Annotated in this window: 54 protein-coding genes and 3 tRNA genes (2 of these 57 only partly in view); 42 read left to right on the top strand and 15 right to left on the bottom strand. The window is 62.1% G+C overall.

Annotated features, from left to right (window positions below; all coding sequences use genetic code 11):
- The 19 genes from KCG44_RS09205 to KCG44_RS09115 all read left to right on the top strand — a co-directional run.
- Positions 1-1756: the 3' portion of a flagellar biosynthesis protein FlhA gene (locus tag KCG44_RS09205; RefSeq protein ID WP_218445801.1), read on the top strand. The gene continues 248 nt to the left of window position 1, outside the view; only the last 1756 of its 2004 coding nucleotides appear in the window; its start codon lies beyond the left edge, outside the window; it ends in the stop codon at positions 1754-1756.
- A gap of 40 nt (positions 1757-1796) precedes the next feature.
- On the top strand, positions 1797-3581 hold the full coding sequence (sctC, locus tag KCG44_RS09200) for a type III secretion system outer membrane ring subunit SctC (protein ID WP_218445800.1): 1785 nt from the start codon (positions 1797-1799) through the stop codon (positions 3579-3581).
- 3 nt (positions 3582-3584) lie between these two features.
- Positions 3585-4694 (top strand): SctD/MshK family protein, encoded by a 1110-nt coding sequence (locus KCG44_RS09195; protein WP_218445799.1) that lies wholly within the window; start codon positions 3585-3587, stop codon positions 4692-4694.
- Between the two features lie 26 nt (positions 4695-4720).
- Entirely contained in the window at positions 4721-5026 is a 306-nt protein-coding gene (locus KCG44_RS09190; RefSeq protein WP_218445798.1) for a hypothetical protein, read from the top strand.
- A 26-nt stretch (positions 5027-5052) separates the two neighbouring features.
- Complete coding sequence (locus tag KCG44_RS09185) at positions 5053-5448, top strand: hypothetical protein (protein WP_218445797.1); 396 nt, start codon at positions 5053-5055, stop codon at positions 5446-5448.
- A gap of 11 nt (positions 5449-5459) precedes the next feature.
- Complete coding sequence (sctJ, locus tag KCG44_RS09180) at positions 5460-6182, top strand: type III secretion system inner membrane ring lipoprotein SctJ (RefSeq protein WP_218445796.1); 723 nt, start codon at positions 5460-5462, stop codon at positions 6180-6182.
- Entirely contained in the window at positions 6179-6628 is a 450-nt protein-coding gene (locus KCG44_RS09175; protein WP_218445795.1) for a hypothetical protein, read from the top strand. The genes sctJ and KCG44_RS09175 overlap by 4 nt, the downstream gene beginning before the upstream one ends.
- On the top strand, positions 6625-7239 hold the full coding sequence (locus tag KCG44_RS09170) for a FliH/SctL family protein (protein ID WP_218445794.1): 615 nt from the start codon (positions 6625-6627) through the stop codon (positions 7237-7239). The genes KCG44_RS09175 and KCG44_RS09170 overlap by 4 nt, the downstream gene beginning before the upstream one ends.
- Entirely contained in the window at positions 7229-8545 is a 1317-nt protein-coding gene (locus KCG44_RS09165) for a FliI/YscN family ATPase (protein ID WP_218445793.1), read from the top strand. The genes KCG44_RS09170 and KCG44_RS09165 overlap by 11 nt, the downstream gene beginning before the upstream one ends.
- The gene (locus tag KCG44_RS09160) at positions 8542-9018 is read left to right on the top strand and encodes a hypothetical protein (RefSeq protein WP_218445792.1); all 477 of its coding nucleotides are present in this window, start codon (positions 8542-8544) and stop codon (positions 9016-9018) included. The genes KCG44_RS09165 and KCG44_RS09160 overlap by 4 nt, the downstream gene beginning before the upstream one ends.
- Positions 9015-9680 (top strand): hypothetical protein, encoded by a 666-nt coding sequence (locus KCG44_RS09155; RefSeq protein WP_218445791.1) that lies wholly within the window; start codon positions 9015-9017, stop codon positions 9678-9680. The genes KCG44_RS09160 and KCG44_RS09155 overlap by 4 nt, the downstream gene beginning before the upstream one ends.
- The gene (locus tag KCG44_RS09150) at positions 9677-10009 is read left to right on the top strand and encodes a helix-turn-helix domain-containing protein (protein WP_218445789.1); all 333 of its coding nucleotides are present in this window, start codon (positions 9677-9679) and stop codon (positions 10007-10009) included. Before KCG44_RS09155 ends, KCG44_RS09150 begins: the two co-directional genes overlap by 4 nt.
- Positions 10010-10023: 14 nt before the next feature.
- Complete coding sequence (locus tag KCG44_RS09145) at positions 10024-10626, top strand: GNAT family N-acetyltransferase (RefSeq protein WP_218445788.1); 603 nt, start codon at positions 10024-10026, stop codon at positions 10624-10626.
- A gap of 154 nt (positions 10627-10780) precedes the next feature.
- The gene (locus KCG44_RS09140) at positions 10781-11551 is read left to right on the top strand and encodes a hypothetical protein (protein ID WP_218445787.1); all 771 of its coding nucleotides are present in this window, start codon (positions 10781-10783) and stop codon (positions 11549-11551) included.
- 83 nt (positions 11552-11634) lie between these two features.
- Positions 11635-12402: a DUF6683 family protein gene (locus KCG44_RS09135; protein ID WP_218445786.1), complete on the top strand. Its 768-nt coding sequence runs from the start codon at positions 11635-11637 to the stop codon at positions 12400-12402.
- A gap of 16 nt (positions 12403-12418) precedes the next feature.
- Positions 12419-12652: a hypothetical protein gene (locus KCG44_RS09130; protein WP_218445785.1), complete on the top strand. Its 234-nt coding sequence runs from the start codon at positions 12419-12421 to the stop codon at positions 12650-12652.
- 87 nt (positions 12653-12739) lie between these two features.
- Complete coding sequence (locus KCG44_RS09125; protein ID WP_218445783.1) at positions 12740-13183, top strand: hypothetical protein; 444 nt, start codon at positions 12740-12742, stop codon at positions 13181-13183.
- Positions 13184-13331: 148 nt separating this feature from the next.
- Positions 13332-14717, top strand: coding sequence for a LysM peptidoglycan-binding domain-containing protein (locus KCG44_RS09120; RefSeq protein ID WP_218445782.1), 1386 nt, complete (start codon positions 13332-13334; stop codon positions 14715-14717).
- Positions 14704-15168, top strand: a complete 465-nt coding sequence (locus KCG44_RS09115; RefSeq protein WP_218445781.1) for a hypothetical protein — start codon at positions 14704-14706, stop codon at positions 15166-15168. The genes KCG44_RS09120 and KCG44_RS09115 overlap by 14 nt, the downstream gene beginning before the upstream one ends.
- 112 nt (positions 15169-15280) lie before the next feature.
- On the opposite strand, the gene KCG44_RS09110 is transcribed toward KCG44_RS09115, so the two are convergent.
- The 7 genes from KCG44_RS09110 to KCG44_RS09080 form a co-directional block, all read right to left on the bottom strand.
- Positions 15281-15356 (bottom strand) — tRNA-Lys (locus KCG44_RS09110).
- Between the two features lie 83 nt (positions 15357-15439).
- Entirely contained in the window at positions 15440-16567 is a 1128-nt protein-coding gene (rodA, locus tag KCG44_RS09105; RefSeq protein WP_218445780.1) for a rod shape-determining protein RodA, read from the bottom strand.
- Entirely contained in the window at positions 16545-18437 is a 1893-nt protein-coding gene (gene mrdA / locus KCG44_RS09100) for a penicillin-binding protein 2 (protein WP_218445779.1), read from the bottom strand. Before mrdA ends, rodA begins: the two co-directional genes overlap by 23 nt.
- 13 nt (positions 18438-18450) lie before the next feature.
- Entirely contained in the window at positions 18451-19032 is a 582-nt protein-coding gene (gene mreD / locus KCG44_RS09095; RefSeq protein WP_218445777.1) for a rod shape-determining protein MreD, read from the bottom strand.
- Entirely contained in the window at positions 19029-19889 is an 861-nt protein-coding gene (mreC, locus tag KCG44_RS09090; protein ID WP_218445776.1) for a rod shape-determining protein MreC, read from the bottom strand. Before mreC ends, mreD begins: the two co-directional genes overlap by 4 nt.
- Before the next feature lie 91 nt (positions 19890-19980).
- A complete protein-coding gene (locus tag KCG44_RS09085) occupies positions 19981-21015 on the bottom strand; it encodes a rod shape-determining protein (RefSeq protein ID WP_218445775.1) in 1035 nt (344 codons plus the stop codon).
- Between the two features lie 189 nt (positions 21016-21204).
- Positions 21205-21294, bottom strand: a tRNA-Ser gene (locus tag KCG44_RS09080).
- A gap of 173 nt (positions 21295-21467) precedes the next feature.
- Here KCG44_RS09080 and KCG44_RS09075 point away from each other — a divergent pair.
- The 9 genes from KCG44_RS09075 (at position 21468) to KCG44_RS09035 (ending at position 29979) form a co-directional block, all read left to right on the top strand.
- Positions 21468-22526, top strand: coding sequence for a lytic murein transglycosylase (locus KCG44_RS09075; protein WP_255536459.1), 1059 nt, complete (start codon positions 21468-21470; stop codon positions 22524-22526).
- A gap of 40 nt (positions 22527-22566) precedes the next feature.
- Positions 22567-23427: a septal ring lytic transglycosylase RlpA family protein gene (locus KCG44_RS09070; protein WP_369411959.1), complete on the top strand. Its 861-nt coding sequence runs from the start codon at positions 22567-22569 to the stop codon at positions 23425-23427.
- Positions 23428-23446: 19 nt separating this feature from the next.
- Entirely contained in the window at positions 23447-24595 is a 1149-nt protein-coding gene (locus KCG44_RS09065; protein ID WP_255536457.1) for a D-alanyl-D-alanine carboxypeptidase family protein, read from the top strand.
- A gap of 139 nt (positions 24596-24734) precedes the next feature.
- Positions 24735-25364, top strand: coding sequence for a dTMP kinase (gene tmk / locus KCG44_RS09060; protein WP_218445771.1), 630 nt, complete (start codon positions 24735-24737; stop codon positions 25362-25364).
- On the top strand, positions 25361-26323 hold the full coding sequence (locus KCG44_RS09055) for a DNA polymerase III delta subunit-related protein (RefSeq protein WP_218445770.1): 963 nt from the start codon (positions 25361-25363) through the stop codon (positions 26321-26323). Before tmk ends, KCG44_RS09055 begins: the two co-directional genes overlap by 4 nt.
- Positions 26320-27855 (top strand): methionine--tRNA ligase, encoded by a 1536-nt coding sequence (metG, locus tag KCG44_RS09050; RefSeq protein ID WP_218445769.1) that lies wholly within the window; start codon positions 26320-26322, stop codon positions 27853-27855. Before KCG44_RS09055 ends, metG begins: the two co-directional genes overlap by 4 nt.
- A 2-nt stretch (positions 27856-27857) precedes the next feature.
- The gene (locus tag KCG44_RS09045) at positions 27858-28640 is read left to right on the top strand and encodes a TatD family hydrolase (protein ID WP_218445768.1); all 783 of its coding nucleotides are present in this window, start codon (positions 27858-27860) and stop codon (positions 28638-28640) included.
- Positions 28637-29401 carry an MBL fold metallo-hydrolase gene (locus KCG44_RS09040; protein ID WP_218445766.1) on the top strand — a complete coding sequence of 255 codons (765 nt, stop codon included), beginning with the start codon at positions 28637-28639 and terminating at the stop codon, positions 29399-29401. Before KCG44_RS09045 ends, KCG44_RS09040 begins: the two co-directional genes overlap by 4 nt.
- Entirely contained in the window at positions 29398-29979 is a 582-nt protein-coding gene (locus KCG44_RS09035; protein WP_218445765.1) for a retropepsin-like aspartic protease family protein, read from the top strand. Before KCG44_RS09040 ends, KCG44_RS09035 begins: the two co-directional genes overlap by 4 nt.
- A gap of 174 nt (positions 29980-30153) precedes the next feature.
- On the opposite strand, the gene trmFO is transcribed toward KCG44_RS09035, so the two are convergent.
- A complete protein-coding gene (gene trmFO / locus KCG44_RS09030) occupies positions 30154-31488 on the bottom strand; it encodes a methylenetetrahydrofolate--tRNA-(uracil(54)-C(5))-methyltransferase (FADH(2)-oxidizing) TrmFO (RefSeq protein WP_218445764.1) in 1335 nt (444 codons plus the stop codon).
- Between the two features lie 116 nt (positions 31489-31604).
- Here trmFO and KCG44_RS09025 point away from each other — a divergent pair, with 116 nt between their 5' ends.
- The 9 genes from KCG44_RS09025 to KCG44_RS08985 all read left to right on the top strand — a co-directional run bounded on the left by KCG44_RS09025 (position 31605) and on the right by KCG44_RS08985 (position 40801).
- Positions 31605-32891 (top strand): glycosyltransferase, encoded by a 1287-nt coding sequence (locus tag KCG44_RS09025; RefSeq protein WP_218445763.1) that lies wholly within the window; start codon positions 31605-31607, stop codon positions 32889-32891.
- A 65-nt stretch (positions 32892-32956) separates the two neighbouring features.
- A complete protein-coding gene (locus KCG44_RS09020) occupies positions 32957-34099 on the top strand; it encodes a hypothetical protein (RefSeq protein ID WP_218445761.1) in 1143 nt (380 codons plus the stop codon).
- Positions 34100-34231: 132 nt separating this feature from the next.
- Positions 34232-35272 carry a DUF2336 domain-containing protein gene (locus KCG44_RS09015; protein ID WP_218445760.1) on the top strand — a complete coding sequence of 347 codons (1041 nt, stop codon included), beginning with the start codon at positions 34232-34234 and terminating at the stop codon, positions 35270-35272.
- 86 nt (positions 35273-35358) lie between these two features.
- Positions 35359-36099, top strand: coding sequence for a sensor histidine kinase (locus tag KCG44_RS09010; RefSeq protein ID WP_218445759.1), 741 nt, complete (start codon positions 35359-35361; stop codon positions 36097-36099).
- A 45-nt stretch (positions 36100-36144) separates the two neighbouring features.
- Positions 36145-37497 (top strand): lipopolysaccharide biosynthesis protein, encoded by a 1353-nt coding sequence (locus KCG44_RS09005; protein WP_218445758.1) that lies wholly within the window; start codon positions 36145-36147, stop codon positions 37495-37497.
- A 132-nt stretch (positions 37498-37629) separates the two neighbouring features.
- Positions 37630-38637: a D-alanine--D-alanine ligase family protein gene (locus tag KCG44_RS09000; RefSeq protein ID WP_255536456.1), complete on the top strand. Its 1008-nt coding sequence runs from the start codon at positions 37630-37632 to the stop codon at positions 38635-38637.
- Complete coding sequence (locus KCG44_RS08995; protein WP_218445757.1) at positions 38634-39443, top strand: NTP transferase domain-containing protein; 810 nt, start codon at positions 38634-38636, stop codon at positions 39441-39443. The genes KCG44_RS09000 and KCG44_RS08995 overlap by 4 nt, the downstream gene beginning before the upstream one ends.
- Before the next feature lie 83 nt (positions 39444-39526).
- Entirely contained in the window at positions 39527-40312 is a 786-nt protein-coding gene (locus KCG44_RS08990) for a succinate dehydrogenase iron-sulfur subunit (protein WP_218445755.1), read from the top strand.
- A 222-nt stretch (positions 40313-40534) separates the two neighbouring features.
- Positions 40535-40801 carry an energy transducer TonB gene (locus KCG44_RS08985; RefSeq protein WP_218445753.1) on the top strand — a complete coding sequence of 89 codons (267 nt, stop codon included), beginning with the start codon at positions 40535-40537 and terminating at the stop codon, positions 40799-40801.
- Positions 40802-40923: 122 nt separating this feature from the next.
- Here KCG44_RS08985 and KCG44_RS08980 read toward each other — a convergent pair.
- The 3 genes from KCG44_RS08980 to moaA all read right to left on the bottom strand — a co-directional run bounded on the left by KCG44_RS08980 (position 40924) and on the right by moaA (position 42846).
- A tRNA-Asn gene (locus KCG44_RS08980) sits at positions 40924-40998 on the bottom strand.
- Positions 40999-41065: 67 nt separating this feature from the next.
- Positions 41066-41839, bottom strand: a complete 774-nt coding sequence (locus KCG44_RS08975; protein WP_218445751.1) for an NAD kinase — start codon at positions 41837-41839, stop codon at positions 41066-41068.
- Complete coding sequence (gene moaA / locus KCG44_RS08970; protein ID WP_218445749.1) at positions 41836-42846, bottom strand: GTP 3',8-cyclase MoaA; 1011 nt, start codon at positions 42844-42846, stop codon at positions 41836-41838. The genes KCG44_RS08975 and moaA overlap by 4 nt, the downstream gene beginning before the upstream one ends.
- A gap of 140 nt (positions 42847-42986) precedes the next feature.
- Here moaA and KCG44_RS08965 point away from each other — a divergent pair, with 140 nt between their 5' ends.
- The 3 genes from KCG44_RS08965 (at position 42987) to KCG44_RS08955 (ending at position 47922) form a co-directional block, all read left to right on the top strand.
- On the top strand, positions 42987-45068 hold the full coding sequence (locus KCG44_RS08965; protein ID WP_218445747.1) for a putative bifunctional diguanylate cyclase/phosphodiesterase: 2082 nt from the start codon (positions 42987-42989) through the stop codon (positions 45066-45068).
- Positions 45061-45714, top strand: a complete 654-nt coding sequence (locus tag KCG44_RS08960) for a DsbA family oxidoreductase (RefSeq protein WP_218445745.1) — start codon at positions 45061-45063, stop codon at positions 45712-45714. The genes KCG44_RS08965 and KCG44_RS08960 overlap by 8 nt, the downstream gene beginning before the upstream one ends.
- Before the next feature lie 81 nt (positions 45715-45795).
- On the top strand, positions 45796-47922 hold the full coding sequence (locus KCG44_RS08955; RefSeq protein WP_218445743.1) for a methyl-accepting chemotaxis protein: 2127 nt from the start codon (positions 45796-45798) through the stop codon (positions 47920-47922).
- A gap of 7 nt (positions 47923-47929) precedes the next feature.
- On the opposite strand, the gene mfd is transcribed toward KCG44_RS08955, so the two are convergent.
- Together mfd and KCG44_RS08945 are read right to left on the bottom strand one after the other, a co-directional pair.
- The gene (mfd, locus tag KCG44_RS08950; RefSeq protein WP_439651443.1) at positions 47930-51397 is read right to left on the bottom strand and encodes a transcription-repair coupling factor; all 3468 of its coding nucleotides are present in this window, start codon (positions 51395-51397) and stop codon (positions 47930-47932) included.
- Positions 51394-51702, bottom strand: a complete 309-nt coding sequence (locus tag KCG44_RS08945; protein WP_369411958.1) for a succinate dehydrogenase assembly factor 2 — start codon at positions 51700-51702, stop codon at positions 51394-51396. Before KCG44_RS08945 ends, mfd begins: the two co-directional genes overlap by 4 nt.
- 16 nt (positions 51703-51718) lie before the next feature.
- On the opposite strand from KCG44_RS08945, the gene recG reads away from it, so the two are divergent.
- Complete coding sequence (recG, locus tag KCG44_RS08940; protein WP_218445741.1) at positions 51719-53791, top strand: ATP-dependent DNA helicase RecG; 2073 nt, start codon at positions 51719-51721, stop codon at positions 53789-53791.
- 13 nt (positions 53792-53804) lie between these two features.
- Here recG and KCG44_RS08935 read toward each other — a convergent pair whose 3' ends face one another.
- Together KCG44_RS08935 and tyrS are read right to left on the bottom strand one after the other, a co-directional pair.
- Positions 53805-55094 (bottom strand): sugar transferase, encoded by a 1290-nt coding sequence (locus KCG44_RS08935; RefSeq protein ID WP_255536503.1) that lies wholly within the window; start codon positions 55092-55094, stop codon positions 53805-53807.
- Positions 55095-55258: 164 nt separating this feature from the next.
- Positions 55259-56482 (bottom strand): tyrosine--tRNA ligase, encoded by a 1224-nt coding sequence (tyrS, locus tag KCG44_RS08930; protein WP_218445737.1) that lies wholly within the window; start codon positions 56480-56482, stop codon positions 55259-55261.
- A gap of 32 nt (positions 56483-56514) precedes the next feature.
- Here tyrS and KCG44_RS08925 point away from each other — a divergent pair, with 32 nt between their 5' ends.
- On the top strand, positions 56515-57549 hold the 5' portion of the coding sequence (locus tag KCG44_RS08925; protein WP_218445735.1) for an anhydro-N-acetylmuramic acid kinase. Its footprint extends 45 nt past the window's final position; the window shows 1035 of its 1080 coding nt (coding positions 1-1035); it begins with the start codon at positions 56515-56517; its stop codon lies off the right edge, out of view.

The raw sequence follows: 57549 nt of genomic DNA, 5'->3' as shown, positions 1-57549 counted from the left end.
CACCACGGTGTTCCGGGTGACGCTGTCGATCGCGACAACGAAGATGATCCTGCAGGAGGGAGATGCCGGGCAGATCATCGACACCTTCGGCAGCTACGTCGCCGGCGGCAGTCTGGTCGTCGGCCTGGTCGTTTTCCTGATCATCACGGTCGTTCAGTTTATCGTTATCGCCAAGGGCGGCGAACGTGTCGCGGAGGTGGCGGCGCGTTTCAGTCTTGATGCCATGCCCGGCAAACAGCTTTCCATTGATTCGGACCTTCGTGCGAACTTGATTTCGAAAGACGAGGCCAAGCAGAAACGGCGCAATCTGGAGCTGGAATCAAAGCTTCACGGCAGTCTGGACGGCGCGATGAAGTTCGTGAAGGGCGATGCGATTGCCGGCCTCGTCATCACTCTGGTGAACCTGATCGGCGGGCTTGCCATCGGTGTGATGGTGAAGGGCATGGATTTCGGCGCAGCCATGCAAAAATACTCCGTTCTGACGATCGGCGACGGACTGGTCGCGTCGATCCCCGCGCTATTCTGTTCCATCGCCGCTGCCCTGATCGTGACGCGTGCAACCGATGAGGAAAAGGACAAGCATCTGGGCGAGGCGGTACGGAAGCAGATCGCCGCCAAGCCGCGTGTGCTGCTGGTTGCGGGCGGGATCTGCCTGCTACTCGCTGTTATTCCCGGCTTTCCGATGGCGGTATTCGCCGTGATGGCAATCGGGCTCGGTCTGATCGGAGTTTTCCTGACGCCAGAGCTGCGCGCGCATCTCGACCGCCTTCTAAAGCCCGCAGGCACGGCGCTGAACCGGCCGGAAAAGGCGCTGCCGGACATCGTTAGCGTTCCCGCGCCGGAGATCCGCGCGGTCGTGCCGCTGCTTTTGGAGGTTAGACCGGACTATCTCGGCAATACGCAGCGGCTGGCATTGTCGGCAGGGGCCGAAACCTTGATGAGCGACATGCAACTGGACCTCGGCATCGTCCTGCCCGGCATCAGCCTGCATGTCACCGATACGGGCGGAGAGGACTGGCGGCTGCTTGCCTTCGAGGCACCGCTCGGATCGGGCGGCGATGGCACCGGGCAGGGCGATCCGGAAGCGCTGATCGAAAAGGTTCGCGCCCTTATCCGCCGCAATCTGCCGCTATTCGTCGGCATCCAGGAAGCGAGCGAGATTATCACCCGTGCGAACGCGCGTTATCCCGATATCGTAAAAGAGCTGCTGCGCGCCGCGCCGCTTTCAAAAATCGCCGAGGTGCTTCGCCGTCTGCTTGCCGAGGAGGTGCCCGTGCGCGATCTGCGCGCACTGCTCGAGGGGCTCGCGGAACATGCGCAGCGGGAAAACGACCCGGCCGCCCTTGCTGAGCATGGCCGCCGTGCCCTCGCGCGTCATATCCGCAACCGTTACGCGCCGGACGGAAGACTGGCGGCGCTGACCATCGATCAGGGCCTTGAAAATCGGCTGCGGGAACTCGTGCGGCAGGCGCAGTCCGGAGAGGCCGTGGGTCTTCGCCCGGAAGAAGCGCAGGCCCTCCTCAATGCGATCGTCGCGCCGGTGCGCCGGGATAAAGTGAACGCCATCGTCGTCGCGCCAGATCTCCGCGCCGCGGTGCGGCAACTGATTGCGCCGGACCTGTTCGACGTTGCCGTCTTGTCGCCTGCCGAATTGGTGCCCGCCGTCAGCATCGATGTGCGCGGTAATATTGGTCTGCCTGCGCCGCAGGCCGAGAACGATGCTGCGCGCGCGCTGCCGGCGGCGGTGGCGGCATGATCCAGTCATCAAATTTATTCGGCATGACAGGGGCCAGTTCATGAAGATCATTCTCGCAGCTACACTGGCCTTGGCGATGTCCGCCTCGGTGCTGGCCGCGCCGCTGCCCGGCGGCGACCGGCGCGTCGAGCTGTCCGCGCGGGAACAACCCGTAGGTGCGTTTCTCGCCGGACTATTCAGCCGTATCGGCGTCCCGGCGGCTGTGAGCCCCGGTGTCAGCGGCGCGGTGAACGGACGTTTCGAAGGCTCGGCGAGCGAGGTCGCATCCAGGATAGCCTCAGCCTATAATCTCGCCATATATTATGACGGGGCCGTCGCGCATGTATATCCGTCCAGTGCCATCGGAACGCGGACATTTCCCGGAGCAGGTGCGCGTGACATCCGTGCGGCAGCCGCCGACCTCGGTCTGACCGACAATCTCAACCGCTTGCGTCAGACTCGCGGTGGACTTCTCGTCGCAAGCGGCGTGCCGCGCTTCCTCGATCAGGTTGCGGAGATCGCATCCGCTGTTGGCGTTCCGAAGAGCGCGACCGGTTCTTTCGTTTCCCGCGGCGTGAAGCCCGTGCCGCTCGCCTTCCGTGTGTTCCCGCTCCGCTATGGCTGGGCGCAGGATGTCACAATGCGTGTGGGCGATCGCGAGACGGTCGTTCCCGGTATCGCCAGTATTCTGCGATCGATGGTGACCCCGTCGGGTGGCGGCGCGCTGATCGGCGGTCAGGGCGATTATCGGGAGCGCTATCTGCCACCGACGGTGCCCAGCATGCGCGGCTACGATACCCGGCCCAGCCCGAACAGCGACGAGCGTCTCGGCTATCCGCCGGTCGGCAACGGCTTCTCGCCGGCAGCCTATAGGCCTGCCGCCTTTCAGCAGCAGGCCTATGTGCAAACCGCGACGCCCGAAGAGAACGCCGTCCGCATTCAGGCCGACAAGCGTCTGAATGCCGTGATCGTACGCGACACGCCGGACCGGCTGCAGATCTACGAGGAATTGATCGCCGCACTCGACCAGGAACCGCAGATGGTCGAGATAGAGGCAACCATCATCGATATCGACGTCGACCGCGCGCGCGCGCTGGGCATCAACTGGCGGCTGTCGGATGGCGATGACGTCAGCGTCGGCTTCGGCAATGGCACGAGAAGTGACCGGCGCCTGCTGCCGGGCACGGATGTAGACGATATCACGCCCTTCTCACGGGGACTCTCGATATCGTCGATCATCGGCAGTGATTTGCAGCTCTTCTCCCGCATCAACGCGCTGGCGGAACGGGGCGCGGCGAAGATTGTGACACGGCCGCAGGTACTGACGCTGTCGAACAACGAAGCCATTTTCGACCAGACGGAGACTTTTTACGTCCAGGTCGCAGGCGAGGACGAGGTGGATTTGTTCAACATTTCCGCCGGTACCGCACTCCGTGTAACGCCGCATGTTTTCGCCGATAACGACGCGGTGCGGATTCGCCTGCTCGTGACTATCGAAGACGGCGCGATCCAGTTTAATCGCAATGTCGACGACCTGCCGACGGTACGCAAATCCGCCGTCAATACACAGGCGCTGATCCTGGAGGGCGAGAGCCTTCTGCTCGGTGGTTTGACGCAGCAGATCGAGACCACGCGAACGGTGAAGGTGCCCTTGCTCGGCGACATTCCAATCTTGGAATATTTGTTCAAAACGAACAGCGTGTCCACACGCCGGGTCGAGCGGTTGTTCCTGATTTCACCGCGGATCGCGGATACACGTATGGCATCCTTGCCACCGTCGCTGGACCAGAGCGTCGAAGAGCTTCGCAATGGCATGCCGCTGCCGAAACCACCCGAGGGAGAGTAAGCGATGAGCATGCAGCTTCGCGTGACCGCCGGACCGTTTGAGGGAGCCATTCGCGACCTGCCCAGAACCGGCCCGGCCTTTGCCGGATACGGTGTCCGAAACGATATCGTTCTGCGTGAACCGAGCGCCAGAGACATCCGGTTTTCACTTGAGCGTCAGACCGACGGGATCCGGCTGAACCTTATATCCGGAACCATCATACTGCACGGTACCGAGATCGAAGCTCCGCGTGACATGTTGTTGCCAGAACTCACGCCGCTCGGTGTAGGTGCGAATATCCTAGCAATAGGCGAGGCGGACGATCCGCGCTGGGCAGGATGCGAGCGACTTTCCGACGCGCTGGCTCGACGCGGCGATAGCCAGACCACAATAGACGATCCCTGGGCCGGTGTTCACGGCTGGCTCCGCGCGGGATATCGGGATTTCGCCAAGCGTTCGGCCCTGACCTTCATCGGAGCCGGGCTTTTCCTAGGCGGAACGGCGGTGGCGACGGCGAGCGGCGATCTCGACTTTGGGACGTTTGGCCGCGATAACTCGATACCGCGTCTCGAAATAGCTTTGGAGGACAATGGTTTCTCCGGCTTGACCGTTCGTGAAAATGTAGAGGGCGAGATTGTCGTCTCCGGCTTCGTCGCCGCCGACGCGCAACTGAGCCGTGTTGCCAGCATCATCGAGTCCGCGAATGTCGCCGCCATGACCGACATCCAGACCGGCGAGCGACTGGCGCGCCGGGTGGCCGACGCCATGCGTATCAACGGTGTAATGGCCGAAACGGCGTATCGTGGAAGCGGCGTCGTCGAGGCGAAGGAGTTCGAGGCGCGCCGCGGCACGCTGAACGACATCCGGCAAGCCGTCATCAAGGATGTGCCAGCGCTGGAGAAGTTGATCCTGACCCCCGCAAGGCTGATTGACGCCCCGGCCGCTGTCATGCCGCACGATCCCGGCAAGCGCGTCGCCACGGTCGTGGGCGGTGAGGACGGCTATGTCGTGACCGAAGACGGCAGCCGCTATTTTGCAGGCGCCGTGTTGCCGACCGGCGATCAACTCGTCCGCATCGACACCGATGCCATGCTGATCGAGCGCGGCGGCGTTCGCCAAACCGTGCAGTTCTGATTCTGATCAACCCGAGGAGAGAGACTATGACCGTCGATACGAATTACCTCCTGAATAACCTGGCTGCCGCGCCGTCGGCAGGTCGCCGGGAAACCAATGCGGATCCCGCATCCTGGTACGAAGCGCTGGCACATGCCTGGGGCAACGCGCTCGACAATCAGGCAACGCGCATCGAAGTCCGCGCGGAAGAGCTGCAGCAGGGCGCGGACTCACCCTCGCAGATCACAATGCTGACGGCGGAATCGCTGCGAATGAGCTTCATGGCGCAGTCCAGCTCGACCTCCACCAATTCGGTCGGCGAGTCGCTGCAGACGATGGCTCGCAAGAACTGATTTCGCACGAGGAAGGGAGACGCGCGATGGCTGTAGAAATCGGTGCCGCAGCGCTCACGCTTACGGAGATGGCGGGCCCTGCCGCGGCGGGTACGCCATCGGCGATGCCAACCGCAGCATCGCTAACCGACATCGGCAATTTCGGTGCGGCGCTGGAACGCGCGTCGCAGGCGGGCGGGAAGGACATGGTCTCGCCCGCGATGGAATCGGTGATGGAAACCATGAGCAAGGTCGACGGGGAAGCCCGCGATCTTGCCGTCGAGGCGAACCGGCTGGCCGCGTCCGGAAAGGAGCTGACCCCGTCGGAGATGATCGACCTGACGGTGCGTTCGCACCAGTTCATGTTCCACTGCCAGCTGACCTCGAACATCGCGAACCGCACGTCTGACGGGCTGTCGCAGCTGTTCCGGCAGCAGGCCTAGGAGAACGCATCATGACAAGGGCCCTCATCCCGGCGCTGCTATTCTTTCTGGCTGCGTGCAGCGCCGCGCCGCTTTATACCGACATCGGCGAGGAACAGGCGAACGAGATGCTCGTCATTCTCGACGATGCCGGTATCGGCGCGTCGAAATCGGCGGATGGAGAGGGCCGCTTTGCGCTCACCGTGGATCGCGGCGATTTTGCCGATGCGATCGCGGCGCTAAACTCGCAAGGCTATCCGCGCGAGGATTACGCAAATCTTGGCGAGATTTTCAAAAAGGAAGGTTTCGTCGATTCCGAAATCTCCCAGCGTGCGCGGTTGATGTACGGCCTCAGTCAGGAATTGTCGCGGACACTGACGGCGCTGGACGGTGTCGTCGTGGCGCGTGTCCATCTTGCAATACCGCAGCACGACCCGCTCGCGGACACGCCGAAACCATCATCGGCCTCGGTCCTGGTCAAGCACAGGGCGGGCGTCGACATGTCCGGCCATATAGGCGAGATCAAGGCACTGGTCGTTAACGGCGTCGAGGGCCTCAGCGCCGACAATGTCACCGTCGCCATGTTCCCGGCGGAACCGTTCACCCGGCCGAGGCGCGGCAACAACGAAACCCTGGCGGCGAGCATGGGCGTGATTGCGCTGCTGCTGGGTGCGGTCGGCCTGGCGGGCGCGGTTCCGCAGATCCGCAAACGCTTCTTCGGTACGCGCGGTGAAGATGCGGAGGGCGATGCGTGAAACGCAGCGAGCTTTTTTCCCGCGCACGTGCGCTTGCCGAATGGGAAACCGGTGGACGTCCGCATCGGTTGCTGCGTCCACGGTCGCGCGCGACCTGGGCCGATCTGGCGACCTTGCCGCATTGGACGGAGCGCCTGCCCGGCGAAGCGAACCGCATCGCGGCCGACGCCGTCGATGCCGTCACCGCACACCGGGCGGCGGGCCGCCTGGACGGCGAGACGCTGGCCGCGCTCGAGGACAAACGCGGCGAGGCCGAACTGGACCGGCTGCTCGCCGTGGACACGCCCGGAGCGTTGCCGGAAACGGGTTCAGGCATAGTGGAGGCGGCGCTTTACGCCTCAACGTTCAGATCGGCGGCACGGGCGCTGATCGGGGCGCTGGAACGCACCGATGTCGATATGGCGAATGTGGAAATGCCGGGCGCTGACATGGCGAACGGCGCATGACGATGTATCTGATCGCAGCCAGCGCGCGGACGTCCGTGATCAGCGACAGCGCGATCCTGCGCGCCGTCGATATTCCTGCTGCCGAAAGCTGCACGGCGCTAATAAAGCGTATTGAGGACCGCGAAGCCGAGCGCGACGCCGAACTTGACGAGGCGAAGGCGAGCGCCGCCGCAGCCGCTGAAGCCAGTGCAGAGGAGCGCGTCCGCGCCCGCCACGCCGAGGCCTTTGCCCGGCTGGAGGCCCGCGCGGCAACGCTGGACCGGGAAGCGCGGGAGCGCGCGGAAACGCTTGCCCTCGCCATCCTTCAGCGGATTGCACCGTCGCTCGATGCGGACAGGCTCGTGGCCGCGCTCGCCGCCAATGCGGTGGCTGAGATTTCGGATACGGTCACACTGGAGGTGCATGTCCATCCCTCCGTCGCCGAGACCGTTCAAAAGCGACTTGCCGGACGCGAGAATCTTACGATCCATGCGGATGCATCCATCTCGGAACGCGCCTGTCTCGTCGTCGGTCCGCATGGGCGCGTCGATGCGAGCCTTGAGATGCAGCTTTCCGCGCTCGAAGGCGCTTTTACCGCGCGCCGCGCAGAGGGGGCGCTGAATGCCGCCTGACGCCCTTCCGGACATCGTCACCGCCCTGCCGCGCATCGATACGCTCGGCCGCATCGGCAAGATCGAACGCGCCGTCGGCACGACAATCAGGGTCAGCGGGCTCGGCGCGCATATCGGCGAGACGTGCGACGCCGTCGATCCGGTCACGGGTCACCGCGTGCCTGCCGAGGTCGTCGGCCTGGACGGCGATGCCGCCATCCTGACGCCGCTGGAACCTTTGACCGGCCTTGGCGGCGAATTCGATGTGTTCCGCCGGAAAGGCAGCGGCGGCGTGCCATTTGGCGACGCGCTGCTCGGGCGGGTTGTCGACGCGCAGGGACAGCCGCTCGATGGAAAAGGCGACTTGCCCGCGAACCTGCCGCGCCGCGCGATCGACGGCCCTGCTCCCGATCCGCTCACCAGGCTACCGGTCGATGCGCCGTTCGAAACCGGCGTGCGGGCCATCGACGGGATCGTCCCGGTCGGACGCGGACAGCGTCTCGGCGTTTTCGCGATGGCAGGCGTCGGTAAATCGAGTCTTCTCGGTATGCTTGCGCGCGGCGGCAGGGCCGACGTCAACGTCGTCGCCCTGATTGGCGAGCGCGGTCGCGAGGTGCGCGAGTTCCTGGACGATGCGCTTGGCGATGAGGGACTGGCACGCTCGGTAGTCATCGTCGCGACTTCGGACCGGCCGGCGATGGAACGCGCCCGTGCGGCGCGGACGGCGACGGCGATTGCCGAAGGATTTCGCGCGGAGGGCCGCAATGTTTGCCTCATGATGGATTCCGTGACCCGCTACGCGCGCGCGCTTCGCGAAATTGGCCTTAGCATCGGCGAACCCGCCGTCCGCCGCGGCTATCCACCGTCGGTATTCGCCGACCTGCCGCGGTTGTTCGAGCGCGCCGGTAACGATGCGCGCGGCTCCATGACCGCATTCTATACCGTGCTGGTGGAGGACGAGGAGGGCGACGATCCGGTCGGGGAGGAAGTCCGCTCCATCCTCGATGGGCATATCGTCCTGTCACGCGAACTTGCCGCGCGCGCGCATTATCCCGCCATCGACCTTCTCGGCTCCGTCAGCCGCGTCGCACCGCGACTGATGAGCAGCGAAACAGCGGCAGCGGCGGGCGATGTTCGTGCGATGCTCTCGAAATATGGCGAGATCGAATTTCTATTGCAGGTCGGCGAGTATGAGTCCGGCAGCGACCCGCTCGCCGACAAGGCCATCGAGCGCCGCGCACGGATCGAGGCGTTCCTGAGACAGGATATGGGCGATCAAATCGCACGCGACGATACGCTTGCGGCTCTGAAGGGGCTGGCGGAATGAGCTCGTCGATCGTCGAAACCGGCCAGCTCGTCCAGCTGCATGAGCTGAAGCTGCGGCGTGTCGAGAAGACACTCGCCGCTGCCAGCAAGGCGCTCACCGAAGCGGTTGTCGAAGTCGAGGCTAGACGCCGCGACGCAGAGGCCGTTCGCAGCGACATGGCGGCGCTTTCCGACTGGCTGTCGGCCGCGCCGGAAAACGAAAAGGCGCGGTTCCGCGATATCACGGCAGCGCGTGAAGCGCTGCTCGCGCGGCGATGCGGCGCGGCGACAGAGGCACTAAAGACAGCGGTCGCTGCGCGGGTGGAGGCGGACAACGCGGTCGCCGCGGCCCGGCGCGACTGGCGCATTGCCCGCGCAAAGAACGAAGCTATCGCTGCCCTCCACCGACGCGCACGTGCGGACGAAAGCCTCGCATCTGCCCTGCGGCAGGACCGCCGCGCGGAAGACGAGCGGGCACGCGGGATTGTTGCGTGACCGCTGCGCCGCCCCCTTCGCCCGAAGCCGAGCCTGCGCCGCGCGCCGCGCCGCAGCGCCCTTCGCCTTCGCCGGACGCGGTGTTTCGTTTTTCCGAAGCGCTGGGTTCGGCGCGGCGGCAGGTTCCCGCTGATCCAAAGACTGACGCCGCGACGCGCGCCGATCAGCAGTCCAAGCCGGAGGCGCCAACAAATGGCGATGACCGGATCGAGGCCTTGGACGGTCAGGGCGCGCGGCAGGAGGGGGAGACGGGCGGTCAGCAGCAAGGCCTGCTGCAAAATACGCTTGCCACGCTGACCGACAATAGCGGCCTGCTGTCTTCGACCGCACTGCCCGGCGGCCGTGCTGGAAGCGCGGACATGGGCGCGATGATCGACAAGCTGTTCGTCGGCGAGGCAATGGGCGCCGACGGACCCGACCAGCTCGTTCTGCGCTTCAACCAGGCGATTGCCCCGGTTGCGGGCGTGCGCCTCGCGCGGACCGATGAGGGCACGATGCAGCTCGTCATCGCCGCTCATGCTGGCGACCGAGTGCGCCTGCAGGCCGACGCGCAAAGGCTGCGCGAGCGATTGATCGCGCGGGGCCACCGCGTCGACGCCATCGAATTCGAAACGGATCCGGACCCCGCCGCTCAGCTTGGCGTTGGGGCGCGCCCCGCATGATGGCCGCCGTGATGCCGATCTCCTCCGCGCAGCCCGGTGACGAAACACCGCCGGGTGCCGCGGGGGTTACGTTCGAGCAAATTATCGAAGCTGCGCCGGCATTGATGTCCGCCGACCGCGCCGCCGCGCTCGATACGCTGACGAAGACCGAAAAAGCGGTGCTCCGCGTTCTCGGCGAAGGTCTCGCCGACAAGCAGATCGCCGATCGCCTGTTTATTTCCGACCGTACGCTGGAAACGCATCTCCGGAATCTGCGCGGCAAACTCGGTCTTGCGCATCGCAGCCAGATGATCGCGATGGCGGGCGTGCTCAGCATTGTCAGGTGGTAGCGGCGACGTTTGCGATGACGACGGAAGGGTTCCGCCTCAAAACCGCGCGCCTCATTCTCCGCGCGTTCGTTCCGGGGGACCGCCGGGATATCCTGGCGCTGCACAACGATCCGCGCGTGACCGCTATGCTGATCGACAGCGTGCCCGACCGGCCTGAGATCGCACATATCTACCAGGTCTGGGCCGAGGGTCTTTATGCGCGCGGAGAGCCCGGCCCGCTTCATGCCAGCCTTGCGGACTGCGGCGAATTCGTCGGGTCCTTTTCGCTCGTCCGCGACGAAGACAGCGGCCTCCTCGAACTCGGCGGTCGCCTGTTTCCCAAATATTGGGGCAGTGGCCTCGCCTTCGAGGGGGGACGCGCGCTGGTCGACGAAGCGTTTGGCGCGCGCGGAGAGTCCGCGCTGGTTAGCCTCGGCCACCCGGACAACCGTGCGATCGACTTCGTGCTCGCGCGTCTCGGCTTCGTTCCGCGGCGCTTTCGCGATGCTTTCGGAAAGCGCGCCATCGAATGGTATCATGATGCCGAGTCCTGGTCGTTACGGGAGCGCCAGCCGCTCACGCGCCGCGAGGCTGCGAGAATCGCGGTGAACCGCCGGAAAATGCGGGATGACCCGTAGGAGTTCAGCCGAAATTCAGGGGAATCCCGCATATATTAGCAGGACGAAGTGGAGGACTATTCAGATGTTCGCGGGGACAGCGGGTCACCGAAAACCCCGAACGACAAACTCGGGATCAAGGCGCGGACGACGCGCCGACTTTGGGAGAATGAACATGTCTGGTGGTTTCAACTTCGACTTCGGTAGTATCGTAAATTTCGCCGCGCAGGCCGCGCTTGGCATCGCAACGGGCGGCACCAGTATGCTCGCCACGATGGCGATGCAGCAGATCGTCAGCGCAATTGGTCAGCAGGTCATCCAGCAGCTCGGTCAGCAGCTCGGTCTGCCGCAGAGCATCATCGATACCGCGCAGGGTGCATTTGCCGGAGCTCTCGGCGACACGCAGGGCGCGACACAGAACTATCAGGAAGCCATCAGCGGTTTTGCCGAGCAGTTCGGCATGTCCCCCATGGACGAGGGCAACATCCTCCGCGCGGCGGACTCGCTCTATTCCAAGCTGGACGAAGTCCTGCAGGAATTCATGCAGTCGAACGCTCGCGGCGGCCGTGCGGCCAGCCAGGGCCAGGGGGCCGGCGGTGCCGGTGAAGGCGGCGTCCAGGCTGCGGATGGCCTCGTGGCGGATGTGACGGCGGAAGGCGGCTTCCTCGTGAAGCTGGCCGCCCTCCTCGGCGAAGTCCTCGACAAGAAGATGGAGCAGATGGGTAACCTCGCCGAGAGCATCAATCAGATCGGTGAAGACCAGTCCTCCTTCGGTGAAGTCGATGAAGGCAATATGGCCGAATTCGACAGCATGAAGACGGACCTGATGTCCAAATCTGCGCTCCTGCAGGGTGTCGCTCAGGAACTGAAAGTCCTGAACGAAGCTCTGACGACGGCGCTGAAGTCCATCGGCGAAGCCCAGCAGGCGTCTGCGCGCAAGCAGTAAGCTACTGGCTCCGCTACGGAGATGGGGAAGAGGAGGGTTCGGCCCTCCTCTTCTTCGCATGTGTAGAAGAAGGAGTTTTAGTGATGAAGACCAACGTCCTGGCCGCCGTGTCTGCCGCCGCCCTCGCGATCTGCTCCGGCCCTGCCGCCGCGCAGGATTTCGGTTTCATGAACAACGCGATCTCCAGCGACATCCTGCACGATTCTGTCTTTCGGGATCTGCCGAAGCGGAAGGTCGGCCGAAATGGCTCCCTAGGCGTCAAGGGCTCGGCTGCGAGCGGTTCGCCGCGTGCGGGTTTGACCGCGCCGCCGCAGGTCGGCGCTGCATCGCTTTCCTTCGGGTACACGCCTTCCGACGCCGTATCCCGGCAGGTCGAGCACGAAATGTATGCGCGCCTGCAGAAGAATAACCCGGCGTCCGCCGCTGCGATGAAGTCCCTGTTCGAACGGCACGATCCGGTCGATGGCTATCAGCAGATTGCACGCAATTTCGGCGTCCCGACGCGGGATCTCGCTGCGACGATGGCAGCTTATAATGTGCTCGGTTGGCTGATCGCCAATGGCGAGCAGCAGCCGCCGCGCGGCGCGCTCAGCGCGGCGCGATCGCAGGTGGCGCAGATCATTGCGCAGGATGCCAGATACCGGTCCGAGGATTTCCGCCGCAAACTGGACGAGGAATTTATGCGTCTGTTCTTCTCGATTTATGCGGGCTGGGAGCATGGCCGCCTGCGTGAAGGGCCGACGGAACGGCGGGCATTTTCCGATGGGGTCAACGAGATGTGGAAATCCATGTTCGGCAAGGATTTGCGCGCGATGGAGCTGACGAGCCAAGGCTTCCGGGACCGCGGCTGAAGACAAGGAGATTGTCATGAGCAAGCCTGTAAAACCGAAGAGCAACACGGCTGGACCGGCGATGACGCGCGAGCAACTGGACGGCGCCGACCCGAAGCTCGCGGCGGCATTCATCGCCTTCGCCGAGAAGCTCGGCCAGAAGGCGCGCCGCTTGACGGATGAGGACGCCAGCACTGGCAAGATCGCCAAAGAGATGCGTGAGGATGGCGCATCTTTTGCCGCGAAAGTAAAGCCGGAGAAGGGTTCCTAAGGGAAGTCCCGCATGGCGCATCTCGCCGGGATCGATAAGCTTCTGTCAGAACTTGACGAAACCGGGTGACGAAAGGCCCTTTCAAGGATGACCATCGACGGGCTGAATGGACCGGGACAGGCGGCATCGCTTCGTCCCGATGAGGTGAAGGCAGCTGCCGGACCCGCCATTCGCGGGGCCGTCGAAGGCTTTGTCGGAACCGTTATCGAAAGTCTCTCGCTTGCGCCCGATCGCAAGGCTGCGTTCGTGGAGGAATGGGGGGCCGTCGGCCATGGACCGGAGTCTTTTTTCTCCGACATTGCCGCTCTCGGAGAGAATCTGGACATCGGTGTACAGGGCGACCTTGCCCGCGCGGCGGATAGCTTGGCGTCCGCGATTTCCGTACATCTGCACATTCATCAACTGTCGTCCCCGTCCGAGGCGCTTGCCGCACTCAGGCCGGAGGCGGCTTGGCTTCCCGTTGGCGACGATGTCAGTGTCGAGCAGGCGGTCGGGTGGATGAACGAACTTGCCGCCAAACTGGCGGACTGATCCGTGACCGCCTGCCACCGCAGCGCTCATCTCGGCGATATCTGCAAGCCCGCAAGTTGCCGCCGGTTTCAGGGAATTCCCGCATAGCATTCGCCCTGCCGCAAATGCGAAACCGGTGATGCTGATGACGAATTCTGGGAGCTAGGCAATGATCGGTGCAGTATCGACAGTCGAGGAACGCGGCGAAACGAACGCTTGGGACACTTACCGGGCCTTCAACGCTGCGAGCGTGGAGGCGACTGATGGCGCTAGCTATACTGTCAGGCCCGGCGATACGCTTTCCGAGCTTGCGGCGCGGTTCGGTACCGACGTCGGCACGCTGACCGCCCTGAACGGGATCGATAATCCAGATCGCATCTTCGCTGGTCAGACCCTGACTGTGCCGGGCGGAGCCGGGCAAACGCATGTCGTCGAATTCGGCGATACACTTAGTCGGCTCGCCGCGCAGCACGGTATCGGCCTCGACGCCTTGATCGCCGCCAATCCACAAATTGCCAACCCGAATTTCATCTATCCCGGCGACCGGATCGCCATACCGTCTCCTGTCGGTATCGACGCCTCGCCATCCGTTCCGACCCAGCCGAATCCGGTGACAAACCCTGTGCCGGGCGTCGCTGCGGTGGACGGAGTGACCCGGATGGAAGGCGGTACGCTCTCGCTCACGCAGACCGACATCTTGAATATCAAGAAAACGTTGCAGACTGAATGGGTGCAGTCGGCGGGCGACGCGCAGGCGCACGGTATCATCGATACCATTCTGAACCGCACGGCGTCCGGCCACTGGGGCGACTCCGTCTCCGATGTCGTGAACGCCTACAACCAGTTTTCCGATATAAACGGGCCGGTGTCGCGCCGCGACGGCCGTAATGCGGTAGAGGATATACCCGCCGGCCAGATCAGCGGCAGGGTCGATGAGATGGTCGATAGCTATTTGGCCGAACGAGCGGCGGGGCGTCCGTCGGCTGTCGGCGACCACCTCAATTATGCCAACCCGAATTATTCAGATGCCCGCAACCTTGGCTGGATTATGGCGCTTGATGGTCCTGTATTGGGCCGCGGCGATGCGATACACCGCCATGGGACGGTTCCGGAACTACAACGGCACCGGCCCGGCGATTATGCGGTGGCGTTGCCAACGGCAGGCGCATCGGACCCGCATGCAATTCCCGGAGGCCGTATCGATGGCCGTGCCGTCGCGGCAGAAGTCGGGGTGGAGGTCAAAAGTGCAAACGTCCAGCTTGGCGGCCTGCATCCCGCCATGGATCCGGTCATCCGCGCAGTCGCGCAGGCTGCGGACAATCTTGGCCTGCCGACGCCTGTCATCACTTCCGGTAATGATGGCCGCCATATGCAGGGCTCGCTCCACTATGAGGGCAGGGCGCTCGATTTCCGCGGCAATAACGTTACCATTGGCGAAGGGCGCGCTTTCGCCGCCGAAGTGTCTCGCATCCTAGGCGAGAATTTCGACGTTCTGTTTGAAACCTTCGACAATCAGGCCAATAATCATCTCCATGTGGAATTTGACCCGAACTAGCCTGGTCGGTGTATCGCTCGCCGTCCAACTGCTAGCAGCCTGCTCTCCCGCAGATCGCGCTGAGACCGAACCGGCGCGGACTGCGGCTGCGGTTAGCCAAGATCCGACAGTCGGAAATGCGCAGGTCCCTGACGGCGCGAAGTCCCGGATCCTGTCGAAGCGCGAATTTCAGTTACGCGGCAGCGCGGCGTGCGAGATCGTCTTTACATATGCCGGACGAAGTGCGGAAACGCTGTTTTGGGAGGAGCCCTGCGCAGGCATCAGGGTGAAACTTCTCGCACCGGACGGTTTGATTGCGCTGAACCGCTGGAAAAGCCTCGATCCGTTTGAAAAGCAATTTGTGGTCGACCTACCGAACAGCGAGGTGCTCTACGTCGAGGGCGCATTCAGCGCCTCGATTTTCCCCATTGGGACAGCGGGAACGGTCTACGAGGTGCCTGTAGCGGACTAGCGTGTCCGTAACCAAGTACCGCCACCCGCACGGACGCCGTCAATAGTCTAAGATCTGTTTTGAGGGCACCGAAATTTATCAGGCTCGCACGATTCGACATGCTGGGAAGATATGGTGGATGCACTAGGGCTCGAACCTAGGACCCGCTGATTAAGAGTCAGCTGCTCTACCAACTGAGCTATGCATCCACTGAGCCGGAAGTGCGGCCGCGACCCAGGCTTCCGAAGCCGGGAAAGGGGGCAATTACGGGCAGGGCGGTTCGATGTAAAGCCTAGATACTGCCCGGCACGGTCTGCAGGCGCTGCCGATTTTTATGGTGGTAGATGGAAATGAGGATTCCCATGAGAAGGAGAGCGGTCAGCATGGCGCTGCCGCCATAGCTCATGAGAGGGAGGGGAATGCCGACAACGGGGGCAAATCCCATGATCATCGCCAGATTGATGAAAATGTAAAAGAAGAGCGTGACGGTGAGACCCATGGCGGCAAGGCGGGAAAAAACAGCTTTTGCGGTCAGTGCCGTCCACGTGCCCCAGCTCAGGATGATGCCATAGCAGGCAAGGACGAAGAAGCCGCCGAAAAGGCCCCATTCCTCGGCCATGGTGGCGAAGATGAAATCCGTGTGCTGTTCAGGCAGATATTGCAGGTGGCTCTGCGTGCCGGACAGGAAGCCCTTACCGCTGATGCCGCCGGACCCGATGGCGATCTTTGACTGGGTGATGTGATAGCCGGCGCCAAGCGGGTCCGCTTCGGGGTCGAGGAAAATAAGAACGCGGCGCTGCTGATATTCCTGCAGCAGGAATTTCACTGCCAGCGGAATGCCGACAACCGCGCCGATCCCTGCCGCGACGAACATCCAGAGCCGCGCGCCCGCCAGGAATACGATCGTCACACCGCCAAGAATGATCGTCAGCGCCGTGCCAAGGTCCGGCTGCAGCATGACGAGCGCTGCGGGGAAAGCGATGAGGACGGCAGGCAGGATCAGGCTGGCCATCGTCTGCGTGCGGACACGCGGCAGGAAATGATAGTATCGGGCCAGGGCGAGAACGACGGCAATCTTCATGAGTTCCGAGGGCTGAAGGTTCATGAACCCCAGATTCAGCCAGCGCTGCGACCCGCCGCGCAGCTGGCCCATCAGTTCCACGCCAATCAGCATGACAAGACAGACGCCGTAGAACGGATATGCCCACCTCAGCCAGAAGGTCACATCGAACTGGCTGAGCACGAGCATCATGACGAACAGCACAGCGAAGCGGATACCCTGATTGGTCATCCACGGTGCTGCCGCCCCGCCAGCGGCCGAATAAAGCACGAGCATGCTGAACAGGCCCAGCGCAAGCACCGCGAGAATGGCCGCCCATGGCAGCCTGCTCAGGCGATCAGGTAGGGCGAGTGTCGCCATTGGCATTATCCAGATCTGGTACGGGGACGACTTCGGCGGCGATTCGTTCGACGTTCCAGCCGTCCTCCAGCCGGGCGAGCGAGGCCATGGCCTGATCGCGGTCATAGAGAAAGGTCATCACGTCCTTTGCGATGGGGGCCGCCGCCTTGGAGCCGCCGCCGCCATGTTCGATGGTCACGCTGATCGCATAGCGCGGCTCCTCCACCGGGGCGAAGGCGACGAACAGGCCATGGTCGCGGAACTTCCACGGAATAAAGCCCCCGCGATTTTTGGCGAGGCTGCGCACCTGCGCGGTACCTGTCTTGCCGCCCATGCGGACATTGTCGAGGCGCAGACGCGACCGGCCGGCCGTGCCTGCCGGGCCGTTCACGCACAGGTCCATCCCGTGACGCACCATCGCCAGGTGCTCCGGGTCGATCTCTAGCGGCTGGACGATCTCCTCTGCGCCGGCAAGAAGCGTCGGCATCACACGGTTTCCCGACGCGATGCGCGCGGTCATGACGGCAATCTGTAGCGGGGACAGGGCATTATACCCCTGACCGATGGAACTGTTCAGCGTCTCGCCGACCAGCCATGCCTGGTCGTAGCGTTCGCGCTTCCAGGCGGGATCGGGAAGGATGCCGCTTTTCTGGTTGGGAAGCTGCAGCGTGTCATAAGTCACGCCAAGACCAAGCTTCGTGCCCATGTCGTGGATGGCGTCGATACCGATCTGGCGGCCCCGCGTATAATACCAGACATTGCAGCTTTGATAGATCGACTTGTCCAGATCGACGGCGCCGTGGCCGCCGCGCCGCCAGCAGGCGAAGCGGTGACGCCCGAGGCTATAGCCGCCGTTGCAGATCACGCGGTCCGCGGGATCGACACCATAGGCAAGCGCGGCAAGGGCGGTAACGGGCTTGAATGTGGACCCGGGCGGATAGAGACCCTGTATGCTCTTGTTGATGAGCGGGTTCATCTCGTTGGAGGTGAGGGCGTCCCACTCCTTATGACTGATCCCGTCCGAGAAACTGTTCGGATCGAAAGCCGGCATGGAGACCATGGCGAGAACTTCGCCGGTAACGGTGTCGAGCACCACCACGCTGCCTGATTCAGGACCGATGCGGCGGGCGGCAAAAACCTGCAGGTCGCGGTCGATGGAAAGGCGCACATTTTCGCCGGGAATGTCGGGGCGTGTATCAAGTTCCCGAATGACCCTTCCGCGGGCATTAACCTCGATCCGGCGGGCACCGCGCTCACCGCGCAGGCGTTCGTCGAGGGTCCTTTCGACGCCGTCCTTGCCGACCTTGAAGGCCGGATGCAGGAAAAGCGGATCCCTGTCCGCCTCAAGATATTGTTCCCGCGTCGGGGCCGCGACGTAGCCCATCAGGTGCCCGACCGCATCGCCGTCCGGATAGAAGCGGGAAAAACCGCGCACGGGTGTGACGCCGTCCAGTTCGGGCAGGCGGACGTTGATGGCACTGTAATTTTCCCAGTCGACATTATTGGCGACTTCGATGGGGAGATAGCCGGGGCGGGTCGCCGCCTCCTCCTTGATCCGGGTAATGTCCTGGGGACTGAGATCGATAAGCCGCGAAAGCCGCGCAAGCGTTTTGGGGATATCCTCCACCTGTTCCGGAATCATCTCGAGCCGGTATTCAGGCTGGTTGATCGCGAGCGGCTGGCCGTTGCGGTCCGTCAGCCAGCCCCGGCGCGGGGAAATCAGCCGCACGGCGACGCGGTTGTCCTCGGCCAGCGTGGCGTATTTCTCACCCTCGAAAACGCTGAGATACACCATGCGCCCGCCGATCAGCACGCCGCATGCCGCCTGCACGCCGCCAATGAACAGCGCCCGGCGTGTGAATGTCAGGTCGCGCTGGACGTCGCTTTTCATGATGCGCGCCTCGTCACGTCCTTATGCCGTCGACAAAGCGCCGCTGGATACGCACGAAAAGCACAGCGACCAGCGGAAATGCGGCAAGCGACGCCAGACCCTGATACAGGAACGGCAACGCTTCTGCACCGGGAAGGTCGGATGGCGCGGCGATGAGGCATAATCTCCAAAGGATCAACTGGTAGGCCAGCAAAAGCGGTACGGCGAGCGCCCAGTCCGCCAGCCAATGAACACGGCTACCCTGACGATCCACCCACTGAACCGCAATCATGAAGAGCGGCATGAGAAGGGCATTGGCCCCGACCGGCATTGCGAAAACGATATCGGCGAGGACGCCAAGCGGCACGCCCGTCCATGCTGCGAGCTGGTTCGGACGATAAAGAGCATATAGGTAAACGAGGACCAGGGCAAAATTCGGCCAGCTTGCAAGAGGCGTAAAAACAGGTGCCGCCGACAGGATCAGGCCCGCGGCGACCACGATTGGCGCGATGACGACGCGCAGGCTCCGCAGCCAGTTGCCGCTGCGCTCAAGGAAAGAAAGCGACCCGCTTGGCCGTGCGCTGGTTCTGCCATAGTCGCGAAGCGCGCGTTTCATGGTGCCGCAGGATCCTCGACCGGCAAGGCTTCATCCGGCGCGGAGAGCGCCGGGATCGCCGGGGGTTCGATGACTGGCGGCATAAATGGCCGCTCGACGATCACATGGCGCGATGCGCTGGGAAGTGTTGCGGGCCTCGCGCGCGGCACGGCGCCGTCAATCGCGACAATCATTCCCACGTCGAGGCCCGGTGGGAACAGCCCTCCTGTGCCGGACGTTGTCAAACGGTCGCCAATTTTGACGTCGTTCGAGGTCGGGCCAGTAAGGTCGATCTCAAGTGTCGCTGAATTTGTGCCGATAGCGAGCGCGGGAACGCCCGTGCGGACGACGGTAACGGGTACCCGGCTGGTATTGTCGGTCACAAGCATCACGCGTGACGCGCTTTGGCCCACCTCCAGGGTGCGCCCGATCAGGCCGATATCGTTGCGGACCGGCTGGCCCGGTTCCACGCCATGCCGGGCACCCCCCGATATGATGGCCTGGGCGGAAAATACGCCGCCACTTCCCCCGACAATAACGAATGTACCGATGGGCTCTTCATCGGGATTGCTGACATTCAGCAGCCGCCGCAGCTCGGCATTTTCGGCCCGCATCAGTTCATGATCGCGGCGCAGCTCACGATAAAGACCCTCGCGCGCGTTCAGTTGTTTCACCCGGCGCGCGGAATCGACATAGGCATCGGCATTATTCCACATGCCGGATATCGTCTCGACGGGAACCTGAACGAGTTCCCAGAACGGCGCGACGAGATCCGCACCGACGCCGCGCAGGCTGTCGGCCCGGCCCGGCGCAAAGCGGCTCATGATAAGCAGGCCAAGGGCGATCCCGACCACCAGCGCCAGAAAGGTGCGGCCCAAAAAGGCAGACGTTCGCTGACGCCGCGTCTTGCCGCTTCTTACCTTTCGGGGCGGCCAGGCCACGCTACGCGAACTCCTTTTCCTGCTGCAATTACTGGGTGGTCAGCACACCGCGGTAAATAGGATCTTCCAGCGCGCGGCCAGTTCCCATGGCGACGCATGTAAGGGGGTCGTCGGCGACGGTGACGGGCAGGCCGGTCGCATCGCGAATGACCTCGTCCAGTTGCCCGAGCAGCGCGCCGCCGCCCGTCATGACAATGCCCTGGTCGACGATATCGGCGGCCAGTTCGGGCGCGGTGTTTTCCAGCGCCTGACGGACACCTTCGACGATCTGGCTGACAGGCTCCGAAAGCGCTTCGGCGACCTGCGCCTGATTAATGGTGATTTCCTTTGGCACGCCGTTCATCAGGTCGCGGCCCTTGATGTCGATCGTCACGCCGACGCCGTCCTTGGGCGGCTTGGCGGTGCCGATGGTGACCTTGATCCGCTCCGCCGTGGTTTCACCAATCAGCAGATTGTGATTGCGGCGTACATAAGAGACAATCGCCTCGTCCATCTTGTCGCCGCCGGTGCGGACGCTGGTGGTATAGGCAAGGCCGCGAAGCGAAAGGACGGCGACTTCGGTCGTGCCGCCGCCAATATCCACGACCATCGACCCAATGGGCTCCGTAACAGGCATGCCCGCGCCGATTGCAGCGGCCATCGGCTCGTCGATCAGGAAAACGCTGGACGCGCCCGCATTGTTCGCGGCGTCGCGAATGGCGCGGCGTTCAACGCTGGTCGATCCGGATGGCACGCAGATGACGATCTCGGGGCTGGACAGGAATTTGCGCTTCTGCACCTTTTGAATGAAATATTTGATCATTTCCTCTGCGACATCGATGTCGGCAATGACGCCGTCGCGCAGGGGACGGATCGCCTGGATCGAGTCGGGGGTTTTGCCCATCATCATCTTCGCATCGTTGCCCACCGCCTTCACGGACTTGCGACCATCGACATATTCCATCGCAACCACGGACGGCTCATTCAGCACGATCCCCTCACCGCGAACATAGACGAGCGTGTTCGCCGTACCCAGATCGATGGCCATGTCCTGACTCAGGAACGAAAAGAAGCGATTAAACATGGAGAGGGGAGACTTTCTGGTGACAAAAAAAATTATCGTTAACGCCATAACGCGGCGCTCCCGGCTTTACGAGAGGCATATGCGGGATATTCGGTTAACACTTCGTGGCGGCGCTGTCAGTCCAACGACAGGCGGCGCTGCATCGATATAACAAGTCCAAAGGCCACCCCGACCTACGATACGGTTCGCTGGCGGGCAGGGTGGGATTCGAACCCACGATGGGCGCAAACCCATGCTAGTTTTCAAGACTAGTGCATTCAACCGCTCTGCCACCTGCCCGCGCGGGTGAACCGGAGGGGCATTAACGCCGCAAGCACGCTGCGCCAAGAGTGTGAAATAAATCGGACAGTCGGCTGTTCAGCGGGGGTGCACGTCGCGGGCAATATGTCCTAGTCTGAGGAATTGAGGCAGCTATTTATGGAGTTAAGCACGTCATGTTGAGGGTTCGGGTCATGTTGGCGGCGTCGATCGCCGTTCTTTCCGCCATGGCGGCCGCGCCGCCGGTGGCAGCGCAGGCGGACCCGAATCGTGTCGCCGCCGGCGATGCGGCGAACGGCTTTCAGAACTGGCTGGCAGGGTTTCGCGCAAAGGCAGTTTCGGCCGGTATCAGCGCGGAAATTGTAGACCGCGAGCTTGCCGGGCTGACTTACAATCCGACTGTTGTGCGCCTGGATAGGCAGCAGCCGGTCAATCGCGTTACCGACGATCCGATCCTGCCCGGTTATCTGGCGAGGCGCCTGACGCCGACGCGCATTGATCCAGGCCGCCGCCTCGCGCTTTCGCTGAATGATGTGCTGGTGCGGGCAGAGGCGGAAACCGGCGTCGATGGCGATATCATTCTGGGCATCTGGGGCATGGAAACGAATTATGGCGGCTATACCGGCGATTTCGATGCGGTGCGGTCGCTGGCGACACTGGCCTTTGACGGCCGCCGCGAAGGTCTGTTCACCAGGGAACTGATCGCGGCGCTCGAGATGATCGACCGCGGCCTTGCCCGGCGCGGCCAGATGGTCGGGTCATGGGCGGGCGCACTCGGCAATCCGCAATTTCTGCCGACGAGCTATTTGAAACATGCGGTCGATTATGACGGCGATACCAAGGCGAACATCTGGGGGAGCCGCGCGGACACGATCGGGTCCATCGCCAATTACCTGAAGGAATATGGCTGGGTACCGGGCGTGCCGTGGGGCGTGAAGGTAAGCCTGCCGAGCGGTTTCGACCGGGACGCTGTTCGCGCGCTGACGCCCCCGACAGAATGCACGCGTGTATACGCAAAGCACAGCCGCATGCTGCCGGTTTCCGAGTGGAAGGCGATGGGCATCGGCATTGCCGACCCGAAGGGATTCCCTTCGGACGATGTGCTTGCTAGCCTTGTTGAAGTCGATGGACCCGGGACGGATGCGTATCTTGCCACACAGAATTACCGGGCACTGCTCGGCTATAATTGTTCCAACTATTACGCCATCTCGGTGGGCACGCTGGGGGATATTGTCGGCACTAGTCGGCCTTAGCGCCTGCGCGGGCGCGCCGGACCGCGGCGCAAGGACGGGCGTGACGCCGGTCCATGAGACAGGACCGGTTAAGATCGGCAAGCCCTATAAGATCCGGGGCCGCTGGTACCATCCCGCGGATGACCATGATTACCGGGAGACGGGAACGGCGAGCTGGTATGGCCCGAAATTTCACGGGAAGCCGACCGCAAATGGAGAACGTTTCGACCAGAATGGCGTGAGCGCCGCACACCGGACGCTGCCATTGCCGAGCTGGGTACGGGTCGAGAATCTGGACAATGGCCGCGAAATCACGGTTCGTGTGAATGACCGCGGACCGTTTGCGCATAACCGGATTATCGACCTGTCACGGCGGGCCGCACAGCTGCTGGACATGCAAAGGGCGGGCGTGGCGCGGGTCAGGGTGACCCGGGTATATCCCGATGGGGGTGAGCGGCGTGTTGGTGCCCGCGACATTGTTGCCGCTGCGCCGCCTCCCACGCCGCCTCCCACGCCGCCGCCGCTTTTGCCCGCAAAGCCAGCGCCTGAGACGGTGGTGACAGCGGCCGCCCCTACTGAAGCTATGGTGGTGAGGACCGTCGAAATCCCCGGCGCGGTGGCGTCGGCCCGCATTGCAAAGGCCGCCGCGCCCGCAGGTGCGGCGAAGGCGGCACCTGCCGCGGACCGATACAGGACAATTCAGGTGGCGGCGCTGTCTGATCCTGCGCGGGCGGCCAAGCTGGTGGCCGCATTGGCAGGCATTGGCGGTGATCTCTCCGCAAGGACCGAGACTGCCCCGAGCGGCCTTGTTCGCGTGCGCATGGGCCCCTTCCTAACGGGCGCGGAGGCTGAGACCGTGCTGGCGCGTCTGCACGCCGCCGGTTATGGTGATGCGCGTCTTGTCGGCACTCCGATCAGCTAAATTGAAAGTCACTCCCTTTATGCGTTTCGCGTCTTTGACTGTTGTTCCCGCCCTCATGCTTGCAACCGCCGCCGGCGGACAGAGCCTGGAGACGGCGGCGCCGTTTGCTTATGTAAAGGACCTGTCGTCCGGCCTGGTGCTGTTCGAGCGCGGCGCGGATGAACAGATGCCGCCCGCGTCGATGGCGAAGATGATGACCGTTCTGGTCGCGTTTGACCTGATCGATAAGGGGAAGCTGACGCTGGATCAGAAATTCACCGTGCGGCCGGAAACCTGGCGGCAATGGCATTCCCAGGGTTCGACCATGTTCCTGTCGGTGAATGAAGAGGTCAGTGTCGAGGATCTGCTGCACGGCATTGTGACCGCATCCGGTAATGATGCCTCTGTCGTACTGGCCGAGGGTATTGCCGGGACAGAGAAGGCCTTTAGCGACATCATGGACGCGAAGGGCAAGGAGATTGGCCTTACCGGGAGCGAGTTCGAAACCGCCAATGGCTGGCCGCATGAAAATGAACATGTGACGCCGCACGACCTGGCCGTGATCGCCGAGCGTACGATCCTTGACCATCCGGAACTTTACAAGAAATTCTACGATGTGGCGGATTTCACGTGGGGCAGGACCCTGGGCGGCGGCGATCCGATTACGCAGCCGAACCGCAACCCGATCCTGAACACGGTAAAGGGCGCGGATGGCCTGAAGACCGGGCACACCGAGGCTGCGGGCTATGGTTTTACGGGATCCGCGGCACGTGATGGGCGCCGCATTGTCGCCGTGATTTCCGGACTGACCAGTGAATCGCAGCGGAAATCCGAAGCGACCCGGATCATGGAATGGGCATTTGGCGCGTTCGAGGGCAAGGCTTTGGATCCTGCGAAGGCCATCGCCGAATTGCCCGTCCATATGGGCAGCGCAGAGACGGTGTCCGCCGTACCCGCCGAAGGTGCGATGCTGACCGTGCCGCGTGCGATCGTTTCCGATGTGAAGGCGCGAATGAAGTACCGCACGCCTGTCGCTGCGCCGCTGGCGAAGGGCGATGAGGTGGGGGAACTGATCGTGTCCGTCGCCGGCCTGCCCGATCAGCGGGTGAAGCTGGTCGCGGCCGAAGCGGTGGAAGAGGCCGGGTTCTTCGGGCGTGTAAAGGCCGGGTTCTCGCGGCTTTTTGACTAGGTTTTGTGTGTTTCAATGCCACTCTTGATCAGCACCCTCCCAGGAGACGCTGAGGGACATATCATATGATATGGCTGCATCGCCCTTATGCGCCCTTCAACCGCGGCCGCGATGATCGGGTTTTGGTCGCTGCCGCGCCATGACCGGACGCTTCATATCTTTTGAAGGCGGCGAAGGTGCGGGAAAGACCACCCAGATAAAGCGGCTTGCCGAGCGGCTGCGCGGCGAGGGTCAGGACGTCGTCCTGACGCGCGAACCGGGCGGGACGCCGGGCGCGGAGGCCATTCGGGAGTTGCTGGTTACGGGCGAAACCGGGCGCTGGAACGGGCGCACCGAGGCGTTGCTGATGAACGCGGCGCGGGCGGATCACGTCGCACGGCTGATCCTCCCGGCGCTGGGCGAGGGCAAATGGGTCTTGTGCGACCGGTTTGGACATTCAACGCTCGCCTATCAGGGGGTGGCGCGCGGGATGGACCTTGAGGAACTGCTGGCGCTGCACAACATTGCGACCGAGGGTCTGTGGCCTGCGAAGACCCTGTTGTTTGATTTGCCTGTGAGGGCGGGACTGGCCCGTGCGGGCGTGCGCGGCGGCACGGAAGCGCGGTTCGAGGGCGAGGCGCTGGCCTTTCACGAGAAGGTGCGCGCGGGGTTCCTGGCGCTGGCGAAACAGGATAAATGCATGACCGTCATCGATGCGGAACGTGACGCCGACGCCGTCGCGGCACATGTCTGGCGGGTCATTGAACCCATGCTAAGGCCGCTACCGTGACGCCGCTTATCGGCCATGCGGAGGCGCGGGCGGCGTTCGAATCGGCGTTTCAGTCGGGAAAAATGCATCATGCCTGGCTGCTGAGCGGGCCGCGCGGTATCGGCAAGCGGACTTTCGCGACTGCGGCGGCACGGATGGTGCTGTCCGGGGGCGAAAGCTTCGATGTGCCGGAGGGGGACCGGCAGGCAAGCGCCTTCGACGCCGACGCGCACCCCGATTTCCGCAGGCTTGAGCGCGGCCTGACGAAAACGGGTGACAGGCTGGCGCAGAATATCACGGTCGGGCAGGTGCGGGACTTCCTGCCGGTACTGAACCAGACACCGTCGCTGTCGGCGTGGCGCGTGGTGATGATCGACGCGGCGTGCGAGATGAATATCGCGTCGGCCAATGCCTTTCTGAAATCGCTGGAGGAACCACCGAAGCAGACGGTGTTCCTGCTCGTCTGCCATTCGCCCGGCAGGCTGCTGCCAACGGTGCGGTCACGGTGCCGGACGTTAACCTTCAGGCCGTTGCCGGATGCGGAGGTGCGAACCGTGCTGACGCAGGAGCTGGACCATGCCGGTGACATTGATGCGCTGATTGCGGTTGCGGGCGGCGCACCGGGCAGGGCGCTGCGCTTTGCCGGGCTGGAGATCGGCGAACTGAGCGATCAACTGGCGCATCTGGAGCGCGCGGATGACGCCACCTCCCGTGACCTGGCCCTGTCACTGGGGCAGAAGCTGGCGCTGAAGGCGGCGCAGCCCCGATATGAGGCGTTTCTGGAGCTGGCGACGGGATATCTGGCGGGCGCCGCCAAGCGTGCATCGCCGGATCAGCTTGAAGCGCGGCTGGCACTGTGGGATGAGGCGCGAATATTGGCGTCCGATGCGCTCGCCAAGTCGCTCGACGCAAGTGTGGTGACGTTTCAGGTGGCGCGGCTGGTCGGACGTCTTACTCCCGGTGAACGACAGGCGGCATGAGCGAAAAATATTATATCACGACGGCGATTTCCTACCCCAATGGACCGCCGCACATGGGCCATGCCTATGAAGCGATTGCGACCGATGCGCTGGCGCGGTTCCACCGCTTGTCGGGGAAGGACGTGTTCTTTCTGACGGGCACGGACGAGCACGGCCTGAAAATCGCGCGCGCGGCGGAAAAGGCTGGCCTCGCGCCGCTGGAATATGTCGATGGCATGGCGGCGAAATTTCAGGATATGTGCGCGCGGCTGAATATCAGTCATGACCGCTTCGTACGCACGACGGAAGCGTCGCACCGCGCATGCGCGCAGGATTTGTGGCGCAGGATGGAGGCGAATGGCGACATTTATCTCGACCGTTACGAGGGCTGGTATTCCGTTCGCGATGAAGCATTTTACGACGAGAAAGAGCTGAAGACTCAGCCCGGCGGCACCAAGCTGTCGCCCGAAGGGACTCCGGTGGAGTGGACGGTGGAGGAAAGCTATTTCTTCCGCCTCTCAAAGTATCAGGACAAGCTTCTGAAGCTGTACGAGGACAATCCCGGGTTTATCCAGCCTGCGAGCCGCATGAATGAAATGCGCAATTTCGTTGCGGGCGGCCTCAATGATCTGTCGATCAGCCGGACGAGCTTTGACTGGGGCGTGCCGGTGCCGGGTGCGCCCGGCCATGTCATGTATGTGTGGCTGGACGCGTTGAGCAACTATCTGAGCGGTGTCGGCTATCCCGATGATAAATATAAGGAACGCTGGCCCGCAGATGTGCATGTGATCGGCAAGGATGTCGTGCGTTTCCATACCATCTACTGGCCCGCATTCCTAATGTCGGCGGGTGTGGAACTGCCAAAGGCGGTGTTCGGCCATGGCTTTGTCCTGCTCGACGGGGAACGCATGTCGAAATCGTCCGGCAATGTCGTCGATCCGCTCGGCCTGGCCGAGAAATACGGTGTGGATCAGCTGCGCTATTTCCTGCTGCGGGAAGTCCCGTTCGGCGGCGACGGATCCTATTCGGAGCCTGCCATCGTGACGCGCTCGAATGCCGACCTTGCCAATGACCTTGGCAATCTGGCGCAGCGCTGCCTGTCGATGATTGCGAAGAACTGCGGCGGTGTGCTGCCGGAGCCAACCGCGGCAAATGACGCGGATGCTGAGCTGGACGCCCGACTGGCGGCGCTGCCTGCCGACTATGCCAAGGCGTTTGAGGCCATGTCGATTCACAACGCGCTGGAATCGCTTTGGAAAGTTGTCGGTGAAACCAATGGCTATTTTGCCGGGCGGGAGCCTTGGGCGCTGAAGAAAACGGACATGACGGCCATGGGATCGGTGCTGTATCGGACCGCGGATGCCGTGCGCCGCCTCGCGATCCTGGCGCAGCCTGCGATCCCGGAGGGCGCGGCGCGTTTGCTCGACCTGCTCAGCGTGCCCGATGACGCACGCGGGTTCGAGGCGCTTGATCGGGCACTCGTACCGGGCACCGAATTGCCAGCACCGCAGGGTGTGTTTCCACGGTTCGATATGCCAGTGAAAAGTGCGTAGTCATGGCCGTCGATAGCCATTGCCATTTGAATTACGAAGGCCTGGTCGAAGAACAGGATGCGGTGATCCAGCGTGCGCGTGACGCCGGTGTGGACGGTATGCTGTGCATTTCGACGCGGGCGTCGGAATGGGATGATGTCGTCGGGCTGGCCGAGCGGGAACCCGATATCTGGGCCTCGGTTGGGATTCATCCACATGAGGCCGATAGCCATGAAGAGATTTCGACGGCGAAGCTGGTTGAGCGGGCGGCGCACCCGCGCGTGGTCGGCATTGGCGAGAGCGGCCTCGATTTCTATTATGACAAGTCGGATCGCGAACGGCAGCGCGGTAGCTTCCGGCGGCACATCGCCGCGTCGCGCGAAACCGGGCTGCCGATCATCATCCATACCCGCGAGGCTGAGGAGGACACGCTGTCGATCCTGCGCGAGGAAATAGAGATCGGCGTCTTTCCCGGCGTTATCCATTGCTTCACGGCGAGCGAGGCGTTCGGTTTCGCGGCGCTGGACCTTGGCATGTACATCTCGATTTCCGGCATCGTCACCTTCAAAAACGCCGCTGACCTGGCGGCAACAGCTGAAAAGCTGCCTGCGGACCGGCTGTTGATCGAGACCGACAGCCCATTTCTGGCGCCGGTGCCAAAACGTGGAAAGACCTGCGAACCCGCCTTTGTCATGCATACAGCCGAGTTCCTGGCCGGACGGCGCGGCGTCACGCTTGAAACTCTGGAGCAGACCACGACGGAGAATTTCTACAGGCTGTTCTCCAAGGCCAAGCGCGCCCTATGAAAGTGACGATGCTCGGGTCGGGGACATCCTCCGGTGTCCCGCGCATCGGCAATGACTGGGGCGATTGCGATCCGAACGAACCGAAGAATCGCCGCCGCCGCGTGTCCGTACTGATCGAGCAGGGCGATACGCGCATCATTATCGATACCGGCCCCGACTTTCGCGAGCAGATGCTGTCCGCCAATGCCGCGACGCTGGATGCGGTTTTGATCACGCATAGTCATGCCGATCATACCCACGGAATCGATGACTTACGGCAGGTTTTTCACAATCAGGGCGAACCTGTCGACTGCTATGCGGCGAAGGGGACCTGGGACCATTTATATGATCGTTTCCATTATGTATTCGAGGGTCGCGAGCTGTATGCGCAGACGGCGCGTGCGCATGTGATCGATGGACCTTTCGACATCGGCACGCTGACGATCACTTCCTTTCCACAGGTGCACGGGCCGATCACGTCATGGGGGTTTCGTATCGAGGCTGCGGGCGCGGTATTCTGTTATTCCACCGACCTGAATGAGATGACGCCCGCAGCCGAGGCGGCGGTTGCGGGCTGCGATCTGTGGATCGTCGATGCGCTCAGGCGCTCGCCGCATCCGACGCATTCCCACCTGAAACGCACGCTGGGCTGGATCGATGCGATGAAACCGGAACGCGCTGTCCTGACGCATATGGATAATAGCATGGATTACAGTACATTGTGCGCGGAACTTCCGGCGGGCGTTGAACCGGGATATGACATGCTGGAGGTTACGTTATGAACGAATGGCAATCGATGAATGCCATCTATCTGGGCGGCTTCCTGATTCTCCTGATCCTGGCCCTGATCCCGCGGCTGAAAGGGATCGGCTTCACAAAGACCGCCCAAATGGTGCTGGCATGGGTCGTGATCTTCGGCGGTCTGGTCCTGATCGTCGCGGAATGGCCGACGATCAGGAGCGCGCTCGATCCGGCCTCACCCGTCGTTGAGGGCGACGAAATCCGCATCCGCGCGCGCGAAGACGGGCATTTCTACATCCGCGGCAATGTGAACGGTCAGTCTGCGCTGTTTCTGATCGATACCGGCGCAACCGGGATCGTGCTGAATATGGAAACGGCCGAGGACGCGGGGTTCCCGGCGGAAGAGCTGCGTTTCGATGGAACGGCATCGACGGCGAACGGTCTGGTGCGCATCGCGGCCGCGCGCGTTGCGCAATTCGACGTCGGGCCGGTCAGCCTGGATGGCGAGATGGTTGCCGTGAACGAGGGGCAGCTGGACGAGAATTTACTGGGTATGACGTTTTTGAACCGGCTGCAAAGCTGGCGCGTGGAACAGGGCGTGCTAATCCTGGTGCCTTAGGGAAATGGCGAAGCAATTCATCAAATCCCGATCATCCTGAGCGCAGCCGAAGGACGAAAAATGATTTTGCAGCGACGTTCGTGCGTCCCTCGACTTCGCTCGGGATTAAGGGAATTGCATCTCTATCCCGGATCCCCGCCTTCGCGAGGCTGACCGGCTGGCATGGACAGCGCCTTACGCCGCCGCTTCGCGTGTGCCGATCCATGCGTCCATGTCCGCAAGCGCGCGGGCGGCATAGCCTGCCTTGCGCTCCTTCTTGTGGTGTTTGTGCGCGAGCGGCGGGAACAGGCCGAAATTGACGTTCATGGGCTGAAACGTGTCCGCATCCGCCTCGCCGGTAATATGCGCCAGAAGGGCGCCGTGAGCCGTTGTGCGCGGCGGGATCGCGGGCATCAGGCCCTGTGCCTCGGCGGCGGCGTAGCGCGCGGCCATCAGGCCGACGGCAGCGCTCTCAATATACCCCTCGCAACCGGTGATCTGTCCGGCGAAACGGATGTTCGGACGGGCCTTCAAGCGCAGAGTTTCATCAAGCAGAACCGGGCTTTTGATGAACGTGTTGCGGTGCAGGCCGCCAAGACGGGCGAACTCGGCCTCCTCAAGGCCGGGAATGGTGCGAAAGACGCGGACCTGCTCGCCATGCTTCAGCTTTGTCTGGAAACCGACAATATTCCATAGCGTGCCGAGCGCATTGTCCTGGCGCAGCTGGATAACGGCGTGAGCGCGTTTGCCGGTGGCGGGGTTGGTCAGGCCGACGGGTTTCATCGGACCAAAGCGGAGCGTCTCGCGCCCGCGGGCCGCCATGATTTCGATAGGCATGCAGCCCTCAAAATAGGGTGTGGAAGCCTCCCACTCCTTGAACTCGGTTTTGTCACCTTCCAGCAGCGCATCGATAAAGGCTTCATATTGCGCCTCGGTAAGGGGGCAGTTGATGTAATCCCTGCCGTCGCCCTTGTCCCAGCGGGACTGTAGCCATGCCACGTCCATATTTATGGATTCGCGATGCACGATAGGCGCGAGCGCATCGAAAAAAGCGAGCTGATCTTCGCCGGTCAGCGCGACAATGTCACTGGCCAGGCTGCCATGGGTGAGGGGGCCGGTGGCGATGATCCACTGGCCATCGTGGGGGCCGGGCAGGCGCTCAATGATTTCCCGCCTGATTGTGACCAGCGGATGGTTTTCGAGCGTATTGCCAACCTTCTGCGAGAAAATATCGCGATCGACGGCAAGGGCGGAACCTGCCGGGACACGCGCTTCGTCGGCGCAGCGCATGATGAGCGAGCCGAGACGGCGCATCTCCTCGTGCAGCACGCCGACCGCGTTGGCGGTCGCGTCATCGCTGCGAAAGCTGTTCGAACAAACAAGTTCTGCCAGCCCGTCCGTTTTATGCGCGTCTGTCCCGGTAACGCCGCGCATTTCGTGCAGGACGACGGGAAGGCCAGCGCTGGCGACCTGCCACGCGGCTTCCGAGCCGGCCATGCCGCCGCCAACAATGTGAATTGGATTGGTCATGCCATGGCAGATATGGGCTCGCCCGCCGGTCGTCCACCACCCTTCGCCCTTTGTCCGTACACCGTCCGCGCATCGTCCACCTTGTCTCTTAGGCGCTGCGCGTTATGCGGGCGGTCATGCGTGTTCTGCTCATCTCCGGCCTGTTCCCGCCCAATGCGCCGACAGCCACCGTGCGGCCGCCGAAATTCGCGCGGTTCCTGCGCGAGCGGGGCGACGATGTTCGGGTGCTAGCAGGACAAAATCTGCAATTTCCCGCTGCGGTCGATCCAGAGATCGAGCCGGAACGCATCCTGCACGTGCCGTATGTCCGTGCGGGCCGGTCGGCCCCGATGACGGAGGCCGACCAGCCAAGACATGGCAGTGCGAAGGCCGCGCCTGCCGCGAGCGGAAAGCCGAGCTGGCTGCACCGCATGCGCGCGAATGTCTGGCGCGTACAGCAGATGCCCGACCCGCACCGCCCCTGGATCGACGAGGCCGCGCGCACGGGAGCAGAGCTTGCGGCGAGCTGGATGCCCGACATCATGGTGTCGACGGGGCCGCCGCACAGTTCGCACATCGTGGCGGCGCGGCTTTCAAAGGCGCTGGGCGTGCCCTTCATCGCGGAGCTGCGCGATATGTGGGCGGATAATATCTACGATCAGCGCCGCCCGATCATGGAATGGATCGAGATGCGCATGGAGCGCCGCACGCTGAAAGGGGCCAGCGGTATCGTTGCCGTCACCGATGGTGTCGCGTCGCGTCTGGCGGATCGCTACAGCGTGCCCGTCATAAAGGCCGCCAATGGTTACGACCCGTCGGATTTTGCGGGTCGTGAAGCGCCGGCGGCACTCGACGAGCATAAATTGACGATTGTTCACGCCGGGTCGACCTATGGCGGCCGCCGGTCGCCCGAACCCTTATTCGCGGCGCTGGCCAGCATGGGCGACGCGGCGGCGGGCGTCCGCGTCATTTTTTATGGTGAGGACGCCGAAGTCGTATCCGCCATCGCCGAAAGGCACGGCGTGACGCACGTACTGGAAACGCATGGGCCGATCCCGCGCGGCGAAGTGCTGAGGATCGAGCGGGAAGCCGATATCCTGCTGCTGCTGCGATTCGGTACGGAAGGCGAGAAGCATGTCGTGGCCGGTAAGCTGTACGAATATGCGGGTGCGCGGCGACCGATTCTTTGTCACGGACAGACAGAAGGAGAAGCCGCCGATTTGATCAGGGAAAACGATCTGGGGTTGGTGTCGAACGACACGAAGGCGATTGCGGGCTGGCTGCGCGGGAAGCTGGCGGCGCGTGCCGGTGGCCGCTTGCCCGATCTGCCCGATGGTCCCGCGCTGGCCCTGACGCGCGACGAGCAATATGCCCGGATTGCCGAGCTGATGACGCATATCGTCGGCACGGTGAAAGACGGCTGAACAGGTCTTCCCTGCGGCGGCCCGGCCGTGCAGAATGGCACAGCAAGTCAACGAGGTTTTTTGTGATGTCCGCCGCAATCCTGTTCGCGAAACGCGATGCCCCGAGCGGTGCCCGCATCGCAGGCATTCCGGTCGCAGGGCGTACTGTAATCGAACGGCAGGCGGAGATCGCGCGGAGACTTGGCGCACAGCGTCTGATCGTCATGGTCGAACGCATGCCGCCCGATGTCGCGCGTGCGATTGAAAGACTGCGGCAGGACTGGGACGACGTCGACGTCATGCACGATACCGCTCTTTTGAAGGGAGCGATTGGCGATTCCGGCGATGTGACCGTCGTTCGTGACGGCGTTTTGTTCGCGCCGGGTATCGTGCAGGAATTTGCCACCGCTGATAAGGGCAGCATCGTCGCCGTGCGGGACGCAGACGAGGCTGATCGCCTGTCCGACCAGAAAATGACAGACAATGCCGTGACGGCAGGCCTGGCGCGCTATCCGGCGGCGGTTTTCAAGGCTGCCCTTGCGCAGGTCGGCGACTGGGATCTTGAACTCGCGCTCCCAAGGGCCGCGCGCGCGGCGGGAACGCTGACGCCATTTTCATTGCCAGAGCCCGCCAGTGCGCTTGAGGTAAGCGACGCGCGCGGCGCGGAGCGCTGGCTTGGCGGCGCGCAGGGAACGGGCCGGGCGGCGCAGTTCTCCATGCCATTAATGCGTGCACTGGCCCGGCGGCATGTCGAGCCGGATTGGCTTATCGTCGCGGGGTCGGCATTTTCGCTGGTCGCCGTGGGGCTTTGCGTGTCCGGATTCATCCTGGCCGGGTTGGCAATGGCGCTGCTCGGGACATTGGTCCATGCAGCCGGCCATCCCCTGTCTCACCTCACGCTTGGCGCGCCACATCCCCGCTGGTGGCGACTGCTGAGGCCGGGGCATTGGGAGCTTGGCATCATCGCTGCGATCGCGGCCAACGGACCGGCAGCACTGATCGCTGTCGGCTGCGGATTATTGGCCGCAATCGTGCTCGATCGCCGACAGAGGCGGCTTGGCGGTGCTGGCTTACGGCGCGGCAGAGGCACGGTCCTCCGGCTTTCGCTCGCCATGGTTGCGCTGGCCGCAACGGGCAGCGCGGCGATTGCTCTGGGCGCGGCTTTGGCGGCTACGGTCGGCAGCATATTCTGGCGGCAACAGCGGCAGATTGAGGCGTCAGTCGCCTGATTGGCAATGCGCGGTGCGGTTTTCAGCGCGTCCAACAACGAAATTTAAAGACTGGGCATATAAAGGTTGTACCCGTAACGAAGTGCCAATGGGCCGCGTGTTGGAAGTGTTGGGGGACGTTGGAAACCGCTCATGGTTAAGGGTATGGCATTCGGCGCTGGCGCCGCGCGGCTAGCTGCCGCGCCTGCCCGCAGCGCGCGCGCCACCCGGCAGCACGTCGACGCGCTGTTCTCTCCTCAGCGTGTGCGGGTCAGCGACGAGCTGCGGGCACTGTCGCTCAGCTGTCTTTCCGCCCTGCTTTCCGACATTGCCGAAGATCTGAGTGCGCTTGCGCAGCAGCGCGCTGCGGACACTAAGGCTGTCCTTAGGCAGCTGGAAGACGGAGCCTTCGTGCAGCAGCCCGAAATCGCCTCGGCACTGCTTCACCGGGCCGAGGATCATCAGGTTGAGATGCGCCTGCGCAGGCTGGCCTTCGTGGCCGAGAGTGAAATTACGTCCTCGCCCCAGTCCCTCATCGATCGCTGCGCGCACGATGAGGATTCCGGGCTCGCGCGACTGGCTGAGCTGTACAGGGATGCGCGGGGCGGGCGCATCGACAAGAATCAGCAACCTGTCCTGAACGCTGCCGAACTGCCCGATGCGCTGGCGAGCGCACTGGTCTGGCAGGTCGCGGGGGCACTTGCGAACGGCGCGAACGCGGCGGAGAGTCGGGCATGGCATGATGCGTCCCGGCGACTGAATGCGCGGCGCGATGTTTCGCAGTCCGTTCAGCACCGGGCGGCGCGACTTGCGGTGCGGCTGGATGAACGCGGCGAGCTCGATTCCGCGCTGCTGATCCGCGCATTGGGCGATGCGGACCCGGTCCTGGCTGCGGCCATTGTGGCTGTGAAGGCCAAGATCACACTGGTGACCGCATGGACGCTGCTTTTTCGCGAAGACGTCGATGCGCTGCTTGCACTGTTATTGGCCCTGGGATGCGAAAAGAGCGACGTCAGCCGGGTGGTCGAACTCCTTTTAAGAGTATCGCGTCTGGGCGACGAACCCGCTGACGTGGCTGCCCAGGCCGCTGCGGTCGAGCTCGAAATTGGCGCAGAAGGGTTGGCGGCGCTGCTTGATTACTGGCGTCTCGATCCTGCGTTTCGAGCCGTTCTTGAGATGTCTTCCCAGACCTGACGCTTGCCTTTTCGGTCACGCAAATTACGGACACGGAACAATGCGAATTCACCGTGCTTATTGATGTCGCCCCTTCCGGTGCGGACATGTCAGCGCATCGCCCGCCCGGCGATGTCGGCGCGGCGTCCGCGTCGCAGCGGGGGCGCGAAACCGGGCCGGGGCAAGGCTCCGACCTTGCCACGCAGCTTTACATGCCGGTTGCCGAGATTACGAAGCGCGCCTTGCGTCTTGGTGCTGGCCGCAACGATCAGGGATATGCCCGGTTTGCGCGGGATATCGCCCAGGCGTGCGCGCATTTGGAGGAGGTGCTGAACGATCTTGATGGTGCGCGCAAAGTCAAAGCGTCCGCGACAGTGGACATGCGTGCGCTCGTCAATGAAACGGCACCGCTATTCGGCCCGATTGCAGAGGCACGCCAGATATCCTTTTCCATCGCAGGCGCGACCGGGCCGGTCGCCATGGTCAGCGGCGATCAGAAGAAATTACGGCAGATCCTGATCAATCTCTTCTCCAATGCCCTCAAATTCAGTGACGATGGCGGCCAGGTGGATGTCTTTGTCGAGGACGGCGACGAGGTCGTCGTGACGGTGCGAGATAGCGGTCCGGGAATTGCCAAGGCGGACCGAATGCGCATTTTTGAGCGTTTCGAAAGGTTGGGGAGTGAAACCGAAGGGCGCGGCATCGGTCTGTCGATCGCGGCCAGTCACGCAGCCGCAAGTGGCGGGCGCCTGTTCGTCACGGATGATGGCGATGGCGATGGCGATGGCGGCAAAGGCGGCGGTGCAACCTTTGTACTTGCGCTCCCGAAAGTCTGCTCGGCAGTTTAGCGCTGGTTGCGCTTTTAGATGCGGGGCTGCATTGACGGCATCGCGATGAACGACCCGGTAATCCGACAGAACAAGCAGGAACGCGGCGGCAGCCTGGGAGCGCTGGGCCGCAACTTCGTCTGGTTGCTCGGTGGGCGCGGCGCGGCAGCGGTTTTCAGCTTTATGTACATTGCGATCATGACACGGTCCCTGGGGCGGGAAGGCTTCGGCCAATTCGTGCTGATCGTCGGTGCCGCGCAGGCGGTGACCGCCTTTGTCGGTTTCCAGACGTGGCAGATCGTTGTCCGCTTCGGCATGGAGCGGCTGAAGGCGGGCAGGGAGCGGACACTCGTCAGATTGTTGAAACTCTGCCTGCTTCTGGATGCGGGCGGTGCGCTCGTCGGCGCTGGCCTCGCCGCGGTGGTCATCATTCTGCTTGGGCCGCTATTTGGGTGGGATGCGGACATGTCATGGATTGCCTTCTGGTTCGCAATCGCCACCCTTGTCAGTGTCCGATCGACCGCGGCGGGCATTCTTCGTCTTTATGACCGGTTTGGCCTTTCCGCGAACGCGGACGCAGCTTTGACTGCGGCGCGGCTGGTTGGTGTGCTCGTGGTTTGGGTTTTTTCGCCAACGATAACGGCGTTCATCCTGGCATGGGGCGCGGCTGAGTTCGTCGCGATGGCCGTCTACTGGTTGTCGGCCCGCCATGCGTGGGGCGACCTGCGATGGGACGCGGCGGCCCTGTCGGTAAAAGAGACATTCGCGGAATCGCCCGGCTTGGCGCGCTTTGCCGTAGCGACAAATATGGCGCAGACCGTGGTTCTTGCGGGCAAGCAACTGCCGGTACTCCTGACAGGACTATTTGTCGGACCTGCCGCCGCCGGCGGATTTCAGATCGCATTGCAGCTGGGGCGGGCAATGGCCACGGTCGGGCGCATGACGGTGCAGGTCCTGCTGCCGGAAATGGTGCGGACGCGTACGTTCAATAATGGGCTTGAAGACTTCTACAAGATCCTGGGAAAGGCATTGAAGATCGGTTTGATCGCGGGCGCTGTCGTGGCGGGCGTGATCCTGCTGTTTGGGAAATTGGCGCTTGTGCTGATTGCCGGGGCACCTTTTGAAAGCGCGTACCCGCTATTGTTGATCGTTGGCGTTGCGGCGGCGATCGACCTTGCGACCGTGTCGTTCGAACCCGCTTTATACGCGATCGGGCGGGAAACGCTGGCGCTGAAGGTCCGGGTGTTCGTGACGACGGTCTACGTCGGTGCGATGGTGTGGCTGGGGCAGGAGCATGGTGCGCGCGGCATTGCCTTTGCGACCCTGGGCGCGGCGATTCTGGGGGCGGGTCTGCTGTCCTTCGCGCTGAGGCGTGCGCTTGCGGATACGAAAGAAGCCGATGCGACCGCTGCCGAATGATCAGATTCTGCCGCGGGCTCGTCAGAACTGGCAATCAGCAGCCATGGCAAACTTCCAGCCTATCATATTTTAGCCATACCCCCTACCTAGGCGCGCGAAAGTCCGCCTAAGTCCGCTTTAGAAAGGCCGAGCTTGTCCGATCTTCCGACCCCACTGACCATTTCCGAAGACGCCAAGGCCAGGCTGAAGGTAATGTTCATCGCCAAGCATGCGCTTGGTGACGGCACGCCGCATCCCACCGATGGCACGCATGCGACTTATCACCACGAAATTCGCACGGTTCTTGAAGATATCGGGTTGAATCTCGTTCTGGCCGACCGGTACCAGTCGCTTTTCGACAGGCCAGATGTCGATTTCGTGTTTCCGCTACTCAATCGCGGCGGGTTTCTGAATTCCGAGATGCTGCTGCCGCTGCTCTGCAATCGCCATAGCATTCCGTATCTGGGGGCAAGCCCGATCATTCGCGGCATGTCCGACGATAAGCATCTGACGAAGATGGCCGCCCGCGACGCTGGCGTGCCGACGCTGGACTGGGCGATCTTTCGCCGCGGTGCGCCGATGGAAGAAGCGAAGATGCCGAAGGGCGAGCGCTTCGTCATCAAACCGAACGCATCTTCAGCCAGCTGGGGCGTCAGCGACGCGACCGACTGGCCCGGCGTGCAGGCGGCTGTCGCCAAGATCCATGGCGAGGGCCATGATGCGATTGTCGAGCGATTCCTGAGTGGTCACGACATCGAAGTCTCCGTCATCACCATGAACGGCAAACCCATCATCCTGCCGACACAGATGAACGTTCAGGCGGACCCGACGATCCTGCGGACCTATGAGGAAAAGCGTAATCTCTCAGATGGGCCGCAGCGCTACAAGATGGTGCCCTATGATGATCCGGAATGGCTGCCTCAGATATACGAATATACGTACAAGCTGCTGCCTGAATATCTGCCGTTCGATTATGGCCGCTGGGAGTTTCGTCTCGATCCCGAAAGTGGCACGTTGATGTTTCTTGAAGTCAATCTGAACTGCAATTTATGGTCGAAGAAAACCATCAGTATTTCGGCCGGCCTCGCAGGCATGTCCCATGCTGAACTGATCGAGACGATTCTGGCGGAAAGCCTGTCGCGCAATGGGCTATTGCCGTGAAAAAGGTGACGGCCATCGTCCTGGCCGGACAGCGCGTCGGGCAGGTTAATCCGGTCGCCGAGATGCTGGGCGTCTCACACAAATGCGTGGCACCAATTCTGGGCACGCCGCTGATCGTCCGTACATTGGAGGTTCTGAAGGCGCATCCGCATGTCGGCGAGATTGTTGTCAGCATCGACGAAGAAGCGTTTGACCTGGTGCGGCAGACGATTGCGCCAATGGCGGTGATGTTAAGCCCGGCGCAGACGTCGATCACAGACAGCGTCTACGCGGCAGCATCGGCTGTGAGTGAGGGGCCATATCTTATCACCACAGCCGATAATGTTCTGATTGAGGCCGAAGTGATCGACCGGATCGTTGCGGAAGTGGAAGCGGGCGCGGAGGCGCTGTTTTTGCTTGCGCGGAAAGCCGATGTCATGGCCGCGCACCCGGACGGGCAGCGGAATTATTATGATTTTGCCGATGATTCCTACGCGAACTGCAACAGCTATGCGATTTCGAATCTGGCGGTTATCGAAAGCGCTGAAATCTTTCGCGAAGGCGGCCAGTTCATGAAGAATCCCAGGCGTATCGCAAGCGCGTTCGGGCTTTGGAATCTCATTCGCATGCGCTTCGGCCTCGTTTCGCTCCAGAAGGGCATGATAAGCGTGTCGCGTCGCTTGGGGATCGACATCCGGCCCGTTATCCTGTCGAATGGCGAATATGCCATCGACGTCGATAATGAACGTACCTACCGGGTATGCGAAGAGATTTTGCGGCGCCGCGCGGGCGCGGTGGCAGAACAGGGCGACAAAAAGGACGGGTGACCTGCGGCGCACTTGGCGCTAACGCTCGGCGCGAAAACACCGGGTGGCTGACACGGACACTCATACAGACAAGGGTTTCACACATGGCCGAATTCGCACTTCCCGCGAACAGCAAGATGACCGGCAAGACGCGCGTATATAAAGCTCCCGATGGAGCCAAGGCCGTCAAGACCTTTAAAATCTATCGCTGGTCGCCGGACGATGATGAAAATCCGCGGCTCGATACGTATGAGGTCGACATGGGTAGCTGCGGACCGATGGTCCTTGATGCCCTGATTAAGATCAAGAACGAGATGGACCCGACGCTTACTTTCCGCCGGTCCTGCCGCGAGGGCATTTGCGGATCATGCTCGATGAATATCGACGGGACAAATACGCTCGCCTGCACGCAGCCTATCGAAGAACTGTCCGGCGATGTTCAGATCACGCCGCTGCCGCATATGGAGGTCATCAAGGACCTCGTTCCCGATTTCAAACATTTCTACGCGCAATATGCTTCCATCGAACCGTGGCTGAAGACGAAGACGCCCGCGCCCGCCGGTAAGGAGCGCATTCAGTCCGAGGACCAGCGCGAGGAACTGAATGGCCTGTACGAGTGCATTCTGTGTGCATGTTGCTCAACGGCTTGCCCAAGCTATTGGTGGAATCAGGAGAAATTTCTTGGCCCGGCGATCCTGCTGCAGGCGTATCGCTGGCTGGCGGATAGCCGAGACGAGATGACCGGCGAGCGCCTTGATGCGCTAGAGGACCCCTTCCGCCTCTATCGCTGCCATACGATCATGAACTGTTCGAATGTGTGCCCAAAGGGGCTCAATCCGGCAAAAGCCATTGCCGAAATCAAGAAGATGGTCGTCGAGCGGCAGGTCTGACGCGAACGCATGATTCCGCGAACCTGCCGCCCGCAAAATTGTCATCGCGTTTGGCAATGATTTCTAAACCAGATCGCCCTTAGCTTAGCATTTTACGGGGTTGTCGACCATCCGGTCGCCAAGCGCCACATGCGGAGCTAAGCGATGAATTTGATGCGCTTGATTGCGGTATTTGCAGCGGTCCTTACGATCGCGTTGCCAGCGACGGCACAGGAATGGACTGTGAAGGTTCAGCGTCAAATCGCCTTGATGCAGGACTATCCGCGCAGCGCCGTCATGCGCGGCGATGAAGGCGTGGCGCGGATTCGCGTGCACGTTCTATCCGACGGTACCATCGGCGATGTCGATTTGATTCAGAAGACCGGCTCCGGCATTCTGGACCGCGAAGCCATCCGAATGCCGAACCGGGTCAAACATATCCCGCCGCCGCCGGACGGCCAGCCACATATGGTCGAAATCGCCGTACAGTTTCGTTTGGGAAGCGATTGATATCGTGTGCTGACTCTACCTCCTGACCGCCGGGTGCACCGGAATTGGAGGCTCGGCGCACCACCAGGTCCGCAACGAAAAAAGGGTCCGCACTTCATCGAAATGCGAACCCTGGAAATCTCTGGCTCCCCGGGTCTGATTCGAACAGACGACCGATCGATTAACAGTCGATTGCTCTACCGCTGAGCTACCGGGGAACGCTGAAGGCGCGGCTATAGCCACGCCCTTTCGTGATGACAAGCATCGATTAATTTAGTCTGACGACTATGTGAGAAACTGCTCCATGACGATGCGGTCATCCAGAGCGTAGTCAGGGTCGAAGAGCAGGTCGAGCGAGACCTGCGTATCGGACGATACCGACACGACCGACACGTCGCGTACCTCGCGCTGATCGGCAACGGCCGAGACTGGACGCTTTCCCGCTTCCAGCATGCGGAATTCGACCGTCGCGCTGTCGGGAATCAGCGCGCCTCGCCAGCGCCTCGGGCGAAAGGGACTGATCGGCGTCAGCGCAAGAAGATCGCTGGACAGCGGCAGAATTGGGCCATTCGCCGAGAGATTATAGGCGGTCGATCCGGCGGGCGTGGACACGAGGACGCCGTCGCAGGCAAGCTCAGCCATCCGCACCCGGCCATCAATTGAAATTTCGATTTTGGCTGCCTGACGGGTTTCGCGCAGGAGCGACACTTCATTGATCGCGGGCGATACGACATGCTCGCCGGATATCGTGCGTGCATCCATTTTCAGGGGATGCAAGCGAAAACTCTTCGCGGCGCGCAGGCGCTGCTGCAGGCCGTCTGCGCGGAATTCGTTCATCATGAAACCGACGGTGCCGCGATTCATGCCGAAAACCGGCTTGATGTTGCCGGTCTCCATCATGCGATGCAGTGTATGCAGCAGAAACCCGTCGCCGCCCAGGGCCACTAGGATATCGGCTTCCTCCAATGATACCCAGTCATGCAGGGGCATCAGGAGCTGCCCGGCATCGCGTGCGGATTGCGTCTGCGAAACAATCAGGGCGGCCTTCCGGTCGCTCATCCGCCGGTGACGCTCATGTGGCGGGGCGTCGAAATAGAGTGCGCGCCGCGCGCGATCAGGAAATCATGTCCCTTGGGCTTGCGTGTCATCGCCTCGTCAAGCGCGGCGTCGAGGTCAGTATCGTCTGGCGTGGCGCGGATGATGGCTTTCAGGTCGGAGCGGTCCTCCTGGCCCAGGCACATGAAGAGCTGTCCAGTCGCCGTCAGGCGGACCCGGTTGCAGCTTTCGCAAAAATTATGCGTCAGCGGCGTGATGAAGCCAAGCCGCCGGCCAGTCTCCTCCACCTGAAAATAGCGGGCAGGTCCGCCCGTCGTGATCGCCAGAGGCGTGAGTGTATAACGTGCCGCAATACGGGAACGAACGATGGAAAGGGGCAGGTAATGGTCCGCGCGGTCTTCGCCGGTATCGCCCATCGGCATGGTTTCGATAAATGTCATGTCATGGCCGCGTCCATGCGCCCAGGTCATCATGGTCTCAAGTTCGTCTTCATTCTGGCCGCGCAGGGCCACCGCGTTCAGCTTCACATGCATACCCACGGCAGTCGCCGCATCGATACCCGCCATCACCCGTGACAAATCACCCCAGCGGGTAAGCTTCCGGAAAAGCTCCGGGTCGAGCGTGTCGAGGCTGATATTGATTCGTTTGACGCCGGCATTGGCAAGCGCTGCGGCGTGCTTTGTCAGCTGGTTGCCGTTCGAGGTCAGCGTCAATTCGTCAAGATCGCCGCTGTCCAGATGGCGGGACAGGCGTTCGACAAGCGTGACGATGCCGCGCCGCACCAGCGGCTCCCCGCCCGTCAGCCGGAGTTTCCGCACACCGCGGCGCACGAACGCGCTCGCAATCCGGTCGATCTCCTCTAGCGACAGGATTTCCGTGCGCGGCAGAAATGTCATGTCCTCCGCCATGCAATAGGTGCACCGGAAGTCACAGCGGTCCGTCACCGAAATACGCAGATAGGTCACGTGGCGGCCGAACTTGTCGACCAGGGGGGCATTTTGCGAGCTCATGTCAGTCTTCCGCGTATCCTCTCATAGAGGTGAGGGCAAGCTGGTGGAGACGACACTGGTCAGCGGCTCAACTTTCGCTATACATGGAATTTCATCGCATCGGCGTATTTGATGCATGATAGGGGGCTAGATCGGAGCGTATGCAGCGGACGCCAGTCTTTCTGTGTTCCGCGCGTTATCAGCGCGAAGCGGCATCTGCCATAGAGCAGACCGGCCGATCGGTGCATTCCTGTGTCCCCGGTGAAGATGTCGGAAGGTCCTATCGCGGGTCGCACGCCTTCATTGCCATCGTCGATGCCCGCGGCGCGCTTGATTCCGGGCTGGAATATGCGCGCTCGCTTGCGGAACAGGTATTGGCCCGGCGCGGCGGCCTGCTGGTATTGCTGTCGCGCAAGGACGGCGGTGAACTCGACCGTGTCTTCGATGTCGGTGCCACACATTATCTGATCAGCCCGTTCGGTGCCGAACAGCTGGGCACCGCCCTGAAGTTCGTGGAGCGGTCGATACGGCGTATGCGGGCGAGCGGCACTGAAGCTGCGGTTGCCGAAGCGCAGGCGATGTTGTCGCTGTCGCCTGCCTGGCGCTGGGACGCGGGCGACTCCCTGGTCGAGTTTTCGCCGGACATGTCTCAGATGCTTGGCCTTGGACAAAAAAAGCACAGGGTCACGGTGACGCAGGCGATGCGGTTCATCGATTTTCGCGATATCGGCAAGGTGAGAGATGCCCTGAGATCGCTGGGCACCGCACAGGTTCCCGGTACGGTACGTCATCTGACGCATGTGAACGGTGAGACGCTTACGGTGCTGCACCACGTACGGCCATTGATCGGCGAAGGCGGCGAATTTGAGGGGATGGCGTCGACTGTCGAGAACCTGGACACGACAACCGCGCAGCAGCGCCTTTCGGTACATTATGACGCGCTGACAGGGCTGGCGAGCCTGACCAATGTGCGGGCGCGTCTTGACGAAGTACTTGGCAAAACGCGGGAGCATGAGCCGGCGGCAATCGCCACGCTGATCGGCATTTCGCGGCTCGATCAGGTGAATGCGGCGCACGGACGACCTGTCGCGGACAGCGTGCTGCAGGCGATCGGCAGGCGGCTTCGCCGCCTGATGGAAGAACGCGACCTGAAGGACGCGCTTGTCGCGCGGCTGGGCGGCGCGGAATTCGCCATCGTGCAGTTCGGCCCGGCGATGTTGAACCACGCCGTATTCTTCAGCCAGGCCGTCGCGAAACTGTTCGAGCGCCCGTTCGTCATCGAAGGCCGCGTGATTCACCTGGCCTGCCGGATGGGAATCGCCGCCGCGGACGCCACGGTGAAACGCGCCGATGACCTGCTGCACCGGGCAAGTTCCGCGCTTTCCGGCGCGCGGGAACTGGATCCGAACAGTTTTCAGGTCTACCTGTCCGGACGCAAGGACGATCCCGCGCGGCTCGCCAGCCTTGAGCAGGTGGTGCGTGAGGCTGCGCGTGAAGGTGTCCTGGATATCCGTTATCAGCCGCAGGTTGATGCCGTCGACGGGGCCATAGCGGGGGTCGAGGCGCTTGTGAGGCTTGAACATCCGATCTATGGCCTGTTGCCTGCGGAAACCCTGCTGGCGACCGCCGAGCGCGCCGAGTTCGGTGTCGAGCTTGGCCGTAACATCATGCGTCAGTCCTGTCATGAGGCGGCGAACTGGCCTGCGCATATGAGCAACCTGCGCCTGTCCGTGAATGTCACGGCCGCAGATATGCGCGGAAGTGATTTCGTCCCGGACCTGCTGGCGATTCTGGATGATACCGGGTTTCCCGCGGACCGCCTGACGCTGGAGATTACCGAGGGGGGGCTGGTCGAAAATCTGGAGAGGACAGCTGCGATGCTGTCGGGGTTAAGGTCACGCGACATCCGCATCGCCATCGACGATTTCGGGACGGGCTATTCCTCGCTCGCATATCTGAAATCCTTGCCACTCGATTATCTGAAGATCGACAAGACCATCGCTGCCGACATTGAGGGCGAAGTGCGCGACAAGATCATCGTGCGGGGCGTGGTGGATATGGCCAGATCACTGGGCATGACCGTTATCGCGGAGGGTGTCGAAACACAGGCGCAGCTGGACCTGCTCGTGCGTGAAGGCTGCAATTGGTATCAGGGTTTTCTGTGCGCAGAGGCCCTGTCACCTAAGGATTTGGTCGGATTCACAAAGCGCTGGCACAAACGCAGCGAGGCCGTGAGTGCCTGAAGCAAGCCTGGTAACGGCGGAAAATCCGCTGATCGTCGAAGTGGTCAGCGATTTCGTATGTCCCTGGTGCTGGATCGGAAAGCGCGGTCTTGATGCGCTGGCACGCGAAATGCCCGTATCGCGTCACTGGCGGCCATATTACCTGAACCCCGACTTGCCGCCCGAGGGCGCGGATCGCAAGACCCTCATGATGCAGAAGTTTGGCCCCGATGGCCTGCCAAAGGCCGTTGCCGAAGCGCTTCAATCAGCCGCCGATGCCGTAGGAATAGCGTTGAATCTGGATCGTATAGAGCGCGTCCCCCATACCGGAAACGCGCACAGGCTAAATCGCTGGGCCGCGGGCCAGGGCGTTGGCGAGGCCGTTTCCGAAGGACTGTTCAAGGCCTATTTTCAGGATGGACTTGATATTGGCGAGGCAGCGGTTCTGCTGGACCTTGGTGAAGCCGCGGGAATGGACCGCGACGTGCTCGCCGAACTGCTTAATAGCGACGCGGATATGGATATCGTCGACCGCCAGGCGGCGGAGGCCCGGGACCTCGGGATCAGCGGAGTACCCACATATTTAATCGACCGCCGCGGGATGGTGGTCGGCGCGCAGGGCGTCGACGCGCTGCGCGGAGCGGTGCGAAAAATAAGAACGGTGTAGCCTTCGGGTTAACCATCCCGAAACGCCCCTTTTCTAAGCAGGAGCCTGAACCGCACATTTGCAGTCAGGAACCAAAACAAGATGCCAGCAATCAACCGGGCCAAGGGATGGATGCTGGATCTCATGCTATGGCTTGAGCAACAGACGTGCGACTGGTCGCTGAACCGGAAGGTTATCGGGGCGCTTAGTATATTCGGCGCTTTCGGTGCCCTCGCCATTGTCATGGTTTTTGTCGGCCTGCTCAAGACAGCCACCGCGGCGGAACAGGCGCGGACCATGATCGAGAGTGAGGCACGTGTCGGTAACGCCGAGACGGCCGTGCGCGCTGCCGAGGACCGCATCAAGAATTTTGTCATAGACCCCTCGGCGGAAAATAAACGCCTCGCTCAGGAAGATATTTCGACTGCGCAGGACGCGCTGACCAATATACGCGTGAATTCCAGCGGGACGTCCGTATCGCAAGCCGTCGAGACGCTTTCCCGGCTGCTGTCGGATTTTCGAGAGCTGTTCGCCGTCATCGTGGAAAAGCAGGAAACGATCGATGCGCATTGGACCGCGCTGCTGGAACCGCTTGGGCCAAAGATCGGCGAAGAGCTGAGCGACATGAATGAAAGCAGCTACCGGACCGGCAATTATCTCGCTTCCTTTCGGACTGGCGTATCTCTCAATCACTATTCTCAGGCGCGAATAGCCGTGCAGAATTATCGGACCAGCGGTGATCAGGGTCAGATGCGGCTTGCCAAGAATAGTCTGCTTGACCTCGAGGACTCGATGAACGCGGTCTTCAGCGCGGCTGAAGGGGCGCCCACGCTAACCGCCCAGACGAACAATGTGATTGCAGATGTCGTCGCCTATGACGGCGCGCTGGATGAACTGGCAAAGCTGACCGACGCCCGAAACGAAGCCACACTCAGGCTGGTCAAGGATGTCGGCCCGGCTTTTGATGAGGAGGCCGGGCGGATTTACGAGACGCTTGCCGCCGATTTCGATAGGACGGTCGCGCGGGGAAGCCGCATATACGACGCGCTGGTGACCATATTGGTGGTCATGCTCGTGATGGGCGGGTTGGCAATGTTGCTGATTGCGCTGGCCAGCACGCACCTTCTTTCACGGCCAATTACCGAGCTGTCCGCATTGATGTGCCGCCTTGCGACCGGTGAGCAGGATGTGCTGGTTGAAAGCCCTGACCGCAAAGACGAAATTGGCGAGATGACCAGGGCGGTCGTCGTGTTCCAGCGAAATGCAGGTGAGATTGAAAAGCAACGCGCCGCCGCGGATGAGAGCCGCGCGCGCGAAGCCGCGATAAATCAGGAACGGGCTCAGGAACGAATTGCCGCGCGCGAGCAGGCGGAAGCGGAAAAACGCAAGGCGCTGGTGGAACTTGCGAACAGTTTCGAGTCGTCGGTGCGCCGGGTCGCGGCCGCCGTCGGTAGCGCCGCGAAAGAAATCAAAGCGGGAGCGCAGCAGGTTGCCAATGCGGCCGAAACGAGCGCGAAAGTGACGGCCGAGGTCGCCGCGACGGCGCAGGTATCGAGTGAAAACGCGCTCGCCGTCGCCAATGCGTCCGACGAGATGGCGAGATCGCTCGCGGAAGTTTCATATCAGGTCGTCGAGTCTTCAGACAAATCCAGAAGCGCTGCCGAGGTTGCCAGATCAACGGACGAGATCGTCGCCGGGCTGGCCGAGGATGCGAGCAAGATCGGCGAGGTCGTGGGCCTGATCAATGATATTGCCGAACAGACCAATCTGCTGGCGCTCAACGCCACGATCGAAGCCGCGCGTGCCGGCGATGCCGGACGCGGCTTTGCGGTCGTTGCCGGAGAAATCAAGGCGCTGGCGAGCCAGACGAGCGACGCGACGACGCAGATCGCCGAACGTGTCGGCGGTATCCAGCAGGTGTCGCGGCAGGCCATCGAGGCGATCGACCGCATTGCCGCCACCATCGACGAAATTGACGGCATTGCCGCCACCGTCGCTGCTGCGGTTGAGGAACAATCAATGACGACGACGGAAATCGCGACCAATACGCAGCAGGCGGCAAGCGGCAGCGAGACTGTGGCCGACAATATCGAACGTGTGCGCTTCGGCATTGGGGAAACCGGCAAAGCGGCCCAGCAATCGCTGAGCGCCGCCGCTGATCTGGCGGCTCAGGCCGAGACGCTGCAAGCGGAGGTCGATGCTTTCCTTGTGCGCGTCAGAGCGGCGTGAGCCTGCTCTAACCTGCCAGCTTCGCCATGGCGCGGGCGACCTTCAATGTGCCGGCGAGCCGCTGCTGCGGACTGCGCCAGTCCCGCTTGATGAACAGTTTCTGATCCGGGCGCAGCTTGGCGACGTCAGCGTTGCGCTGCAGGAACGTGATCATCTTGTCCGGCCGCGCAAACCGATTGTCATGGAACGAGATCAACGCTCCCTTCGCGCCCCCCTCAATCTTATCGATATTCGCAATCTTACAGAGTGACTTTGTTTCAATGACTTGCAGCAGGTTTTTCACTTCATCCGGCAACTTGCCGAAACGGTCGATAAGTTCGGCCGCAAAACTGTCAATGTCTTCACGGGACGCCAGATCACCGAGCCGTTTGTACAGCGACATGCGGAGGTTCAGGTCGCTGACATAATCTTCCGGAATGAGAATGGCGGCATCGACATTGATCTGCGGGCTGAACGCCTCGCGCGGGCGGTCAAGGCCTGACGCGTCGGCCTTGGCCATCATCATCGCGTCCTCCAGCATCGACTGGTAAAGTTCGAAGCCAACCTCTTTTATATGCCCTGACTGTTCATCGCCAAGCAGATTGCCGGCGCCGCGAATATCGAGGTCCTGTGCGGCCAGCTGGAAACCGGCGCCAAGAGAGTCCAGGCTCGAGAGGACCTGCAAACGCTTCTGCGCCGCCGGATTTAGCGGCTTGTCGTCCGCGGTCGTAAGGTAGGCATAGGCGCGCGTCTTCGCCCGTCCCACACGGCCGCGAAGCTGATAGAGCTGGGCGAGGCCGAACATATCGGCGCGGTGAATAATCATCGTGTTGGCACTTGGGATGTCGATGCCGCTTTCGATGATGGTCGTTGAGACCAACACGTCATATTTATTGTCATAAAACGCGCTCATGCGTTCTTCGACCTGGGTCGGGCTCATCTGGCCATGCGCGACGACATATTTGACCTCGGGCACATAGGCGCGGAAAAACTCCTCCAGTTCGGGGATGTCCTTGACACGCGGCGTCACGAAATAGCTCTGCCCGCCGCGATAATGCTCGCGCAGCAGCGCCTCCCGCATCACTACGGGGTCCCATGGCATGACGTAGGTGCGGATCGCCAGGCGGTCGACAGGCGGTGTCGCGATGAGCGACATATCCCGCATGCCCGACATCGCCATTTGCAGCGTTCGGGGGATCGGCGTCGCCGTCAGGGTTACCATGTGCACATCGGCCTTCAGCTGTTTCAGGCGCTCCTTGTGCGTCACGCCGAAACGCTGTTCCTCATCAACGATCACAAGGCCAAGGCGTTTGAAATCCAGCGACTTGGCGAGCAGGGCGTGCGTTCCGATAACGATATCGATGCTGCCGTCGCTGAGTCCCGCTTTGACTTTGGCAGCCTCCTTCTGACTCACCAGACGGGAAAGATGCCCGACTTCGACACCAAGGCCGTCAAAACGTTCCGAAAAGTTCTTGTGATGCTGCCGTGCGAGCAGGGTCGTGGGACAGACAACGGCGACCTGCTGGCCTTCCAGCGCCGCGACATAGGCCGCGCGCATCGCAACCTCCGTCTTTCCAAATCCGACATCGCCGACAATCAGACGATCTACCGGTTTTCCGCTCGCCAGGTCGTTCAACGTGTCGTCGACCGCGTTTTGCTGGTCCTCGGTCTCTTCGTAGGGGAAACGGTCGATGAAGCTGCCCATCTGGGACGGCTCCACCGCCATTTTTCTGCCCTCGCGAAGCGCGCGCTGGGCGGCGGTACGGATCAATTCAGCGGCGATTTCGCCGATCCGCTCCTTGGCGCGCGCCTTCCTGGCCTGCCAGTTGGCACCGCCCATCCGGTCGAGGACAACGTCCTCCCCCGCGCCGTAACGCGACAGCACATCCATATTCTCCACAGGGACGAACAGCCGGTCATCGCCTGCATAGGTGAGTGCGACACAATCGTGCGGCTGTCCACCGACATCGATCGCCATCAGTCCTTCATATCGGCCGATGCCGTGATCGGCATGCACAACCAGGTCACCGGGGGTCATCATGGCCAGCTGGTCCATGAAGGCATTTGCCTTGCGCGCACGTTTTGCGCGGCGAACAAGGCGGTCCCCCAGCATGTCCTGCTCGCTGATCACAGCGACGCTGTCGGATGTGAACCCATGTTCCAGCGGCAGGACCGCAAGCGCCATCCGATCCTTGTCGGCGCATGCTTCGGTCCAGCTCGACACGTCGGCCAGCGGCCCGATGTCGTTTTCGTCGAGCAGTCCTTTCAGACGATCGCGCGCGCCGTCGGTATAGCTGGCAAAGATGACATGCTTGCCAGCCTTGCGCAGTGTTTCGGCATGCGCGCCGAGCGCGCGATAGATTCCATCGCCCGATTTTCGTTCTGGCGCAAAGTCGCGCGCGGGTCGCACGTCAAATTCAACGCCACCGGCCTCGTCTTCCGGGCGTGAGAAGGCCGATGCGGTATGCACATTATGCGCCGTCCGCGCGTCGGCCCATTCGTCCGCCGTCAGATAAAGCGCGTTCGGCGGTAGCGGGCGATAACTGCCCGGGGATTTCTCCAGGGCCTGCAGGCGATTGTCGTAATAATCCTGAATTGCCTCGAAACGCTGGCTGGCAGCCATGGCGTCACCTTCGTCGGCAATGATGACGTCATTACTGCCCAAAAGGTCGAAAACCGTTCCCAGCTTTTCTTCGAGCAGGGGCAGCCAGTTTTCCATGCCGGCGAGACGGCGGCGTTCGCTGACCGCCTGATACAGCGGATCTCCCGTCGACGATCCGCCAAACCGTTCAACATAGGCCTTGCGAAAGCGCGTGACGGCCGCATCGGTCAGCAGGACTTCGCTGACCGGACGCAGCGTCAGGGCATCGGCGTCGCCGATCGTTCGCTGGCTGCCCGGATCGAAGGCGCGCAGGGATTCGATCTCATCACCGAAAAAATCGAGGCGCAGGCCGTGCTCCCGGCCGCCTGGGAACAGGTCGACAATGCCGCCGCGTATCGCGAACTCGCCGGGTTCCAGCACCGTGTCGGTGCGCGTGAAACCATTTGCCGCCAGACGCTCTGCAAGGGCGGCCGGTTCGATGGTCTCGCCCGCGGCGAGCGTGATGGTAAGTTCGCGCACCCGATCCGGGGTAAGCGTGCGCTGGGTGAGGGCGTTGACCGTCGTGACCACCAGCTCCGGGCCCCTGGTCCTCTCAAAGAGCGCGGCGAGAGCTGCGACACGATCGGCGCCGACCTTCAGCGACGGAGAGGCACGGTCATAAGGCAGCGAATCCCACGCGGGCAGCTGGATGACCGAAAGCTCAGGCGCGAAAAAGATGGCCGCGTCGGCAAGGTTGCTGGCTGCCATGTCATCGGGCGCAACGAAGATTGTGCGTCCGCCCGATGAGGCCGCCGTGCGGGCGAGTTCCGCCATCAGGAGAGGGAGATAGCCGCCCGGGACACCGCCGATTGCAAGTGGCGACGATGCCGCGGCAATCATCTGGATCTGCTTCAAGTTTTCGCGCTCTTTTCGGGCATGGGAATGTAATCGAGGACCTTCATGGCATCCATCGCGGCGCCCTGAAAGCGTTCAGGTACAGGCTGCGTGCCGATTGCCCAGGCCATGATGTCGACATCCTGTTCTTCCAGAAGAGACTCGTACCACGCAATCATGTCCTCACCCCAGCTGTTCAAATGCCGGTCGCAAAAACCACCGATCAGCAGGTCGGCCTCTTTCGTTCCCCTGTGCCAGGAACGAAATTTCAGGCGTCTGCGGCGCGCGGCCAGCGGATCATCTTGTGTCTGGGTTTCGGTATTCACATAAGGGGACCTAGATATGCGCCCCGAACTGCTCAACCCCCTGTTCGCACCCTGCGACACGCTGGACGGCGTCGGGCCGCGCCTGAAAAAACAGCTGACGAAGCTGAAGATCGAGCGGGTCGTCGATTTAGCCTATCATCTGCCGGTTCAGCACGTACCGCGAATTCCGGTCGAGAGGCTGGATCCTGCCATGGTTGGACAGGTCGTGATCGCAGAGGTCGAGGTACACGTGATCGATGACGGCGACGGCCGCAGACCGACGCGGGTACGTGTCAGCGACAAAAGCGGCCGGTTCGCCAGCCTCGTCTATTTCCATGACCGCGGTTATGCGCGGAAGATCCTGCCACCTGGTGAGAAGCGACTAATCTCTGGCCGACTGGATGAATATGGGGACCAGTTGCAGATCGTGCATCCGGACCACGTGGTATCGCCCCAACAGCGCGGCGAAATTCCGGAGCGCGAACCAGTCTACGCGCTCACCGAAGGTCTGACCAACAAGAAGCTGTCGGGGCTCACTGCGACCGCGCTCGACGCATTACCCAGGGTCGATGAATGGGCCGATGCGCATTTCGTGAAATCGCAGCAATGGCCAAGTTGGGCGGATGCGCTGCGGCGCGCGCATGCCGCAGAGGATGAAGTCCGGGCAAAATCGCGGCTCGCTTATGATGAACTGCTCGCCAATCAGGTGGCCTTGCTGTCCATCCGGGCAGCGTCGCGGCAGCGGAAGGGACGGGCGCTTGTCGGCGACGATCGGCTGCTTGCGAAATTCCGCGCCGGTCTGCCCTATCGCCTGACCGGCGCGCAGGAGCGCTCGATCGCGGAGATCATCGGCGATCTGTCGCAGGATGCGCCCATGCTACGCCTGCTCCAGGGCGACGTGGGCAGCGGCAAGACGGCGGTTGCGCTCGCCGCGATGCTGCGCGCCGTTGAGGCAGGCGGGCAGGCGGCCATGCTGGCACCAACGGAATTGCTGGCTCGGCAACATTACGCGACGCTAAACGACATGTTGCTCGGCACGGGCGTACGCTGCGCCATTCTGACCGGACGGGAGAAGGGCGCGAAACGAGCGGCGATCTATGCGGAACTGGCAGCGGGGAGCATCGACATTCTGGTCGGAACACATGCGATCTTCCAGGATGCAGTGACATATAAGGACCTGGCCCTCGCCGTCATCGACGAGCAGCACCGTTTCGGCGTCAACCAGCGCATGGCACTGACGGCGAAGGCGAAGGTGCCGCCACATCTACTCGTTATGACGGCAACGCCGATCCCGCGCACGCTGACCCTGACGCAATTTGGCGAGATGGATGAATCGCGGCTGGACCAGATGCCGCCGGGACGCGAGCCGGTGGAAACGCGGGTGATCAGCCAGGACCGTCTGGATGATGTTGTCGAAAGTACCGGACGCCTGCTGGAAAGCGGCGGGCGCGCCTATTGGGTATGTCCTCTTGTGGAGGAAAGCGAAGTTTCAGGTGAGCTTGCGGCGGCGGAAGCGCGATTTGCCTTGCTTAAGAGCCGGTTTGGCGCGGATGTCGTCGGCATGGTGCACGGGCAGATGCAAGGGCCCGACAAGGATGCCGTTATGGCGGCGTTCGCTGCGGGGAACATAAAGCTGTTGGTCGCCACCACGGTAATCGAGGTCGGCGTCAATGTGCCCGAAGCCACTTTGATGGTGATCGAGCAGGCGGAGCGCTTCGGTCTGGCTCAGTTGCACCAGCTGCGCGGCCGTGTCGGGCGCGGCGGCGGGCGCTCCGTGTGCCTGCTGCTTCGGGCGCCGCAGATCAGCGAAACGGCGCGGGACCGCCTGAAACTGATCCGGGGAACGAATGACGGGTTCGAGATTGCGGAAAAAGATCTGCAACTGCGCGGCGGCGGCGAGCTTCTTGGCACGCGTCAATCGGGTGAAGGCAGTTACCGCGTCGCCGTCGCGGAGGACATTATGCGGCTGGCAGATCCCGCGCGCGCCGATGCCAAGCTGTTTCTGGAGCATGAGGGAGGCTTTGCGACCAGCCCGCGCAGGGAGGCAATGCGGACACTCGTATATCTTTTCGAGCGCGATGCCGCCGTGCCATTGCTACGGTCAGGCTGACGCGCGCCACGGCTTATTTTGAACCGAATCCCGTGGCCATGGTCGCAAGCGTACGAAGGGCAATCACCATATCAAGCCACGCGGAGAAGTGCTTGATATAGTAGAAGTCATAGTGCAGCTTTTCCTGCACTTCGTTGAGTTCCGCCACGTGACCCTGATTGATCTGCGCCCAGCCGCTGATCCCCGGCCGAACGATGTGCCGATAATTATAATGTGACAGGCGCTCCTCGTAATATTCGGCGAGCGGAACGGCCTCCGGACGCGGCCCGATGAAGCTCATCTGACCCATCAGGACGTTGAGGATCTGCGGAATTTCGTCGATCCGCGTGCGGCGCAGGACCTTGCCGAGCTTCGTCACGCGAACGTCGTTGGTCTTGGTCTTCGCGGCCTCGATCCTGTCGTCGTCACTATTTGGCTCTGGCTGCCACGTCATTGTGCGATATTTCAGTACGGAAAACTGCCGCCCGCGAAATCCGACCCGGTTCTGGCGAAACAAAATGGGACCGGGTGACGACATTTTGATCAGCGGCCCCACAATCACGAAACTGATGGCGACGAGGGGCAAAAGGCAGGCTGCCGCCAGCAGGTCGCAGCCGCGCTTGATATTCCGGTAATTCAGATTTGGCAGCAGCGAACCGAAACTATTCTCTGACAGATGTTCAATCTCGACGCGCCCTTCGAGAGATTCGCGGAGCTGTTTCGTGTGATAGACCGGAAAGCCCGCAATCGCGACCTTGGCGATGAAGCGCTCCCACATCTCGCCGTGGTCGGCGCGCAGATCGGCAACCAGTATGGCATTGGGTTCGCCGGGGAAATAGGGCTCCTGAAGAAACAGCTTGTCAAGGTCGCCACGTTCGCGGAGCCACTGAATATTGCCGAAGGGAACGATGTAGAAACGCTGGCTCGTGGAGGCGCGCGAATAGCGGCATACCATGACGAACAGACTGATCGACCCCATGAAGCTCAACACGAACATGAGCCGGGTGTAGTCCAGCCGCAGAAAGAAAAAGACCGCGAAGACAATCGCATAGCTGGTCATGAAGCTGGGGATGACATAAGCGAAACGCCGCACGCCGGGAAACAGGTCAAACCGGCGGAAAATATAGATGCCGATCATGAGCGCGGCGGCACATCCCATTGCCGTCATCGTCTCATTGTCGCTAAGCATAGCGCCAGGCTTGATCAGACCGGCCACAAGCCACGGCAGCAGGACAGCGACAAGTATACCGCCAAGAACCTGGGCTCCTGGCGATTGAAACAAGCCGAATGGCCGCAAAACGGGCCGCGTGGGAAGCGTCAGCATGTTCACGACTGTGCTGACATCCTTTCGAAAATACATGGCAGGACCGAATAGCGCAGAGGTTGATCGGGTGATGCGCTGAAGACCGCATCGGCCAAAATATTACCGGGCTACTGCATAATTAATTAACCGCATTTACATAAAGTTCCAACCCGGAAGCGGACATACTAACGCCGCAATAGCACGCCGTGTCGTTTTTTGCCTGCGGAAATGCGCGTTTCGGCGGAGGTCCCCACCAAGCTGGTTTCATCGCGAACCTGCTCGCCATCGACGCGGGCACCGCCGCCCTTGATCAGGCGCCGCGCCTCTCCCTTGGATGCGGCAAAGCCAATGCCGATAAGCGCATCGACAATGCTGATTTCAGTCTCGACGGTCAGCGTGGGAAGGTCGTCTCCGGCTCCTCCCCCCGCAAAAGTCTCCTTCGCGGTCGCCGACGCACTCGCGGCGGCATCCGCTCCGCGGCAAAGGGCCGTGGCCTCATTCGCCAGGATTTCTTTTGCGCCGTTGATGTCCGCGCCTTCCGCAGCTTCCAGCTTCGCGATCTCGCCGAGGGGAAGGTCGGTGAACAGGCGCAGGAAGCGGCCGACGTCGGCATCCTGGGTATTGCGCCAGAATTGCCAGTAATCGTAGCTTGGCAGCTGGGCTTCGTTAAGCCAGATCGCGCCCGTCTCCGTCTTTCCCATCTTCTTACCGTCCGCGGTCGTGATCAATGGTGTTGTCAGGCCGAATGACTGGCCGGATTCAACGCGCCGGACCAGTTCCATCCCATTGACGATATTGCCCCACTGATCGCTGCCACCCATCTGCAAAACGCAATCATATTGACGGAACAGTTCCAGGAAATCATATCCCTGCAGGATCATGTAGTTGAATTCCAGAAAGGTCAGCGGCTGTTCGCGCTCAAGGCGCAGCTTGACACTGTCGAACGTCATCATGCGGTTTATGGTGAAATGCTTGCCGATATCCCGCAGGAAGGGGATGTATTCCAGCTTCGACAGCCAGTCGTCATTATTCACCATCATGGCGTCGGCCGGGCCGTCACCGAATGTCAGGAAGCGCTCGAACACGGCGCGGATCGACGCAATGTTCGCGTCGATACCGCTGTCGTCCAACATGCGCCGCGATTCGTCCTTTCCGGATGGATCGCCCACCTTCGTCGTGCCGCCCCCCATCAAAACGATGGGCTTGTGACCTGTCTGTTGCAGCCGCCGTAGCATCATGATCTGAACGAGGCTGCCAATATGCAAGGACGGCGCGGTCGCGTCGAAGCCGATATAGGCCGTGATCGGCGCAGCGGCGGCTCTCTCGTCCAGACCCTCGGCATCGGTGATCTGGTGGATGTAGCCGCGCTCACTGAGCATGTTTAAAAGGCTTGAGGAATATGTCGTCATGATGGCGGCGCGCTTAGCATGGGGTTCGCAACATGAGTAGCCGCCTTTACCGGGCCATCGGCCTGATGTCCGGAACGTCGATGGACGGAATCGATGCCGCCCTTATCGAAACGGACGGAGAGGCACATATCCAGCCGCTCGCTGCCATCAGCCTGGATTATGACGAAGCGGTCCGGTCCGAGATTCGCGGCGCCGTGGAAGCGGCGTTGGCGGCCGATGCGCCCAGGAGGGGCGCTCCGTTTGACGCGCTGGCAAGAAGGCTGACCTTACTTCATACCGAAGCTGTGAAGAAACTCGGTGAACAGGCGGATATTATTGGGTTTCATGGCCAGACCGTGGCCCATCGTCCCGATCGGGGCTGGACATGGCAGATCGGTGACGGCGCGGTCCTGGCGCAGCTGACACGGATTGATGTCGTCGATGACTTGCGCAGTGCCGATGTCGCCGCCGGGGGTGAGGGCGCGCCGCTACTGCCAGCCTATCACCGCGCGCGGGCAGAAGCGCTCGGCAGACCACTTGGCGTCCTCAACCTTGGCGGTGTCGGCAATCTGACATGGCTGGGGGATGACGGCGCGCTGATCGCCTTTGACACCGGTCCCGGCAACGCCCTGATCGACGATTGGGTAAGGGTTATGTCGGGTGTACCCTATGACGATGGCGGGCGGATCGCGGGGGCAGGGGCGGTGCACCAGGATGTGCTCGCGAACATGCTCGACCTCGAATGGTTCGACCGGCCGCCGCCGAAATCACTCGACCGGCTGGATTTTTCAACGGGTGCGACGCGCGGGCTGAGTGCCGCCGATGGCGCGGCGACCCTGACGGCGTTCACTGCGGAAACCGTGGCGCTTGCCTTGGCGCATGTCCCCCAGCGACCGCAGCGGCTGCTCGTTACGGGCGGCGGGCGGCATAATCCGCTGTTGATGCGGATGATCGCCGCGCGCGCAGGGATCGATGTTGCTCCGGTGGAGAGCGTAGGCTGGAACGGCGATGCGCTGGAGGCGGAAGGCTTTGCGTGGATGGCCGTGCGGCACCTGCGCGGCCTTCCGACCAGTTTTCCCGAGATTAGC

Source organism: Pacificimonas pallii (assembly GCF_019204005.1).
Taxonomy (GTDB): domain Bacteria; phylum Pseudomonadota; class Alphaproteobacteria; order Sphingomonadales; family Sphingomonadaceae; genus Pacificimonas; species Pacificimonas pallii.
Note: the sequence above shows the minus strand (reverse complement) of the source record. Positions and strands in the feature narration are given on the sequence as shown.

What these genes read in the sequence shown, in the direction of transcription:
- sctC (WP_218445800.1), top strand. Translation starts at nt 1,797, where the DNA reads ATGAAGATCATTCTCGCAGCTACACTGGCCTTGGCGATGTCCGCCTCG.
- KCG44_RS09195 (WP_218445799.1), top strand. Translation starts at nt 3,585, where the DNA reads ATGAGCATGCAGCTTCGCGTGACCGCCGGACCGTTTGAGGGAGCCATT.
- KCG44_RS09190 (WP_218445798.1), top strand. Translation starts at nt 4,721, where the DNA reads ATGACCGTCGATACGAATTACCTCCTGAATAACCTGGCTGCCGCGCCG.
- KCG44_RS09185 (WP_218445797.1), top strand. Translation starts at nt 5,053, where the DNA reads ATGGCTGTAGAAATCGGTGCCGCAGCGCTCACGCTTACGGAGATGGCG.
- sctJ (WP_218445796.1), top strand. Translation starts at nt 5,460, where the DNA reads ATGACAAGGGCCCTCATCCCGGCGCTGCTATTCTTTCTGGCTGCGTGC.
- KCG44_RS09170 (WP_218445794.1), top strand. Translation starts at nt 6,625, where the DNA reads ATGACGATGTATCTGATCGCAGCCAGCGCGCGGACGTCCGTGATCAGC.
- KCG44_RS09165 (WP_218445793.1), top strand. Translation starts at nt 7,229, where the DNA reads ATGCCGCCTGACGCCCTTCCGGACATCGTCACCGCCCTGCCGCGCATC.
- KCG44_RS09160 (WP_218445792.1), top strand. Translation starts at nt 8,542, where the DNA reads ATGAGCTCGTCGATCGTCGAAACCGGCCAGCTCGTCCAGCTGCATGAG.
- KCG44_RS09150 (WP_218445789.1), top strand. Translation starts at nt 9,677, where the DNA reads ATGATGGCCGCCGTGATGCCGATCTCCTCCGCGCAGCCCGGTGACGAA.
- KCG44_RS09145 (WP_218445788.1), top strand. Translation starts at nt 10,024, where the DNA reads ATGACGACGGAAGGGTTCCGCCTCAAAACCGCGCGCCTCATTCTCCGC.
- KCG44_RS09140 (WP_218445787.1), top strand. Translation starts at nt 10,781, where the DNA reads ATGTCTGGTGGTTTCAACTTCGACTTCGGTAGTATCGTAAATTTCGCC.
- KCG44_RS09135 (WP_218445786.1), top strand. Translation starts at nt 11,635, where the DNA reads ATGAAGACCAACGTCCTGGCCGCCGTGTCTGCCGCCGCCCTCGCGATC.
- KCG44_RS09130 (WP_218445785.1), top strand. Translation starts at nt 12,419, where the DNA reads ATGAGCAAGCCTGTAAAACCGAAGAGCAACACGGCTGGACCGGCGATG.
- KCG44_RS09125 (WP_218445783.1), top strand. Translation starts at nt 12,740, where the DNA reads ATGACCATCGACGGGCTGAATGGACCGGGACAGGCGGCATCGCTTCGT.
- KCG44_RS09120 (WP_218445782.1), top strand. Translation starts at nt 13,332, where the DNA reads ATGATCGGTGCAGTATCGACAGTCGAGGAACGCGGCGAAACGAACGCT.
- rodA (WP_218445780.1), bottom strand. Translation starts at nt 16,567, where the DNA reads ATGGCGACACTCGCCCTACCTGATCGCCTGAGCAGGCTGCCATGGGCG.
- mrdA (WP_218445779.1), bottom strand. Translation starts at nt 18,437, where the DNA reads ATGAAAAGCGACGTCCAGCGCGACCTGACATTCACACGCCGGGCGCTG.
- mreD (WP_218445777.1), bottom strand. Translation starts at nt 19,032, where the DNA reads ATGAAACGCGCGCTTCGCGACTATGGCAGAACCAGCGCACGGCCAAGC.
- KCG44_RS09085 (WP_218445775.1), bottom strand. Translation starts at nt 21,015, where the DNA reads ATGTTTAATCGCTTCTTTTCGTTCCTGAGTCAGGACATGGCCATCGAT.
- KCG44_RS09075 (WP_255536459.1), top strand. Translation starts at nt 21,468, where the DNA reads ATGTTGGCGGCGTCGATCGCCGTTCTTTCCGCCATGGCGGCCGCGCCG.
- KCG44_RS09065 (WP_255536457.1), top strand. Translation starts at nt 23,447, where the DNA reads ATGCGTTTCGCGTCTTTGACTGTTGTTCCCGCCCTCATGCTTGCAACC.
- tmk (WP_218445771.1), top strand. Translation starts at nt 24,735, where the DNA reads ATGACCGGACGCTTCATATCTTTTGAAGGCGGCGAAGGTGCGGGAAAG.
- metG (WP_218445769.1), top strand. Translation starts at nt 26,320, where the DNA reads ATGAGCGAAAAATATTATATCACGACGGCGATTTCCTACCCCAATGGA.
- KCG44_RS09045 (WP_218445768.1), top strand. Translation starts at nt 27,858, where the DNA reads ATGGCCGTCGATAGCCATTGCCATTTGAATTACGAAGGCCTGGTCGAA.
- KCG44_RS09040 (WP_218445766.1), top strand. Translation starts at nt 28,637, where the DNA reads ATGAAAGTGACGATGCTCGGGTCGGGGACATCCTCCGGTGTCCCGCGC.
- KCG44_RS09035 (WP_218445765.1), top strand. Translation starts at nt 29,398, where the DNA reads ATGAACGAATGGCAATCGATGAATGCCATCTATCTGGGCGGCTTCCTG.
- trmFO (WP_218445764.1), bottom strand. Translation starts at nt 31,488, where the DNA reads ATGACCAATCCAATTCACATTGTTGGCGGCGGCATGGCCGGCTCGGAA.
- KCG44_RS09025 (WP_218445763.1), top strand. Translation starts at nt 31,605, where the DNA reads ATGCGTGTTCTGCTCATCTCCGGCCTGTTCCCGCCCAATGCGCCGACA.
- KCG44_RS09020 (WP_218445761.1), top strand. Translation starts at nt 32,957, where the DNA reads ATGTCCGCCGCAATCCTGTTCGCGAAACGCGATGCCCCGAGCGGTGCC.
- KCG44_RS09015 (WP_218445760.1), top strand. Translation starts at nt 34,232, where the DNA reads ATGGTTAAGGGTATGGCATTCGGCGCTGGCGCCGCGCGGCTAGCTGCC.
- KCG44_RS09010 (WP_218445759.1), top strand. Translation starts at nt 35,359, where the DNA reads ATGTCAGCGCATCGCCCGCCCGGCGATGTCGGCGCGGCGTCCGCGTCG.
- KCG44_RS09005 (WP_218445758.1), top strand. Translation starts at nt 36,145, where the DNA reads ATGAACGACCCGGTAATCCGACAGAACAAGCAGGAACGCGGCGGCAGC.
- KCG44_RS08990 (WP_218445755.1), top strand. Translation starts at nt 39,527, where the DNA reads ATGGCCGAATTCGCACTTCCCGCGAACAGCAAGATGACCGGCAAGACG.
- KCG44_RS08975 (WP_218445751.1), bottom strand. Translation starts at nt 41,839, where the DNA reads ATGAGCGACCGGAAGGCCGCCCTGATTGTTTCGCAGACGCAATCCGCA.
- moaA (WP_218445749.1), bottom strand. Translation starts at nt 42,846, where the DNA reads ATGAGCTCGCAAAATGCCCCCCTGGTCGACAAGTTCGGCCGCCACGTG.
- KCG44_RS08965 (WP_218445747.1), top strand. Translation starts at nt 42,987, where the DNA reads ATGCAGCGGACGCCAGTCTTTCTGTGTTCCGCGCGTTATCAGCGCGAA.
- KCG44_RS08955 (WP_218445743.1), top strand. Translation starts at nt 45,796, where the DNA reads ATGCCAGCAATCAACCGGGCCAAGGGATGGATGCTGGATCTCATGCTA.
- recG (WP_218445741.1), top strand. Translation starts at nt 51,719, where the DNA reads ATGCGCCCCGAACTGCTCAACCCCCTGTTCGCACCCTGCGACACGCTG.
- KCG44_RS08935 (WP_255536503.1), bottom strand. Translation starts at nt 55,094, where the DNA reads ATGCTGACGCTTCCCACGCGGCCCGTTTTGCGGCCATTCGGCTTGTTT.
- tyrS (WP_218445737.1), bottom strand. Translation starts at nt 56,482, where the DNA reads ATGACGACATATTCCTCAAGCCTTTTAAACATGCTCAGTGAGCGCGGC.